The 56,940-nt window shown below is 66.1% G+C and carries 50 protein-coding genes (2 of these 50 only partly in view); 24 read left to right on the forward strand and 26 right to left on the reverse strand.

The genetic code is table 11. From position 1 onward, the window contains the following. From ACE191_RS19260 to ACE191_RS19315, 12 genes are all read left to right on the forward strand, one after another. Nucleotides 1-999: the 3' portion of a cbb3-type cytochrome c oxidase subunit I gene (locus ACE191_RS19260; protein WP_400193872.1), read on the forward strand. 864 nt of this gene lie to the left of the window's left edge; only the last 999 of its 1,863 coding nucleotides appear in the window; its start codon lies off the left edge, out of view; the stop codon is at nt 997-999. A gap of 116 nt (nt 1,000-1,115) precedes the next feature. Next, complete coding sequence (locus tag ACE191_RS19265) at nt 1,116-2,222, forward strand: heme A synthase (protein WP_400193873.1); 1,107 nt, start codon at nt 1,116-1,118, stop codon at nt 2,220-2,222. Nucleotides 2,223-2,274: 52 nt separating this feature from the next. Next, complete coding sequence (gene cyoE, locus ACE191_RS19270) at nt 2,275-3,138, forward strand: heme o synthase (protein WP_400193874.1); 864 nt, start codon at nt 2,275-2,277, stop codon at nt 3,136-3,138. Between the two features lie 97 nt (nt 3,139-3,235). Beyond that, nucleotides 3,236-3,823, forward strand: a complete 588-nt coding sequence (locus tag ACE191_RS19275) for a heme-copper oxidase subunit III (RefSeq protein ID WP_400193875.1) — start codon at nt 3,236-3,238, stop codon at nt 3,821-3,823. 44 nt (nt 3,824-3,867) lie between these two features. After that, complete coding sequence (locus ACE191_RS19280) at nt 3,868-4,614, forward strand: cytochrome c oxidase subunit 3 (protein ID WP_400194118.1); 747 nt, start codon at nt 3,868-3,870, stop codon at nt 4,612-4,614. Between the two features lie 79 nt (nt 4,615-4,693). Further along, a complete protein-coding gene (locus ACE191_RS19285; RefSeq protein WP_400193876.1) occupies nt 4,694-5,044 on the forward strand; it encodes a cytochrome C oxidase subunit IV family protein in 351 nt (116 codons plus the stop codon). A 51-nt stretch (nt 5,045-5,095) separates the two neighbouring features. Further along, nucleotides 5,096-5,722, forward strand: coding sequence for an SCO family protein (locus ACE191_RS19290; protein ID WP_400193877.1), 627 nt, complete (start codon nt 5,096-5,098; stop codon nt 5,720-5,722). Continuing rightward, on the forward strand, nt 5,709-6,263 hold the full coding sequence (locus ACE191_RS19295; RefSeq protein WP_400193878.1) for a DUF420 domain-containing protein: 555 nt from the start codon (nt 5,709-5,711) through the stop codon (nt 6,261-6,263). Before ACE191_RS19290 ends, ACE191_RS19295 begins: the two co-directional genes overlap by 14 nt. 62 nt (nt 6,264-6,325) lie before the next feature. Then, nucleotides 6,326-6,583, forward strand: a complete 258-nt coding sequence (locus tag ACE191_RS19300) for a hypothetical protein (RefSeq protein WP_400193879.1) — start codon at nt 6,326-6,328, stop codon at nt 6,581-6,583. Nucleotides 6,584-6,766: 183 nt separating this feature from the next. Further along, the gene (locus tag ACE191_RS19305) at nt 6,767-10,468 is read left to right on the forward strand and encodes an ATP-binding protein (protein ID WP_400193880.1); all 3,702 of its coding nucleotides are present in this window, start codon (nt 6,767-6,769) and stop codon (nt 10,466-10,468) included. Between the two features lie 202 nt (nt 10,469-10,670). Beyond that, nucleotides 10,671-14,402, forward strand: coding sequence for a hypothetical protein (locus ACE191_RS19310; protein WP_400193881.1), 3,732 nt, complete (start codon nt 10,671-10,673; stop codon nt 14,400-14,402). A gap of 167 nt (nt 14,403-14,569) precedes the next feature. Next, entirely contained in the window at nt 14,570-15,409 is an 840-nt protein-coding gene (locus tag ACE191_RS19315) for a hypothetical protein (protein ID WP_400193882.1), read from the forward strand. Nucleotides 15,410-15,449: 40 nt separating this feature from the next. Here the strand turns inward: ACE191_RS19315 and ACE191_RS19320 are convergent, their stop codons facing one another. Beyond that, nucleotides 15,450-16,202 carry a DUF4386 domain-containing protein gene (locus ACE191_RS19320; RefSeq protein ID WP_400193883.1) on the reverse strand — a complete coding sequence of 251 codons (753 nt, stop codon included), beginning with the start codon at nt 16,200-16,202 and terminating at the stop codon, nt 15,450-15,452. 310 nt (nt 16,203-16,512) lie between these two features. Then, nucleotides 16,513-17,133 (reverse strand): exonuclease domain-containing protein, encoded by a 621-nt coding sequence (locus tag ACE191_RS19325; RefSeq protein WP_400193884.1) that lies wholly within the window; start codon nt 17,131-17,133, stop codon nt 16,513-16,515. A 102-nt stretch (nt 17,134-17,235) separates the two neighbouring features. Here ACE191_RS19325 and ACE191_RS19330 point away from each other — a divergent pair, with 102 nt between their 5' ends. Then, the gene (locus ACE191_RS19330) at nt 17,236-17,811 is read left to right on the forward strand and encodes a sigma-70 family RNA polymerase sigma factor (RefSeq protein ID WP_400193885.1); all 576 of its coding nucleotides are present in this window, start codon (nt 17,236-17,238) and stop codon (nt 17,809-17,811) included. Nucleotides 17,812-17,890: 79 nt separating this feature from the next. Further along, complete coding sequence (locus ACE191_RS19335) at nt 17,891-18,700, forward strand: ArsI/CadI family heavy metal resistance metalloenzyme (protein ID WP_400193886.1); 810 nt, start codon at nt 17,891-17,893, stop codon at nt 18,698-18,700. Nucleotides 18,701-18,747: 47 nt separating this feature from the next. Here the strand turns inward: ACE191_RS19335 and ACE191_RS19340 are convergent, their stop codons facing one another. The 10 genes from ACE191_RS19340 to ACE191_RS19385 form a co-directional block, all read right to left on the reverse strand. Next, nucleotides 18,748-19,611, reverse strand: a complete 864-nt coding sequence (locus ACE191_RS19340) for a hypothetical protein (RefSeq protein WP_400193887.1) — start codon at nt 19,609-19,611, stop codon at nt 18,748-18,750. Nucleotides 19,612-19,701: 90 nt separating this feature from the next. Continuing rightward, nucleotides 19,702-20,559 (reverse strand): hypothetical protein, encoded by an 858-nt coding sequence (locus tag ACE191_RS19345; RefSeq protein WP_400193888.1) that lies wholly within the window; start codon nt 20,557-20,559, stop codon nt 19,702-19,704. Between the two features lie 38 nt (nt 20,560-20,597). Next, nucleotides 20,598-22,658 carry a family 20 glycosylhydrolase gene (locus ACE191_RS19350; protein ID WP_400193889.1) on the reverse strand — a complete coding sequence of 687 codons (2,061 nt, stop codon included), beginning with the start codon at nt 22,656-22,658 and terminating at the stop codon, nt 20,598-20,600. Between the two features lie 276 nt (nt 22,659-22,934). Further along, nucleotides 22,935-24,308: a DUF58 domain-containing protein gene (locus tag ACE191_RS19355; protein ID WP_400193890.1), complete on the reverse strand. Its 1,374-nt coding sequence runs from the start codon at nt 24,306-24,308 to the stop codon at nt 22,935-22,937. Between the two features lie 230 nt (nt 24,309-24,538). After that, a complete protein-coding gene (locus ACE191_RS19360; protein ID WP_400193891.1) occupies nt 24,539-25,582 on the reverse strand; it encodes an AAA family ATPase in 1,044 nt (347 codons plus the stop codon). Between the two features lie 47 nt (nt 25,583-25,629). Continuing rightward, on the reverse strand, nt 25,630-26,883 hold the full coding sequence (locus tag ACE191_RS19365; RefSeq protein WP_400193892.1) for a DUF4350 domain-containing protein: 1,254 nt from the start codon (nt 26,881-26,883) through the stop codon (nt 25,630-25,632). Further along, on the reverse strand, nt 26,883-27,623 hold the full coding sequence (locus tag ACE191_RS19370) for a DUF4129 domain-containing protein (protein ID WP_400193893.1): 741 nt from the start codon (nt 27,621-27,623) through the stop codon (nt 26,883-26,885). Before ACE191_RS19370 ends, ACE191_RS19365 begins: the two co-directional genes overlap by 1 nt. A gap of 38 nt (nt 27,624-27,661) precedes the next feature. Then, nucleotides 27,662-28,594: a hypothetical protein gene (locus ACE191_RS19375; RefSeq protein WP_400193894.1), complete on the reverse strand. Its 933-nt coding sequence runs from the start codon at nt 28,592-28,594 to the stop codon at nt 27,662-27,664. Nucleotides 28,595-28,625: 31 nt separating this feature from the next. Continuing rightward, the gene (locus ACE191_RS19380; RefSeq protein WP_400193895.1) at nt 28,626-29,558 is read right to left on the reverse strand and encodes a hypothetical protein; all 933 of its coding nucleotides are present in this window, start codon (nt 29,556-29,558) and stop codon (nt 28,626-28,628) included. A 251-nt stretch (nt 29,559-29,809) separates the two neighbouring features. Then, nucleotides 29,810-30,805 (reverse strand): stage II sporulation protein M, encoded by a 996-nt coding sequence (locus ACE191_RS19385; RefSeq protein ID WP_400193896.1) that lies wholly within the window; start codon nt 30,803-30,805, stop codon nt 29,810-29,812. An 89-nt stretch (nt 30,806-30,894) separates the two neighbouring features. On the opposite strand from ACE191_RS19385, the gene ACE191_RS19390 reads away from it, so the two are divergent. Then, complete coding sequence (locus tag ACE191_RS19390) at nt 30,895-31,644, forward strand: RDD family protein (protein ID WP_400193897.1); 750 nt, start codon at nt 30,895-30,897, stop codon at nt 31,642-31,644. A gap of 72 nt (nt 31,645-31,716) precedes the next feature. Beyond that, the gene (locus tag ACE191_RS19395) at nt 31,717-32,088 is read left to right on the forward strand and encodes a hypothetical protein (protein WP_400193898.1); all 372 of its coding nucleotides are present in this window, start codon (nt 31,717-31,719) and stop codon (nt 32,086-32,088) included. Nucleotides 32,089-32,164: 76 nt separating this feature from the next. Here the strand turns inward: ACE191_RS19395 and ACE191_RS19400 are convergent, their stop codons facing one another. From ACE191_RS19400 to ACE191_RS19450, 11 genes are all read right to left on the reverse strand, one after another. Then, on the reverse strand, nt 32,165-33,811 hold the full coding sequence (locus ACE191_RS19400; RefSeq protein WP_400194119.1) for a GNAT family N-acetyltransferase: 1,647 nt from the start codon (nt 33,809-33,811) through the stop codon (nt 32,165-32,167). Between the two features lie 197 nt (nt 33,812-34,008). Continuing rightward, nucleotides 34,009-35,136, reverse strand: coding sequence for a hypothetical protein (locus ACE191_RS19405; RefSeq protein ID WP_400193899.1), 1,128 nt, complete (start codon nt 35,134-35,136; stop codon nt 34,009-34,011). Nucleotides 35,137-35,502: 366 nt separating this feature from the next. Beyond that, a complete protein-coding gene (locus ACE191_RS19410; RefSeq protein WP_400193900.1) occupies nt 35,503-36,159 on the reverse strand; it encodes a CoA transferase subunit B in 657 nt (218 codons plus the stop codon). Between the two features lie 121 nt (nt 36,160-36,280). Next, nucleotides 36,281-36,976, reverse strand: coding sequence for a CoA transferase subunit A (locus tag ACE191_RS19415; protein WP_400193901.1), 696 nt, complete (start codon nt 36,974-36,976; stop codon nt 36,281-36,283). A gap of 25 nt (nt 36,977-37,001) precedes the next feature. Then, a complete protein-coding gene (locus ACE191_RS19420; protein ID WP_400193902.1) occupies nt 37,002-37,331 on the reverse strand; it encodes a hypothetical protein in 330 nt (109 codons plus the stop codon). A 68-nt stretch (nt 37,332-37,399) separates the two neighbouring features. Beyond that, entirely contained in the window at nt 37,400-38,353 is a 954-nt protein-coding gene (locus ACE191_RS19425; RefSeq protein ID WP_400193903.1) for a bifunctional riboflavin kinase/FAD synthetase, read from the reverse strand. 53 nt (nt 38,354-38,406) lie between these two features. After that, a complete protein-coding gene (gene truB, locus ACE191_RS19430) occupies nt 38,407-39,255 on the reverse strand; it encodes a tRNA pseudouridine(55) synthase TruB (RefSeq protein ID WP_400193904.1) in 849 nt (282 codons plus the stop codon). Continuing rightward, a complete protein-coding gene (locus ACE191_RS19435) occupies nt 39,252-40,058 on the reverse strand; it encodes an undecaprenyl-diphosphate phosphatase (protein WP_400193905.1) in 807 nt (268 codons plus the stop codon). Before ACE191_RS19435 ends, truB begins: the two co-directional genes overlap by 4 nt. Nucleotides 40,059-40,068: 10 nt before the next feature. Further along, nucleotides 40,069-40,380, reverse strand: coding sequence for a DUF3098 domain-containing protein (locus ACE191_RS19440; RefSeq protein WP_400193906.1), 312 nt, complete (start codon nt 40,378-40,380; stop codon nt 40,069-40,071). Nucleotides 40,381-40,507: 127 nt separating this feature from the next. Beyond that, on the reverse strand, nt 40,508-41,404 hold the full coding sequence (locus ACE191_RS19445) for a cell division protein FtsX (protein ID WP_400193907.1): 897 nt from the start codon (nt 41,402-41,404) through the stop codon (nt 40,508-40,510). A gap of 210 nt (nt 41,405-41,614) precedes the next feature. Then, the gene (locus tag ACE191_RS19450; protein ID WP_400193908.1) at nt 41,615-46,198 is read right to left on the reverse strand and encodes a translocation/assembly module TamB domain-containing protein; all 4,584 of its coding nucleotides are present in this window, start codon (nt 46,196-46,198) and stop codon (nt 41,615-41,617) included. 279 nt (nt 46,199-46,477) lie between these two features. On the opposite strand from ACE191_RS19450, the gene tsaD reads away from it, so the two are divergent. The 7 genes from tsaD (at nt 46,478) to ACE191_RS19485 (ending at nt 52,730) form a co-directional block, all read left to right on the forward strand. Beyond that, nucleotides 46,478-47,491, forward strand: coding sequence for a tRNA (adenosine(37)-N6)-threonylcarbamoyltransferase complex transferase subunit TsaD (gene tsaD, locus ACE191_RS19455; RefSeq protein ID WP_400193909.1), 1,014 nt, complete (start codon nt 46,478-46,480; stop codon nt 47,489-47,491). Nucleotides 47,492-47,627: 136 nt separating this feature from the next. Beyond that, complete coding sequence (locus ACE191_RS19460) at nt 47,628-48,041, forward strand: thioesterase family protein (protein ID WP_400193910.1); 414 nt, start codon at nt 47,628-47,630, stop codon at nt 48,039-48,041. A 71-nt stretch (nt 48,042-48,112) separates the two neighbouring features. Further along, on the forward strand, nt 48,113-48,580 hold the full coding sequence (gene smpB / locus ACE191_RS19465) for an SsrA-binding protein SmpB (protein ID WP_400193911.1): 468 nt from the start codon (nt 48,113-48,115) through the stop codon (nt 48,578-48,580). Between the two features lie 212 nt (nt 48,581-48,792). Further along, a complete protein-coding gene (locus ACE191_RS19470) occupies nt 48,793-49,596 on the forward strand; it encodes an NlpC/P60 family protein (RefSeq protein ID WP_400193912.1) in 804 nt (267 codons plus the stop codon). Nucleotides 49,597-49,699: 103 nt separating this feature from the next. After that, nucleotides 49,700-50,194, forward strand: a complete 495-nt coding sequence (locus ACE191_RS19475; RefSeq protein WP_400193913.1) for an HNH endonuclease — start codon at nt 49,700-49,702, stop codon at nt 50,192-50,194. Nucleotides 50,195-50,344: 150 nt separating this feature from the next. Continuing rightward, nucleotides 50,345-51,421 carry a fatty acid desaturase family protein gene (locus ACE191_RS19480; RefSeq protein WP_400193914.1) on the forward strand — a complete coding sequence of 359 codons (1,077 nt, stop codon included), beginning with the start codon at nt 50,345-50,347 and terminating at the stop codon, nt 51,419-51,421. 247 nt (nt 51,422-51,668) lie between these two features. Then, nucleotides 51,669-52,730: a fatty acid desaturase family protein gene (locus ACE191_RS19485; RefSeq protein WP_400193915.1), complete on the forward strand. Its 1,062-nt coding sequence runs from the start codon at nt 51,669-51,671 to the stop codon at nt 52,728-52,730. A 51-nt stretch (nt 52,731-52,781) separates the two neighbouring features. Here the strand turns inward: ACE191_RS19485 and ACE191_RS19490 are convergent, their stop codons facing one another. From ACE191_RS19490 to ACE191_RS19500, 3 genes are all read right to left on the reverse strand, one after another. Continuing rightward, the gene (locus ACE191_RS19490) at nt 52,782-53,597 is read right to left on the reverse strand and encodes an FkbM family methyltransferase (protein ID WP_400193916.1); all 816 of its coding nucleotides are present in this window, start codon (nt 53,595-53,597) and stop codon (nt 52,782-52,784) included. Between the two features lie 109 nt (nt 53,598-53,706). After that, nucleotides 53,707-54,813 (reverse strand): outer membrane beta-barrel protein, encoded by a 1,107-nt coding sequence (locus ACE191_RS19495; RefSeq protein ID WP_400193917.1) that lies wholly within the window; start codon nt 54,811-54,813, stop codon nt 53,707-53,709. Between the two features lie 150 nt (nt 54,814-54,963). Further along, entirely contained in the window at nt 54,964-55,818 is an 855-nt protein-coding gene (locus tag ACE191_RS19500; RefSeq protein ID WP_400193918.1) for an alpha/beta fold hydrolase, read from the reverse strand. A 230-nt stretch (nt 55,819-56,048) separates the two neighbouring features. Between ACE191_RS19500 and ACE191_RS19505 the strand changes: the two genes are divergently transcribed. Further along, nucleotides 56,049-56,940, forward strand: the 5' portion of a protein-coding gene (locus ACE191_RS19505; RefSeq protein ID WP_400193919.1) for a DUF3298 domain-containing protein. Its footprint extends 365 nt past the window's final position; only the first 892 of its 1,257 coding nucleotides appear in the window; the start codon lies at nt 56,049-56,051; its stop codon lies beyond the right edge, outside the window.

Below are 56,940 nucleotides of genomic sequence, written 5' to 3' on the forward strand. Positions count from 1 at the left end.
CACGTGGGCGGCTCGCCCATCCTGTTCCAGCACTTGTTCTGGTTCCTGGGCCACCCCGAGGTGTACATCGTGATCATGCCCGCCATGGGTATCGTGTCGGAAGTAATGGCCACCAACGCCCGCAAGCCCATCTTCGGCTACCGTGCCATGATTGGCTCGCTGCTGGGCATCTCGCTGCTGTCGTTCGTCGTGTGGGCTCACCACATGTTCATCACCGGCATGAACCCCTTCCTCGGCTCGGTGTTCATGTTCCTGACGCTGATCATTGCCGTGCCCTCGGCCGTGAAGACCTTTAACTGGCTGGCAACGCTGTGGCGCGGCAACATCCGCTTCACCACGGCCATGCTGTTTGCCATCGGCTTCGTGTCGCTGTTCATCTCGGGCGGTCTGACGGGCATCATCCTGGGCAACGCCGCGCTGGACATCCAGATGCACAACACCTACTTCGTGGTCGCTCACTTCCACTTGGTAATGGGTTCGTCGGCCTTCTTCGGCATGTTCTGCGGTGTGTACCACTGGTTCCCCAAGATGTTCGGCCGCATGCTCGACGAGAAGCTGGGCTACGTGCACTTCTGGTTGACCCTGCTCTCGGCTTACCTGATCTTCCTGCCGATGCACTACGTTGGTATTGCCGGCTTCCCGCGCCGCTACTACGCCTGGACGGGTTTCGACATGTTCAACCAGTTCGCCGACCTGAACGCGTTCATCTCGCTGGCCGCCATTCTGGCCTTCTTCGCGCAGTTCGTGTTCCTGTTCAACTTTATCTACAGCGCCTTCCGCGGCCGTCGCGCCACCGAAAACCCCTGGCGTTCGACCACGCTGGAGTGGACCACCCCGGTAGACCCCGGCCACGGCAACTGGCCTGGTGCCATCCCGGCCGTGTACCGCTGGCCCTACGACTACAGCAAGCCCGGCGCCGAGCAGGATTTCATCCCGCAGAACGTGCCCTACTCGAAGACGGTGTCCTCGAACCTGCCGTACGAGAAGGAAATGGAATAACCCGGGCCTCCTGGCTCTTCGAAAGGGAAACCCGCTCCGGGTTTCCCTTTCTTTTTGACCCTGCAGCGCGGCTGGCCCCGCTGAACTTCCGCCCTCTGATCTGTTTACCTATTCCGATGACTCAACCTGCTTTTGTGCGCCGCTTCCGCCTCACGGCCACGCTCACGATTGGGGCGGTGTACCTGCTCATTCTGGTGGGCGGCATCGTGCGCAGCACCGGCTCGGGCATGGGCTGCCCCGACTGGCCCAAATGCTTCGGCCAGTGGGTACCCCCCACCGACGTGAGCCAGCTGCCGGCCAACTACAAGGAGATTTACCTGGCCCAGCGCGTAGCCAAAAATCAGCGCGTGGCCGGTACCCTGCAAAAGCTGGGCTTCAGCGAAGTGGCGCGCGAAGTGTTTGCCCACCCCACCCAGTACATCGAAACCGACTTCAACGCCACCAAAACCTGGATTGAATACGTCAACCGGCTGCTGGGTGCGCTCATCGGGCTGTTCATCTTCGCCACGGTGCTGGCTGCCGGGCCCTTTTTGCGCCGCGACCCGCTGGTGTTCTGGGCGGCGCTGGTGAGCTTCATCACCGTGGGCATTCAGGGCTGGCTGGGGTCGTTAGTAGTTTCTACCAACCTGCTGCCCGAGTTGGTAACCATTCACATGGGCCTGGCTCTGGTGCTGGTAGGGCTGTTGATCTGGGCTCTGGTGCGGGCCGACCGTTACGCGGCAGTAGGGGAGGAGCCAGGCGCCCCGGCCCAAACCCCGGCCCCGGCGGTGCGCGGCGGGCTGGGCGGGCTGCTGGTCGGGCTGGTACTGCTCACGTTCGGGCAAATTATCCTGGGTACGCAGGTGCGCGAAGAAATCGACCTGGTGGCCTTTGGGTTGAACTACCTGCAGCGTGAGCAGTGGGTAGAGCAGCTGGGCGGCGCGTTCCTGGTACACCGCAGCTTCTCGGCTTTGCTGCTGCTGGGCAATGCCTACGCCTGCTGGCAGCTGTACCAAACCGGCCACCACGACCTGCGCCGGCTGGCAGTAGCCACCATGCTCGTTATCGGGCTGGAGATTCTGGCGGGCATAGTGCTGGCTTACTGGGCCATGCCGGCGGCCGTGCAGCCCCTGCACCTCACCCTGGGTACCCTGCTGTTCGGGGTGCAGTTTCTGGCGCTGATCCGCTACCGGCAGGCCGTGAAAACGACGCGGTTGGACCGGTATCCGGGCGTTGTTGCGTAACTTCGCGGCCCCTTTCAGAGCCTGGGCTCTGCTTCGCTTGTTTACTGCATTGATGACCAAAGTCAGGGCCTACTTTCAGCTGCTCAAGTTCCGTTTGTCGCTCACGGTGGCTTTTTCGGCGGCCATCGGCTTCATGCTTGGGCAGCGGGAATTCAGCTGGACGCGACACTGGGCCGAGGCCCTGCTGGTGATGCTGGGCGGGCTGCTGGTAACCGGCGCGGCCAACACCATCAACCAGATCTACGAGAAGGACCTCGACAAGCTGATGAAGCGCACGGCCAAGCGTCCCCTGCCCAAGGCCGTGCTGTCGGTGCGCGAAGGCTGGGGGGTCGTGGCGCTGACGGGCGTGGCGGGGCTGCTGCTGCTGGGCTGGTACTTCAACCCGCTCACGGCCGCCCTGGCACTGCTCTCGCTGATTCTCTACGGCTTCATTTACACCCCGCTCAAAACCATTTCGCCCATCTGCGTGGCCGTGGGCGCCATTCCCGGGGCCCTGCCGCCCATGATTGGCTGGGTGGCCGCCACGGGCGTGCTGAGCATCGAAGCCTGGATTCTGTTCGGCATCCAATTCATGTGGCAGTTTCCGCACTTCTGGGCCATTGCCTGGGTTCTGGATGAGGACTACCGCAAAGCCGGTTTTAAGATGCTGCCCGCCCCCGGCGGCCGCGACCTGCGCACCGCTTTCCAGATCATGACCTACACGCTGCTGCTCATTCCGCTGAGCCTGCTGCCCCTGCAGTTCGGCATGACCGGCAAAACTTCGGCGCTGATTGCCGTGGTGTGCGGGGTGCTGTTTCTGATGCAGACGCTGTACCTGATGCGCACCTGCACCAAGAAAGCGGCCATGCGCATCATGTTCGGCTCGTTCCTGTACCTGCCCATCGTGCAGATAGCTTTGGTACTGGACAAACTGTAAGACAGGGGAGGAAATCAAGATGTAACCTACGCTGGGCGTGGCCGGGCAAGCCAATCGGGCTGCCGGTGCACCAGTCCCGGCCTTAACTCAATTAGTCATGCAAACTTCCGACACGCTTAGCCCCAAGCAGCCCGGTTCGGGTATTCACCCGCTGCGCTTTCTGCTGTGGCTGATGATCGTCAGCATCACCATGATGTTTGCCGCCTTCACCAGCGCCTACATTGTGCGCCGCGGCGAGGGCAACTGGCTGGAATTTGATATTCCGGCCGGCATGCTCATCAACACCCTGCTCATCGTGGCCAGCAGCGCCACCCTGCAGTGGGCTTGGTTTGAAGCCCGCCGCGACGAGGTGCGCCGGGTGCAGATCGGCGTATTCGCGACGCTGGCGCTGGGCGTGGCCTTCCTGGTCGGGCAGTGGAACGTGTGGGGCGAGCTGGTACGCAACAAGATTTTCTTTGGCGGCGTTGATGCTAATCCGTCCGGCTCGTTTCTGTACGTGCTCACCGGCGTCCACGGCTTTCACTTAGTTACCGGCCTGATATTCCTGCTGATAGTGTTTGTGAAAAGCCTGCGCTTCAACGTGCACTCCCGGCAAATGATGGCCATGACCAACGGTACCATCTACTGGCACTTCCTCGGCGCGCTTTGGTTGTACCTGTATTTGTTCCTACTTTTGAACCACTAGTTTCGTCTTTTTTCACGCTCATTATGGCCATTCCACACGCGGCAATGCAAACTGCGGCCACGGCTGAGGCACCGCGCACCGGTACCTGGGACGGCGGCAACGAACCCTTCAAAGCCAGCTATGGCAAGCTGATGATGTGGTTCTTCCTGCTGTCGGATGCTTTCACGTTCGCGGCATTCCTGACCACCTACGGCATGGTGCGTCACCGCCACCTCGCCTACGTTGGCAAAGCTGAAGACTTCTTCTTCTCCACGGCCCACTGGCCCATTCCGGAAAAGGTGTTCAACGCCTTCCCCGGCCTGCACGGTGTGGATATCCCGCTCGCGTTTGTGGCCCTGATGACGATGATTCTCATCGTGTCGTCGGTAACTATGGTACTGGCCGTGGAGGCCGGCCACCGCATGGACAAGGACGACGTGCAGAAATGGCTGCTGTGGACCATCCTGTTCGGCGGCATGTTCTTGGGCTGCCAGGCCTGGGAATGGACTCACTTTATCAGCGGTAGCGACCATGGCCTGAAGATGGCCGACGGCAGCACCGTATTCGGGGCCAACCTGGCCGTGAACGAGTACGGGCCGGTCCTGTTTGCCGACCTGTTCTTCTTTATCACCGGCTTCCACGGCACCCACGTATTCTCGGGTATCTGCCTGCTGATCTGGTGCTTCATTGCCACCTCCAACGGCACCTTCCACAAGCGCGGCCACTACGAGATGGTCGAGAAGATTGGCCTCTACTGGCACTTTGTGGATCTGGTGTGGGTATTCGTCTTCACTTTCTTCTACCTCATCTGATTAGTGAAATAGTGAGCTGATGAGCCGGTTCCGGCCGTTTCAGCAGCTCACCACTCACCATTTCTCCATTTCACTTCTCATGGCTCATCACGCTCCCGAATCCGACTACAACTCCGACGGCGTTGTCGACCACGGCAAGGCCAACGTTAAGCCCATCCTGAAGGCCCTGGCCTGGATCGTGGGCATCACGGCCTTCGAATTTCTGCTGGCCTTCGTTATGGATGCCAGCACGCTGCGCAACAGCATCTTCATCATCCTGACCATCTTCAAGGCCTTCTTCATTGTGGCCGAGTTCATGCACCTGCGTCACGAGACCAAGGGCCTGATCTGGACCATTCTCATTCCGATGGCTTTGCTGATCTGGCTGCTAGTGGCCCTGATTTCCGAAGGTAGCTTCGTCGGCGAGTCCATCTTCAACGCCTACAAGTAGCGGATGCGGCCCCGGCAGGTTCTCGTTCTGGGCCTTATTCTGCTTGTGCCGGTGCTGGCCTTCGTTTTCCTGGCCACGTTCGGTACCAATCGTTTCGCGCTGCGCACTTACTATCCCCTGCGAGTGGACTCCACCCAGGCGGGCGGTAAGTGGCAGCGCGACACTGTTTTTCACCGGGTAGCCCCGGTGCGCCTGCACACCCAGTCGGGCCGCCGCCTCGCGCCGGCCGACCTGCAGGGCAGCTTGTACGTGGCCAGCTTCTTTTTCGCCACCTGCCCCCAGGTGTGCCCGCGGCTGAACTCCCAGCTGCAGCGGGTGCAGGAAAAGTACCGGGCCGAGCCCCGCGTGAAGCTGCTTTCCTACACCGTCGATCCGCAGCACGACTCGGTGGCGGTGCTGGCGCGCTACGCCGAGCAGTACGGGGCCATTGCCGGCAAATGGCACTTCCTCACCGGCCCGGCCGACAGCCTGCGCCAGATTGCCCTGCAGCAGTACCGCGTGGCCGAGCCCGGCCCGGCCGCCATTGGCTCGGGTCCCGGCATGGTGCACAGCCAGCGCCTGGTGCTGGTCGACCGCGACGGGCACATCCGCGGACTCTACGACGGGCTCGACCCCAAGGAAGTAGATCGGCTCATCACCGAAATCCGCATTTTGCTTTACACCTATGACCACGAATAACGCGGGCACGCCGGCCACGCCGCGGGCCTACCAGATTGGGATGCTGGCCCTGGGCCTCATCATTCCGGTGGCGGTGGCGGTGCTCTACTACTTTCCGCAGGTGTTCCGCGTGGCCGGCCTCGACGTGAGTTTCCTGCCGGCGGTAAACGCGGGGCTCAACTCACTCACGGCCCTGCTGCTGGTGGTAGGCTTTGTATTCATTCGCCGGGGCAACGTGGCCGCGCACCGCGCGGCCATGGGCTCGGCCTTTCTGCTGGGGGCGCTGTTCCTGGTGTCGTACGTGGTGTATCATTCCCAGGCCGAAACCACGCGCTTCGGCGGCGAAGGGCTGATTCGCACGGTGTACTACCTCGTGCTGCTCACCCACATTGTGCTGGCCGCTGTAACGGTGGGCCTGGTGCTGTTCACGATTTACTTCGCCCTCACCAACCAGTTTGCCCGCCACCGCCGCATTGCCCGCTGGACCTTTCCCATCTGGCTGTACGTATCGGTAACGGGGGTGCTGGTGTACCTGATGATTTCGCCCTACTACCCGCAGTAACCGGCGGGCTTAGGGACCCTGGGCTTCGGAAACTTAACCACCGTGACGGTGTTTGCTTGAGTATGAAAAAGACGTTTGCCGCCCTCGTGCTGACCGTAGCGCTCAGCGGGCAGTCGGAAGTAGCGCTGGCCCAGTGCGCCATGTGCAAAACCAACGTGGAAAGCGGCCGCGAGTCGGCGCAGGACGAGGGCTACGACTTTTCGGGCCTGAACTCGGGTATTCTGTACCTGATGGCGGTGCCCTACGTGCTCATCGGCTCGGTGGGCTACTTCTGGTACCGCAACAGCCAGCGTAAAAAGCAGCAGGCCGCTTCCGCCTAGAAAGCGGGTTCGCGGCGCCCGGCCTGCCCTGCGGCCAAAAGGCGTCGTGGCTTACGCCCGGCACCAGTTGGCGCAGGCGCATTATTCGCGGCCACCGCCCCCCGTATATTGCTCGATGCCGCCCGCTGGCGGCATTTTTGCTGTTCAGCCCGGTTTACCTGCCGAATCGTTTGATTGTCTGACGTGAAACCTCCCCGCTCCCCGATTGCCCTGCTGCTTATTGCGCTGTTGTGCTTCGCGGGCGCCTACGTCAGCAACCGCTACGCGGCCGCCACCGACGCCCGCCGCCACAACGAGGTGCCGCGCCTGCAGCAACTGCTGCTGCAGGCCGAGCAAACCGGCCGCCGCGACGCCGACACGCTGGCCCTGCGCCTGCGTCGGGGCGCGGGCGGCTTCCAGGCGCTGCAGGACTGCAGCTACCCCACCTTCGTGTACCGCGGCGAGCAGCTGCTGTACTGGTCAGACCACACCATGCGGCCCGAGCCCGAGAACGTGGCCCAGGCGTTTCAAACCCGGCTGGTGGAAATGCGCTTCGGCTACTACCTGGCGTTGCGCCAACCGGTGGGCCCCTACGTCATTCTCACCTACATTCCCCTGGAGCGCCGCTACGGCATCAGCAACCGCTACCTGCGCGAAGGCTCCGAGCACGCCCTGTTTCGGGGCCTGAGCGTGCGGCCGCTGGCGGCCGGGCGCCGGGCCGGCCTGCCCCAGCTGCACAGCGCCGATGGCCAGCCGCTGTTCTACCTCGACAACCTGCAGCCCGACCCGGTGGGGGGCAAGTACGTGCCGCTGGCTTTGGTGCTGCTGGGCTTGCTGCTGTCGGTAGTGGGCTGGCTGCGGCTGGCGCGGCGGCAGTTTGCCCACGGCCAACCCCTGCTGGGCGTGCTGGCCGTGGTGCTGCCCCTTACCCTGTTCCGGGCGGTGCTGCTGTACTTCGGGCTGCCCTTCGCCTTCATCGAGCTGCCGCTGTTCGACCCCCGGGTGTTTGCCGCCTCGTGGGTGTCGCCCTCCCTCGGCGACCTGCTCATCAACGGCATTCTGCTGCTCACCGTGGCCTGGTACGGGCTGCTGCTGTTCCGGCGCTACGGCGTGGTGCGCTACATCCGGCGGCTGCGGCAGCCCCGGCACTGGCTGGCGGTGGGCAGCGCGGCCGTGGTGCTGTTCTACGGCCTGCTGGTGCTGCTCTACGAGTTCTACCTGAGCTGCGTGAGCAACTCCCAGCTGGTGCTCGACGTGACCCAAAACACCCAGTTTTCGGGCTTCAAGCTGCTGCTGTGTCTGGCCATTGTGCTGCACACGGCCAGCTATCTGCTGGGTTTCTGGGTGCTAATGCAGGTGTTTGAGGCCTCGGTGCGGCCGCGCACCCGCGTGCTGGGCGTGCTCCTGCTGGGCGTGCTGGGCATCGTCTTCCTGTCGGTGGGAGTGGCCATGGAGCAGATCGTGCTGGGGCTGCTGGGCCTGACCATGCTGTTTTTCCTGGTGGTGCGCCTGATTGGGCTGCGGCCGGTGACGGTGGTGCTACCCTACCAGCTCTACCTGTTTTTCTTTCTGCTGCTGGGCATGTGCGCCGGCCTGGGCGCCGCGGCCCTCTACGACCACTTCGACCAGCAGCTCATTCTCAACAAGCAGCGGGTGGCCAACAACCTGCTGCTCGACAACGACCTGCAGGGCGAGTTTCTGCTGGCCGAGCGCGCCCGCGACATGGCCGCCGACCCCTTGCTGCGCACCAAGCTGGCCAGTCCCTTCGACAACCAGGACGTGGTGCGCCAGAAAATCGTGAAGTACTACCTGCGCGACTACTTTGATAAGTACGCCGCCAGCGCCACCATTTACGACGCGGCCGGGCGGCTGATGGGCGGCGATGCCGAGGCCCCGCGCCTGGCCCAGGTGCGGGCCCGGCTGCTGCGCCAGGCCGTGCGCACCGACCTGCCCGACATCTACCTGCTGCGCTCGGGCGGCTCGTTCGACACCCGGCGCTACGCCGCCTTTATCCCGGTGCCCACCGTGAGCGGGGGCACGGCCACGGTGCTGCTCGAGCTGAGTTTGAAAAAGCTGACCGCCAACAGTGTGGTGCCCGAGCTGCTGGTTGACCAGAAGTACTTTCAGCCCGGCCTGGGTTCCGACCTGAGCTACGCCGGCTACGAGCAGCAGCGCCTGGTGTACAGCGAGGGCGACTTCGACTACGTGAACCGCTTCCCCGCCGTGCTGCTCACCGACTCCACGCTCTACGAATCGGGACTGGTAGGGCAGGGGGTGCACCACCTGGCGGTGCGCGGGCCGCAGCAGCGCACCGTGGTGGTGACCACGGCCACCTACGCCGCGGCCGAGTGGCTGGCCAACTTCTCGTTCTGGTTTCTGCTGCATACGGCCGGCGCGGTGGTAGCGGCGGCCATATTTCTGCTCTACGCCCGGGGCCCGCGCCTGACGGTGCTGCGCACCAACTTCAGCACCAAGATTCAGCTCTTCCTCAACATCGGCATTGTGGTGCCGCTGCTGGTGGTGAGTTTGGCCACAGCCAGCCTGTTTACCGAAACCTACAAGCGCGATTTGCGCCGCAGCTACGAGCGGCGCGGGCAGCTGGCCCAGCAGAGCCTGCTGAAAAACCACGCCTTCCTGGCCGACTCGACCAAGCACGACCGCCTCACGGAGCTGGCCGAAAACGTATCGACGCTCACGGAAACCGACCTGAACCTGTACGATGAGCGCGGGCAGCTGCTGGTGAGCAGCCAGCCGCTCATCTTCGAAGCCGGCCTGCTCAGCAACCTGATGAACCCCCAGGCCGTGGTGGCGCTGGCCGAGCGCGGGCAGCCCCGCATTCTGCTCACCGAGCGCGCCGGCACGTTGTCGTTCAACGCCCTCTACCTGCCGTTGCGGGCCGAGTCGGCCTCGCCGGGCGGCGGCGCGGTCATCGGCTACGTGGGCATTCCGTTTTTCGACTCGCAGAAGGAGCTCAACACCAAGCTCACCGAGCTGACGACCACCATCCTGAACATCTTCACGGTGATGTTCATCCTGTTCGTGGGCCTCTCGTTTCTGGCCGCGCGCATGCTCACGCGCCCGCTCAAGCTCATCACCGAAAAGCTGCGCCACACCACCCTCACCGGCCAGAACGAGCCGCTGCACTACGAGTCGGGCGACGAAATCGGGCTGCTGGTGCGCGAGTACAACACCATGCTGCACAAGCTCGAAGACAGCAAGCGCGAGCTGGCCATGCAGGAAAAGGAGGCTGCCTGGCGCGAAATGGCCCGGCAGGTGGCCCACGAAATCAAGAACCCGCTCACGCCCATGAAGCTGAGTCTGCAGTTTCTGCAGCGGGCCATCAACGAGAAGCGCGACAACCTGGAAGATCTGATCGGCCGCATTTCGCAGACGCTCATCACCCAGATCGACGTGCTCACCGACATTGCCACCTCGTTCAGCAACTTCACCAACCTGCCGGCCATGAGCCCCAGCAAGCTGGCCGTGGCCGACGTGCTGCGTCGCTGCGTGGCCCTGCACCAGCACGTAAAGCTGGAGCTGCCCCCGGGAGCCGAGCACCTGATCGTGTACGCCGACGAAAACCTGCTGGTGCGCACCTTCAACAACCTGCTCATCAACGCCCTGCAGGCCGTGCCCGCCGACCGCAAGCCGCAGGTGCGGGCCCGCATCGAGCTGCCGCAGGCGGGCAAGGTGCGCATCTGCATTCAGGACAACGGCGCCGGCATGAGCGAGGAGGTGCGCGAAAAGGTGTTCCGGCCCAACTTCACCACCAAGGAAAAGGGCTCGGGCATCGGGCTGGCCGTGGCCCGGCGCGGCATCGAAAGCGCGGGCGGCACCATCTGGTTTGAGACCGAGCCCAGCGTGGGTACCACCTTCTGCATCGACCTGCCGCTGGCCCCGCAGTAGGCCCGCCCTGGGCGCCTTGTGCCCGGCTGACTTCCCCGAACCCCCGGCAGCTGGCCGCCGGGCACTGAGCCGGCCGCGGCCCGGCGGGGTGGGGGCGAAGAGTTTGCCCCGGGGCCCGGCCGCAAGGATTTTTCCGGGCGCATGCGACGTTAGCCCGCCGTACGTTACTTCGTCTTGCCGACGCCGCCCACTGGCTCGCCCTATGCCGCACGCTTTACCCCCGCTGATTCGCCTTTGCCTGCTGCTGGCGCTGCTGGCGGCGGGCGCGCGGGCCACGGCGCAGGTGCGCCCCGGCGCGGTGCCCTCGTCGCGGCGCTGCCAGTGGGTGCCGGTGCCCGCCGGCCGCGACACCACCGTATTCGCGCTGCCCGACTCGCTGACCGTGGTGCCCTCGTCGGTGGTGGTGGACGGCCGCTCGGTGGCCTACGACGCCCTCCGCCAGCAGTACCTGCTGCTGTGGCCCGGCAGCCGGGTGCCTTCGCCGGAGCCCGGGCAGCCCGCGCTGCGCCTGCCCACCAACCGCCCCGACTCGGTGCTGGTGTGCTACCGCGTGCTGCCGCTGCGCCTCTCGGCCCCATTGGCCCGGCGGCCGCGCAGCCTCATGGACTCGCTGGGCTTTCGGGAGCGGCCGCAGTTCGGCTACGGTGACTTCGTGCAGAAAGAGCAGATTCTTTCCACGCCCGGCATCAACAAAACCGGCAACCTGACCCGCGGCATTTCCTTCGGCAACGCCCAGAACGTGTTCGTGAACTCGGCCCTGAACCTGCAGCTCGAGGGCAAGCTCACCGAGCAAATCAGCCTCACGGCCAACATCTCCGACCAGAACGTGCCGTTTCAGCCCGAGGGCAACACCCAGCAGCTGCAGGAGTTCGACCGCATCTTCATCACCCTGGCCCACCCCAACTGGACGCTCACGGCCGGCGACGTGGTGCTGCGCAACAAGCCCGATTACTTCCTGCGCTTCTACAAAAACGTGCAGGGCGCGGCCGTGGAAGTGAATACCGGCGTGAAGCTGGGGTTGCTGCCGGGCTCGGGTGCGGCGGCCCCGGGCAGCTTTCAGAGCGCCCCGCCCCTCTCGCCCGAGCAGGGCGGCAGCCCGGCGGTGTACACCACGCAAGCAGCCGGCAGCCCGGTGGGCGGGGCGGTGCGCGGGCTCACGCCGCTGCGCAGCAGTACCACGGTGGCGGCGGGCGTGGCCAAGGGCAAGTTTGCCAGCCTGGCCGTGGAGCCCCTGGAAAACGTGCAGGGACCCTACCGCCTGCGCGGACCCAACGGTGAGCAGTTCATCATTGTGCTGGCCAACTCCGAGCGGGTGTACCTCGACGGCCGCCTGCTGGTGCGCGGCTTCGACAACGACTACGTCATCGACTACAACACGGCCGAGGTCACGTTTTCGCCCCGCCACCTGATTACCCGCAACTCGCGCATCCGCATCGACTTCGAGTATTCCGACTTCAACTACTCCCGCTCGCTTTACCACCTGAGCCACTACCAGGAAGCCGGCCGCCTGCAGGTGCACGCCAACTTCTACCGCGAAGCCGACAACCCCGATAACTCGCCCAACCTGACCCTGAGCGAGGACGACAAGCAGCGCCTGCGCGACACGCCCGCCAACGTGAGCCTGGTGGCGGTGCCCGGCGCCGACTCGGTGGCCTACGACCGGCGGCAGGTGCAGTACCACCGCGAGCTGCGCGTGGACCCCGGCACGCAGGCGCGCAGCTACGTGTTCGTGTTTGCCCGCGACTCGCTGCGCGGGGTGTACAACGCCCGCTTCACCGACGTAGGCCCCGGCAACGGCGACTACGTGGTGAGCACCGCCAACGCCTCGGCCAACGGGCGCGTGTTTGAGTACGTGGCCCCGGTGGGTGGCGTGCGCCAGGGCCGCTACCGCGCCGAGCGCCAGCTGCCCACGCCCCTGCAGAAGCAGCTGGTGACGGCCGGCGCCAGCTTCCGCCTCGACTCCACAGCCGCGGTGTTTGTGGACGTGGCCGCCTCCCAGCTCGACCTGAACCGCTTTTCGCCGCAGTCGGACCAGGGCCAGAGCCTGCGCGTGGGCTACGTGGTGCAGGATAGGCCGCTGAGCCAGGTGCTGGGCGGGCTGCCGGTGCTGCGCAACTACCGCCTGCGCTCGGCCCTCGACTACGAGTACACCAGCCAGCGGTTTGCGCCCATCGACCGGTACCGCGACATCGAGTTCGACCGCAACTGGAGCACGGCCAGCACCGTGCAGGGCAACGCCTCGTACCGCCCGGCGCGGGCCGACAACATCCTGAACTTCGCGGTGGGCGCCGCCAAGGACGCCGACAACAACTTCGGCTACCGGCTCAGCCGCCGCTACCGGGCCGGCGAAGTCAGCGGCCTGCAGCACTGGCTCGACGCGGCCCAGCGCCTGGGCGACGTGGAGCTGCGCGGCGCCCTGTTTCTGCTCGACTCGGAAGTGGGGCGCAAGCGTAGCACCTGGGCCCGCGGCGAAACCGCCGTGCGCTACCTGCGCGGCCGCATCGTGCCCGGCTACGCTTACCGCTTCGACAAAAACCGGGTGCGCCTGCCCTCGGGCGACTCCATTACCTCGGCCAACTACTTCGACGAGCACGCCGTGTTCGTGCAAAGCCAGGACACGGCCCGCACCCAGTTTCGCCTCGACTACACCTACCGCCGCGACCAGGCGCCCACGCCCGAATTGAACGCCCTGCAGCTGCGCGGCCGCGCCCAGACCTGGAGCGGCTCGCTTACCTCACGCCTGGGCCGCTACCAGGACATCAGCCTGCTCACTACCTACCGCGACCTGGCCGCCCGCGACAGCGCCCGGCAGCGCACCGTGCTGGGGCAGCTGGGCTGGAACCTGGGGCTGCTGCAAAACCAGGTGCGCTCGGAGCTGACCTACAGCGTGGCCACCGGCCGCGAGCTGCGCCGCGACTACTCCTTTATTCCGGTGCCCAACGGCCAGGGCACGCACTACTTCCAGGATGCCAACGGCGACGGCCGCCAGGAAAAAGACGAGTTCTTCGAGGCCCAGACGCCCGACGCGGTGTTCCGCACCCACATCAAGGTATTTATTCCCACCGACGACTACATTATTGCCTTCACCAACCGCTTCGGTTACCGGCTCACGCTGGCGGCCCCGCGGGGCTGGCGCGAGGGTGGGGGCTGGAAGGCCGCGCTGGCCCGCTTCAGCACCCTGAGCAGCGTGACGCTGGACCGCCGCACCACCGAGAAAAGCCTGAGCGAGCGGCTGAACCCCTTCGCCTACCAAACCAACGAAGCCACGCTGCTCTCGCTCAACAAGCTGCTGCGCAACACGCTCTACTTCAATCGCTCCAATCCCATCTTCGGGGCCGAATTCACCGTGCAGCAAAGCCAGCTGAAAAGCCTGCTCACCACCGGCACCGACACCCGCAACCTGGCCAGCCAGAGTTTGCTGCTGCGCCGCAACCTGGCCCAGTCGTTTACCGGCCGCCTCACGGGTACGCGCAGCATCCGCGAAAACCTGAGCAGCTACCTGGTGCTGCGCAACTTCCGCCTCGAGCAGTACGAGTGGGCGCCCGAGCTGAGCTACCAGCCCGGCACGGTCTTCCGCTTCACCGGTACCTACCTGCACACGCGCAAGCGCAACACCTTGGCCGGCGGCCCCGAGGCCGACGCCCGCGGCGTGTTCGACGAGCTGGGCGTGGAAACCCGGGTGAGCCAGGTGAGCAAGCGCACCCTCTCGGCCGCCACGCGCTACACCCGCGTGGCCTTCCGCGGCGACCCGGGCACGGTGGTGGGCCTGGAAATCCTGAACGCCCTGCGCCCGGGCAACAACCTGAGCTGGAACCTGAACCTGGAGCAGCGCCTGAGCAACGGCCTGAACCTGAACCTGAGCTACGACGGCCGCAAGCCCGACGGCCTGGCCGTCATCCACACCGGCCGCATGCAGGTGTCGGTACTGTTTTAGACGCAGGCAGAAGCCGGTAGAAAAGGCGTACTTGCCCGCTGCTACCTTCTTATCCGGCCCCTACGTTGCCCAAGCTATTCCGCTGCCTGCTTTTCGCGGCCCTGACAACCGCTGCGCTGCCCACTCGGGCGCAAACCCCGGCCGCCCAAACGTCTCTCGACCGGTTCATGCTGCCCAAGTTGGCCGGCCGGCCCGCCTACGTGCTGCTGACGGGAGCCGGGGCCGACCGCATCAACCTGGTGACCACGCGCCGGGAAACCACTGCCGGCCTGCAGCGGGTAGACATCATCAACATTCACCCCGATTCGCAGCAGCTGCGGCCGCTTACCGCGCCGCTGCGCCGCCACGTCAACCGGCAGCTGCCCCCTGGCAACCGCTGCCTGATTACCCTGGCCCTGCTGCCGCTGCGCCCCGACGCGCCGGCCGGCTGGGTGCCAGTCAGCCTCGATACCATCAAGGCCCGGCTGCTGCCGCTGGAACAGGTGAAGCTCGACTGCTACGCCCGCCTGCTGAAGTACCGCCTCGAAGGCTCGCCCACGGTAAACGACCTGACCCGCCGCAACGACCTGCGGCCGCTGCTGCTGCGCGACGGGCGCTACTATACCACGAAGGCGGTGGTGCTGACGGAGTACTTTATCTGGCTCGACGTGCCGGGCCTGCTGCCCAACCAGGCCGACAACGTGACCATCAACCTGGGCGCGCCCCTCGTCACCCCGGCTGATTTCGAATCAGCCTACGCGGGTGCCCGGGCGGCTTTCGGAGGCTACCGCAACTTCATTGATGCCTGGTATTCCCGGTTGCTGCTGCGCGCCCGACGCGGCCCGGATTGCTCGTTCTGGACGTTCCCTTCTGCCATTTCGGATGCCCCCGCTGGCTTTTACGGGGCCGATTCCTTTGTCTTTCGGCGCAAGGTCGGCCTGGTCTCCGGTCAGTACCCCGACGCCTTCAGTTACTTGGCCGATAAAGACACCGCGTTTGAAACCTTGTCCATCGAGTGGCTTAAGTAGCCGCCTTGTGTGGTCTAGCAGCGGCAACAAGCGCCGAAACTCAGCGGGCCAGCACGGCTGCGGGTTCCGGCTGTTGACCCACCCGCGCCTGCCACTTGGTGCGGTCAACGCCCCGGATCAGCAGCCACAAACAGAAGGACGACTCGCCCACCAGCGGCAGCACCAGAATACCGGGCAGCAGCACCCCGGCCAGGGCGGGAAGAAACAGGGCCGCGCTGCAGGCCACCAGGTACGCGGCGCCCGCCACCTGCATCAGCCGGCCCACCCACCGGGGAATATAGCCCGACTGCACAATGAGGTAGCCGTTGACCAGGCAGGTGAGCCCGAAGAAAAGCAGGGCCACGTTGAAGGAGATGCCGTGCGCCTTCAGCGCGAAGTGAGCCAGCAGGGGCAGCTGGGCGGGGTCGAAGCTGGGCTGGTGCTGGGCGCTTTGCAGCGTGGGCAGCACCAGCAGCATAAACACCTTGCTTACGGCTTCGACCGCCAGCGACACCAGGTTGAGCATCGCGGCCAGCAGCACCAGGCTCCGGCTGACGGGGCGCAGCAGCAGGTACTCGATCCAGAGCAGCGGCACGGCGCACAGTACCAGCAGCACGTTGCCCGCCACGCCCAGCTGCCAGAGTTCGGGCGCGGCCAGAATGTTGCGGGCCGTGGCCGCTGCGTCGCCCCCCACTACCAGCTTGCCGGTAACGAAGCCCTCGGCGAAGGCCCCGCAGAGGATGATGGCCAGGTACAGCGCGCCGCCGATGCGGGCATACAGCAGCGGCGAGGTTTCAATCGAGCGGGCAGTCATCGGGGGAGCCTGAAACGAGTAGGAGGGGAGCAGGTACGCCAGGCTGTCGGGCGGACGTGAGCGAATAAAGACTGCGCTGTTTTTGGATACTTCTTCGGAAAACAGCGCAACAAAACCATCCGAACCTGCGCTGTTTTGGCAGTTTTTTCTTGAAAACAGCGCAATAATTAATTGCCAGCCGACGCCGCTCGGGCCTTCAGAGGCCATGAAAAGCCAGCTGAACCCGTCAACACCGCTGACCACCGTCGAGAGCCGGGCGACCGACGCAGCAGCTACGGCCGGGCTACGTTACGCAATTCAGGCCGAATTTCTACCAGCGCCAGGTAGTGCGCGCCGTGCGGGGGCGGGTGGCGCTGCCGATGCCCTTGGTCAGCTCCCGCTGCTTGAACGACCACGCAAACGGGTGGCCGCTGCGCAGGGCGCGCAGGGTGAGCTCGGCGCAGGCCGCCGCGTCGGAAAGGCTGTCGTGGTGGTTGAGGGTAAGGCCGAAGTGCGCGGCCAGCTCGTTGAGGCGGTAGGAGCCCAGGCTGGGGTGGCTGGCGCGCATCAGCTTCACCGAGCACAAACTGTGGAAGGCGGGCACCGGCAAGTCGTAGGCGCGCAGGCTGTGCTCGAGCACGCTCACGTCGAAGGGCGCATTGTGGGCCACCACCAGCTGGTTTTCCACGAAGGGCTGGAGCAGGGGCCACAGCTCGGGCAGAGGCGGGGCCGGGCGCAGCTGCTCCAGCGAAATACCGTGCACGCGGTAGTTCATAGCCGACACGCGCAGCTCCACCGGCCGAATCAGGTACTGGTGGGTTTCGGTGACTTCGCCGCCCTGCACCCGCACCAGCCCGATGGAGCAGGCGCTGTGCCGCTGCTCGGTGGCGGTTTCAAAGTCGATAGCCGTGAAGTTGAGCTCCTGGAGGTCTTGCTGAATCTTGCGCTGCATAGGGGAAGGGCTGGCGGGGGAGAAGCGGAAAAAGGGCGCTGCCCACGGGCAAGCCCGCCGAAAAAGTAGCAATTTAAGCTTCCTCACCCGTTACTTGCCGCCATGAACTGCGACGTACCCGCCCTGTGGCTGGCGCACAAGGATGCGCTGCGCAACTACATCCGCAAACGCGTGCCCGACGAGGCCCTGGCCGCCGACATTGCCCAGGACGTGCTGCTGAAGGTGTACGGCTTCTGCCAGGCGCGCTCGGGCGTGGCCAACGTGCGCTCCTGGCTGTTTCAGATTGCCCAGAACGCCATCGTTGATGCCCTGCGCCGCAACCGCCGCCTCGTGCCCGTGGGCGAGGAATTCGACGTGGCCGCCGAGCCCGAGCCCGAAGCTTACCGCGAGGCCGTGGAGTACATTCTGCCCATGATCGGGCTGCTGCCGCCGGCCTACGCCGAGCCCCTGCGCCTGGCCGATGTGGAAGGCCTGCGGCAGCAGGACATTGCCCGGCAGCTGGGCCTGGGCCTGTCGGCCACCAAGTCGCGCATTCAGCGCGGGCGCGAAATGCTGCGCGACGTGTTCGTGGAGTGCTGCCTGCTCGAAACCGACGCCGAAGGCCGCCTCGTGAGCTTCGACATCCGGCCCGACTGCGGCACGCTGCAGCGCTACCGGGCCGCGCTGAAAAAAAACTGAAAAAGTCTGCGTCTTTCCGGGAGGCTGGTCGTCATGACGGGGCATTTGATTTTCAAACCCCCTCAAACCCCCAGCGACCATGAAACGCTTTCACGTCAACGTCCGCGTCACCAACCTCACCGAGTCGGTGGCCTTCTACAGCGCCCTGTTTGCCGCCGCGCCCACCGTGCGCAAGGACGACTACGCCAAGTGGATGCTCGACGACCCGCGCATCAACTTCGCCCTCTCGCTGCACCCCGAAAACGCCGGCATCGAGCACCTCGGCCTGCAGGTCGACAGCCCCGAGGAGCTGGCGGAGGTATACGGCCGGCTGAAAAACGCCAAGGCCGCTATCCGCGAAGAAGGCCAGTGCACCTGCTGCTACGCCAAGTCGGAAAAAAGCTGGATTACCGATCCGCAGGGCGTCGACTGGGAAGCCTTCTACACCTTCGGTGCGGCCACCGTGTACGGCGAAGGCGCCAATGCCCGCCCCGCCCCGGCGGCGCCAGTGGCCAAAAACGCGTTGCGGGCCGTGCTGGTGCTGCTGGCCTTCGTGGGAAGCTTCCTGCTGGGGCGCCCGGCCCTGGCCACCCCGCCCGCGCCCCTGCCCGTGACGGTGGAAAAAACCGACGACCTGAGCCTGCGCGTGCGGGTGAGCAACCCCGCCCAGCAAGCCGGCACCGTGCGCGTGGTCGATCTGCGCACCGGCCTCACCCTGTTTCAGGACGCGTACAGCACCGCCGCCTACGGCCGCCGATTCAACTTCCGCGACCTGAAAGACGGCCCCTACGCCGTGCTGGTGAAAGTGGGCCGCGAGCAGTACCGCTACACCCTCAACCTGCATTCCGAAACCCGCCGCTCGGCCGACGTGTGCTGTCTGGACGTGCCGCGGGCCGCGGGTAGCAAGTAAGGCGGCAGGCACTTGCCGTCCTGCTCGGTGCGCCCGGGAGGCCGGGGCTAAGGCTGGCGCACCAGGGTGTAGCGCAGCCGGCCCTGGCGCAGCTCGGGCTCCACGATGCGGGCCGCGTACACGCGCAGGGTGTCGCCCCGGAAGCCGTAGGTGCAGAGCTGCGGCCGCCGGCTGCCGGGGTTGAGCACTAGGTTGTCGCGGTTGTTGGCCAGGGTCACCACAAAGTCAGTGGCGGCGCGGTAGGCGCGCACGCCGGGCAGGCCCTGCACCGTGCCGTCGGGGCGCAGGCGCACCCGGTGGTGGCGGCCCAGCGAGTCGGTGGCGAAGTAGCTGCCGGCCAGCACCTGGGCGTGGGCCACGCGCGGCACCGCTTCGCCCGCGCTGCCGGCCGTGGCTGCCAAACCCGGTACGCGCCGGAAAACGGTGGTTTCGAGCAGGCGGGCGTTGCGGCTGTAGTGCTGCCAGTGCAGGGTGGTGTCGGCCCCTTCTACGGTTACGGCCAGCTCGTAAAAACCCCGGGGCCGCTCGTAGTCGACGCGGCTGGTGGCCAGGGCATCGGCGCGCTGCCCGGGGCGGAAGTACAGGCGGAACTGCTCGGCCTCGTGGTTGTTGAGGTTGGCTTCCACCAGCAGGCTGTCGCCGCGCCGCCGCTCGGGGGCCAGGGCCAGGGCCACCACGTCGCGCAGCTGCCCGGCGGCCAGGAAGGGCGAGCGGCTGCGGCCCAGCTCAGCTACGTAGTCGGCCTTCACCCACACGCCCCGCAGCAAAGGGCTGAAGCGCCGGGCCAGGGCCGCCGGGTCGTTGGCGTCGTTGGCCACGGCCTGCGGCGCGCCGTTTTCGGGCTCCTGCTGGCCGCGCTGGCAGGCGGTAGTCAAACTCAGAGCGGCAAGGCAGGGCAGCAGGAAACGCATGGGGCAGCGGCTAGAGGCGAGAAAACCTCCGATACGGGTTTTCGGCTGCGAAAGCTGCGCGGGCGCGGTGACTGCGCCCCAGGAGCCGGCTTAGCTGCGGCGGCGCACGAGCGTGTACAATACCCGGTGCAGGTACGGGGCGGCAATGCTGTCGGTGCGGAGCGAGTACAGCCGCAAGGTGTCCTGAGCTATTCGGTAGCCCAAATCTTTCCGCTGCTTGTCGTTATCGATATTACAGAACAGCATGTCTTCGCCGGTTTCCGGCCCGCCGTTGAAATCGATGTTGACCTGGTACGTCTTGAGTCCTGGCAGCCCGGTAACCAGGCCATCAGGCCCAAGCCGCACCCGCACCGGGCGACCCAGCGAATCGACGCCGGTGTACGCGCCCGCTACCAGGGCTTGGTTGACGGCCGCGGCAATTCCACCCTTCACCCGGCGGTAAAGTACCGACTCCCGGAGCTTGCGGCGTCGATTGTAGGTGTTGATCTGGAGCAGGGTGTCGCCCGCCGGCATGGCGTAGGTTAGCTCCATCTGCTCGTCCTCGTCTTGGGAGTCTTGCAGCAGGGGAAAGGCAGTCGTACCGACGCGGGGCTGGAGCACGAGCTTGAGGGTGCTGCCCTCGTGGTTGTTCCAGTTGACATCAAGAAAAACCGAATCGGCCCGCTGCGTTTCCGGCGAAGGTGAGAAGGCCATATTCCCGTAGGCCAGCTTCGTTTCGCCGACCATTTGCGGTGAGTGGGTCTGCTGCAAGGCATCGAGGTAGGCAGCCTTCACCCACTCGCTCCGCAGCAGCGCCCGCAGCCGACGAGCCGGCAAGACACTCGGCTGAGCCTCTGGCGACGTTATCGTCTCCTGCACTACGGCGGGGTTGCGTTCCGTATCCGGCTGACCGGTCTGACAGGCGGAAGTCACAGCCAGGGCGGCAAGGCAGAGCAGCGGATAACGCATGGGGCAGCGGAAAGCAGGACTACAAATAAGCAGGCAAGTTAGGGCATCAGCAGCTGCTTGCTGAGCTTGGTGGCCAAGGCCAACTCGGCCTGTCCTGCTGGTTTCTGGGCCGTTTCCAGCTGTTTCTGGGCGGCGGCCAGCCACTCGGCGGTGGGCTTCTGGCCTTTCTCCAGCTGCTCGAGGCGCTGCAGGGCCAGGGTGGCCACGATGGTGAGCTGGGTCGAAAGCGGGGCGTACTCGCGCAGGTCGGGGTTGAGCTGCAGCAGCGGCTGCACGCGGGCGTCGTTTTGCTGCCAGCTTTGCAGCTGGGCCTGCACGCGGCGCAGCAGGCGCCGGGCCTCGGGCGCGGTCGACAAAGCGCCCTGGCTGGTGCGGGGCTGGCGCAGCAGGCTGTCGAGCGTCACGCCAAACCGCCGGGCCACCTCCGACTCGGCCGGGGCGGCGTCGACCAGGCGGTTGAGCGGGGTTTGGGGCGTGTAGGTACGGCCCTGGAAGTGGCGCTTGTACTCCTTCACCGGCTCGAGCACCGCGGCCAGCGTCTGCAAGGGCTCCAGGGGCTGACCGGCGGCCATCATGGCCAGCAGCTGCTGGGGCGCGCGACGGTTGTGCAAGCCCAGCGCCTCGAGCTGCCCGGCCACCAGCTCGAGGCGGCGGTACATATCGGGCACGTCGGTCACGGTGGCCGGCGACCAGAGCCGCTCGGCCACGGCGGCCGCGCGGGGCCAGATGCGCGAATCGATGATGACGGAATCGGCGAATTCGGCCCACATGGCGGCCTCGCCGCCCAGCACCCGGCGCTTTTCCTCGGCCGAAAGCGGGGCGTCGGCCGGCAGCGGATCGGCGACATAGTGCGAGGCGGCGGTCAGGTTCAGGTCGATGTAGTAGCCGTGCGACAGCAGGGCCGGGTGGCCGGCCTTTACGGCGGCGTACAGCGCTTTTTTGCCCTGCCAGCTCTGAATTACGGCTTCGGGCGGCAGGCCGGGGCCCAGAATTTCGTCCCAGCCCACCATCTTCTTCTGGTACTTGGTCAGCAGCGCGAGCACGCGGCGGTTGAACTGCGTCTGCAGGGCGTGCTTGTCGAGGCTGCCGTCGCGCTTCACCATGCCCTGCTCGCGCATGTAGCGGGCGATGCGCGGGTTGCGCCGCCACTGCCGCCCGTCGTTTTCGTCGCCGCCGATGTGGAAGTAGGGGTCGGGAAACAGCGGCGTGAGCTCGGCCAGCAGCGAATCGAGAAAGGAATAGGTGGTTTCGCGGGTGGGGTCGAGGGAAATGTGGCCGAGGCGCCAGCTCTGATAGGGCGGGTAGATGGTGTCAAGCGAGGCCAGGCGCGGGTAGGCCACCTGCCAGGCGGTGGTGTGGCCGGGCACGTCGAACTCGGGCAGCACCCGAATGCCGCGGGCAGCGGCGTAGCTGAGCACGTCCTTGATCTGGGCGGGCGTGTAGTGGCCGGGGGTGGTGTTGCCGGCCTGGTGCAGGCGCGGAAACACCTGGCTTTCCACCCGAAACGCCTGGTCGTCGGAGAGGTGCCAGTGCAGCACGTTGAGCTTCACCGCGGCCATGGCGTCGAGGTTACGCTTGATCACCGATACCGGCATAAAGTGCCGGGCCGCGTCGATGAGCAGCCCCCGCCAGGCAAAGCGCGGCTCGTCCTGGATTTCCACTTCGGGCAGCAGGCCGGGCTTGCCGGGCGCCGCGGGCTGGGCCAACTGCTCCAGGGTAGCCAGGGCGCGCAGCACGCCCAGCGAGGTGGGTGCGTCGATGGTTACCCCGTCGGGCAGCACGCGCAGGCTGTACTTTTCGCTATCGAAGGCCTCGGGCCGGCCCAGCTGACCATAGCTGATCTGCAGGGGAAGCACTGCCGCGGCGCGGCCCTGGGTGCCGTCGCGGTGCAGCCGTATAAGGGTGCGCTGCACGGCGGCCGTGAGGGCCGGGTCGGCGGGACCAGCCAGCCGGGGCTTGAGCAGGTACTTTGTCGCCAGCGACTTACTGCCCCAGCGCAGCTCAGCGGGCACGGGCATGAGCTGGCGGGTATTGGTGGTCGGGGCCTGGGCGAAAGAAGCCAGCGGCAGCGCCAGCAGCAGGAAAAGCAAACGAAGCATAGGGCGAGTTTACGGCGAATGCCCCGGCGCCGCACAATTACTTTGCCGGGAAGCCCGCCGTATGCGCTGCGCGCCCGAGCAAAGCGGCTTGGCGACCAGCACCTCAGCCGACCCCGGCTTCGCCGCCGAAGCCGGGGCCGCATAAGCCCGGCGGGGTTTCCCGGGCCGCTTCCGCGGTCGAGAAGCGTTGTACCAAAAAGGCTTGTACCAAAATATTTTGGTACAAGCCTTTTTGGTACAGGATCTATCACTGGTCCGGGTGCGTGTCAGCCCCGCTTAAATCAGCCCCCGCGACTTAAACTCCAGGTACTTGTTGATGGTGTTGACGGTGAGCTGCTGCGGGGGCGTGAGCAGGGCGTGAATGCCGTAGCGCTGCAGCTCGCGCACCATGCGGCGCTTTTCCAGGGTGAACTTCTCGGCCAGGGTCTGGGCGTAGAGGTCGTCGGTGGTAGCGGCGGGCGTAGTGAGCAGGGCCGCCACCTCGGTATTTTCGAAGAACACCACCAGCAGCAGGTGGTGGCGGGCCAGGCGGCGCAGGTAGGGCAGTTGGCGCTGCAGGCCCGCCAGGCTCTCGAAGTTGGTGAACAGCATCAGCAGGCTGCGCTGGCGCACCTGGCGCTGCACCTGGGCGGCCAGCCGCTCGTAGTCGGTTTCCAAAAAGCGGGTTTGCTGGCGGTACAGCACTTCGAGCAGGCGCGGCAGCTGCCCGCGGCGGCGGTCGGCGGGCACCACGTCGCCGGGCTGCTCGGCAAAGGTGATGAGGCCAGCGCGGTCGTGGCGCAGCAGGGCAATGTTGCTGAGCACCAGGGTGGCGTTGATGGCGTAGTCGAGCAGGGCCAGCCCCTCGAAGGGCATGCGCATTACCCGGCCCTTGTCGATGAGGCAGTACACCTGCTGGGCGCGCTCGTCCTCGAAGTGGTTTACCAGCAGGTTGTTTTCGCCGGGGCGGCGGGCGGTGGCTTTCCAGTTGAGCGTGCGCGGGTCGTCGCCGGGCACGTAGGGGCGGATGTGGTCGAACTCCAGGCTGTGGCCCACGCGGCGCACCCGTTTGACGCCCACCTCGGCCAGGCGGTTGCTCACGGCCAGCAGCTCGTATCGGCGCATCTGCAGAAACGAGGGGTACACCGCCACGGCCACGTCGGAGCCGAAGCGGTAGCGGCGCTGCACCAAACCCAGGGGCGAGCGGACCAGCACGTTGACCTGCCCGAATACGTACTCGCCGCGGCGGGTGGGGCGCAGCCAGTAGCGCACGGTGCCGCTGCGCCCGGCCGCCAGCCGCAGCGGAAACAGCAGGTCGCGGCGCTGAAACTGGACGGGCACGTCGTCGACCACCTCCAGCCGGGCCGCGAAGGGGTAGTGGTTTTCCACGATGACCTGCACCTCGTTGTCGTCGCCGTTGGCCAGGCGGCGGCCCAGCACGCGGCAGGCAAACACGCCCGCCCGCCGCCGGCCAAACAGCAGCAGGCCGTCGAGGGCCGTGAGCAGCACCAGTACCAGCAGCAGCACCTGGGCGGGGCTCAGCAGCGCGGGCCAGAAGTGGGCCACCACCAGCAGCGTGACCACCCCGGCCAGGGCCGCAAACAGACGCGGCGGCAGCAGCAGGGCCGAGCTGGCGGAGCGCAGGTGGGCAAGCGGGGGGGAAGAATTCATCTAATGGGGTGACAGGTGATGGGTAACACGTGACACGTAACAGGTGACAGGTTTGGGGTAAGGAGGTAGCAGGACTTAGGTAATAGGACGGGACGTGCGGTGGGGCCGGCCTGGATAAACAGGCGACATAGTCCGGTCGGCCCGGCTCTATTACCTGTCACCTGTCACCTGTCACCTGTTACGTGTCACGTGTCACGTGTTACCTGTCACGTGTCCCCTGTTACCCGATTTTACCGGGGCACCTCTACCTGCTGCACCAGCTGGCGCACCACGTCGTCGGGGCCCTGGCCCTCCAGCTCGCGCTCGGGAGTGAGCTGAATGCGGTGGCGCAGCACGGGCGCGGCCAGGTGCTGAATGTCTTCGGGCGTTACGAAGTCGCGTCCGCGCAGGGCGGCCAGGGCCTTGGCGCCGCCCAGCAGGGCCAGCGAGGCGCGCGGCGAGGCGCCCAGGTACAGCGCCTTGTGGGCGCGGGTGAGGCCCACCAGCCGGGCCACGTACTCGAACAGCCGCGGCTCCACGTGTTGCTGGCGCACCTGAGCGCGCAGCTCGGCCAGCCGCCCGGCCGGCACCACGGGCCGCACCTCGTCGAGCGAGAGGCCGCCGGGGCCGCTGTGGTGGCCCTGCAGGATGCGCACTTCCTCGGCCTCGGTGGGGTAAGGCACCAGGGCCTTGAACAGGAACCGGTCGAGCTGGGCTTCGGGCAGGCGGTAGGTGCCTTCCTGCTCGATGGGGTTCTGGGTGGCCAGCACCAGGAAGGGCGCGGGCATGGGATAGGTGGTGCCGTCGTAGGTAACCTGACGTTCCTCCATCACCTCGAACAGGGCTGACTGCGTTTTGGCCGGGGCGCGGTTGATTTCGTCGATGAGCACCACGCTGGCGAAGATGGGGCCCTGCCGGAACTCGAAGGCGCCGCGTGCGGGCACGTACACCGAGGTGCCCAGCACGTCGGAGGGCATCAGATCGGGCGTAAACTGCACCCGGCCGAAGGGCACGTCGAGGGTGCGGGCGAGCAGCTTGGCGGTGAGCGTTTTGGCCACGCCGGGCACGCCTTCGAGCAGCACGTGGCCGTCGGCCAGCAAAGCCACCAGCAGCAGCTCCACCAGCTCGTGCTGGCCCACCAGCAGGCGGCCCACTTCCTGGCGCACGGCCTCGGTGGTGCCCGCCAGGTGGCTCAGGTCGGTGCGGCTGGCGAAGGCCAGGTCGGCGCCGTTGGTACTAGGTTGGGCCGGGGTAGCGGGCTGGGCAGGGGTAAGTTCGGGGGAGGTGGGTTCCATCAGGCGGAAATCAGCAGGAAAAATAGCGGAGAAGAAAGGCCGGCGGCTCAGCTTTCGGCGCGGCGGCGGAAGTCGATCAGCAGCTGGTTGAGGCGCTGCAGCTCGGCTTCGGATACCCGCTCGCCGGTGAGCAGGTGGTTGAGGCGGCCAGTGAGGCTTTGGATTTCGGGCAGGGGTACGCCGGTACGCACGCTCAGGCGCAGCTGGAAGTCTGGGTCGGCGGGGTCGGTGAAGGGCTCCTGGAAGCGGGTGCGCAGGTAGTCGAAAAACAGGCGGATGCGCAGCTCGGCCAGGGCCTGGTGGTTGCGGCCCTGGCGGTAGAGGTTGGCCACGGTGCGCACAAACTGCAGGGTGGTGTTGGGCAGGGCCCGCAGCGTGGGCACCGGCCGCTGCCGGCGCCGTGCCCCGAACAGGGCAAACAATAGCCCGCCGCCGAGCAGGCCGTACCAGGCCCAGGCCAGGGCCGGACTGGCCGCCACTACCCGCAGCAGCGAGTCGTCGCCCTCGCGCCCCTGTTTGTAGTACTCGTCCCACACCACCTTGCGGCTGGGGGGCAGGTAGGCCAGGGCGCCGGCGGCCAGGTCGGCGTTGCGGCGGTAGAGCAGCCCGAAGTTGCTCAGCAGCGCCGGCACGGTGCACACAAACAACCGACCCCGGCCCACGGGCAGATGCACCAGCACCGGCCGCCGGCGCTGGTCGACGGCCAGCACCGTGGCGGCCGCGGCGCGGGCCAGTGAGTCGGGGCCCGCGAACTGCAGGCGGCCCAGCGAGTCCTGCGCGAAGCAGCTCACACCCAGCGGGGCGGGCAGCACCGCCGTGCGGCCCCGCAGCTCGGGGGCCGTCAAGCTGATGCGCAGCGAATCGGGGCGGCTGGCAGGAGAAGTCAGGCGTTCCGATAAATCGGTGCGCCGCGGCAGCTGCCAGAGCGAGTCGGCGGCGCGGCCCAGGCGGATGTCGTTGGCCGCCAGCCACACCGTGCCACCCCGCTGCAGGTAGCGGTGCAGGGCCCGGGCGTCGGCAGCGTCGGGGCGAAATTCATCCTGCACCAGCAGGTAGGCCCCGGGGTCGGCGGCCAGCGAATCGGCCAGCACGTTGTAGGGCGGCTCGCGCACGACCAGCGGCGGGCGGCTGCCGAGGGAGGGCAGCAGCTGCAGCAGGGCGTAGGTGCCCAGGGGCTTTTTGTAGTCGCTGCGGTAGCTGGGCGTCCAGTCGAGGGGGGCGGGGGCGTAGTAGGCGGCCAGGGCCCACACCAGCAGCAGCACGCCGAGCACGGCCAGGGGCCAACGGATTGAGCGGAGCATCAGGCGGCGCGGCGGTGGTCGAGGGCGGAAAGAAAGGCCAGGCGCTCGGCCCGGATGCGGGCGTACTGGGGCGCGTCCAGCGGAAACTCGCCGTACCACACGTAGGCGAACTGGCGGGTGAGGCGGGCGAAGGCGGGCCGGGCATCGGGGGCGCTGGCGCGCAGCTCGGCCTCGTAGCGGTCATTGGTTTTATCGGGCTGCCAGGCAATCAGCTCGCGGTCGGCCAGGCTCTTGAGCACGAGCAGGTAGCCCAGGCGGGTGGCCAGGCGCAGCTGCCCCTCATCCTCGGCCGCCTGCAGGCGCTCGGGCAGGGTTTCCTCGTGAATGTCTTCCTCGCCCACGGCGAAGGGCACGGCCAAGCGCTGGCTACGGCGGCGCAGCAGCTCCCAGGGCTTTAGGTCGAGCAGGTGCAGCACAATAGTCGTAATGGAGGCCAGCGCCAGCGCGTAGAAAAGCACCTTCCAGAAAATCCCGGCGCCGGGTGAGAACACGCGGCTGAAGAAGCGTTCCAGCAGCTGCTTCAGCCAGCGGGCCAGCGGGTTGTCGGGCGGCGGCGACTCGCGGTAGCGCAGGCTGGGGTCGGCGCGCAGGCGGCCAAGCCGGGCCTCGTCGAAGCGGCGTACCGGGCCGGGCCGCGGGGCAGCGGCCGGGGCCGCCTGCGCAGTCGGGGCGGTTAGGGCGGGTTGCTCCGGCCGAGCCCGGGCAGAGGCGGGCCCGGCCAGCAGCAGCAGGGCCAGCAATCCGCATCGGCCCGCCCCAATCCACGAGGAAAGCCGCCTCACAGGGTTTGGTCGCCGTAGCTGGGGCGGAACAGGCTGCCGTCGGCGTCGGTGGCGGGTGCGGCCGCCGAGGCCGGACGGCCCAGCTGCTCTACCTTCCACTGCAGGCTCACGCCGTCGCGGCGCTCCACCAGGTTGAAGTACTGAAACAGCAGCAGCAGGTAGGTGAAGGGCGCCAGGGCAAACGACACCAGGTTCTGCACCAGCTGCACCGTGAGCAGGCCCGTACCGGAAGCCATGTCCAGGCCGCCGAGGCTCAGCAGCAGGGCCACCAGCCCGCTGACTACCACGGCCACCAGGGCGGCCGCCATCGAGCCCACCACCACCAGCCCGCAGGTCGACCACCACTTGCCCCGGATGAGCGACAGCGCCCGGCTCAACCCGAAGCTGCTGGCTTCCGGGCCGCGCTCGAACAGCACGATGGCGGGCAGCAGCAGCAGGGCCAGCCCCAGGTACAGGCCCGGAATGACCAGGAGCACCATGCCAATCATCACGCAGATGTAGGCCAGTACGGTCTGGGCAAACAGCGGCAGCAGGCGCCCGCGCACGTCGGCCCACACCTCGGCGCTGCTGATGACGGCCAGCGGGTCGGGGTTTTCCATGCGGCGCTTCACGAAGCCGTAGAGCAGGGCGATGAGCAGCAGGTAGGCGGCCACGAACATCAGCACCGCTATCCACAGCAGGGGCGAGGTCAGCGTCTGGCGGGCTTCCTCGTCGTTGGGGTTGACCTTGCCGAAGTTGCCCACTACGCCCGACCCGGCCAGCAGCACCAGGGCGGCCAGCACGGGGATGAGCACTGGCAGCAGCACGCGGGCGAGGTTGCCGCCGTACTGGCGCAGAAAAGCAATGGTGGCCTCGAACTTCTGGCCGAAGTCGCGCAGCTTGTAGAAGTCCTGCGGGCGGGTGAAGGGCGGGCGGGCAGCGGTTTCCATGAGGGAATTTCAGTGAGAGAAAGAAAGCGGGTTAGTAGGCGGCCTGCGGGGCAAAGCCGGGGGCATAGGGCTCGTCGGCCGCCCCGGGGCGGGACTCGGGCAGCGGCTCCTGGCCCAGCAGCTCGGCCTGCAGCTGCAGACCGGGGTGCTCGCGCATCTCCACGAGGTGGAAGTAATGAAACAAAATAAGCAGTTCCAGCGCCGGGGTCACTACCAGCAGCAGCAACATGGACAGAATGTTTACCGTGAGGTTGAAGGCCAGCGAGTCGGCGGCCCCGGGGCTGCCGATGAGGTCCACAACGGTACCCAGCAGCATAAGCGGTACGCCACCCACCAGCAGGTGCAGCAGCCAGCAAAGGCCCGCCAGCGCGAAGCTGTTCCACCAGTGGCCTTCCACCAAACTGAAGCAGCGGCCAATCGGGCTTTCGGGGCGCTCAATCATCATTACCGCGCCCAGCAGGGACAGCGGCACGCCCACGTAGATGCCGGGCAGCACCAGCAGCAGCGTGGCCCCCATCAGCAGCAGGCCCGCCACGAAGTAGCGCCCGATGAGCACGCCCAGCTGCGAGCGGGTTTCGGCCCAGGTTTCCGCCGGGGTAGGGCGGGCCGCCCGGTTGGGGTAGTACATGCGCAAGCGCACAAAGCAGCCGGTTATGGCCACGAGCATCAGGTAGCCCAGCCGTTCGATCAAGGTGCCTACTATCGCGCTTGGGTGCTGACCGTTGCCAACCTGCAGGTGGTTGCCCAGGCCCTGCAGCACGCCACTGAACAGCAGCACCGGCAGGGCGTACAGCAGCAGGGGCGGGCCTAGGTCGCGGGCGTAGGTGCGCAGAAAGGCCGCGGCCGCCTCGGTTTTCTGGCCGAAGTCGCGCAGCCGGTAGAAGTCGAGGGGGTGCGAGAAGGGCAGCGGCGCCGGGGCGGCGGCAGCCGGCTGAGCCGGATAGGTGGGTAAAGCTGATTCCATAGCGTGCGGTGCAGAAGTCGGTTCAATGACCCGCTGGCGGATGGTTGCCGGCTAGGGGCCGCGTCAGGCAGGGCGCAGCGCGGTGGACGGGGCGCCTGCTGGCTTGGCTCGGGCGGTGAGACGGCATGGCCCGGACTGCCGGCGGCCAAACCGGGAATGGGCGCGGGCCATTGGTTGTACCGGCCCAAACGAGCGAAGCCGCTAGCAGTCGGCGGGTCGGGAAAAGGCAGGGCAGCATGCGGGCAGGGCGCTCAGGGCGCTTCGGCGTCGGGGTCGGCCAGGCCGAGGCCGAGGCCGAGGCGGGTGGCGCGGCGGTGCACATACCAGGGATACAGCACGAAGTAGCCCACGATGAACAGGGCCGAAAGGGCAATGACCGGCGCGCCCACCGTCCAGGGATGGGCCGGGGCGTGGCGCGTGACGAAGCCTTCGAGGAAGGCGGCCAGCACCACCAGCGGAATCAGCCCGGCCATCAGGCGCATGCCGTCGCGGGCCCCGCGCCGGAACGACTCGCCCCGCGGGTAGGCGCCCGGAAACAGCAGGCTGTTGCCCAGCACCAGGCCGGCGCCCGAGGCCAGCACCAGGCAGCTGATTTCGATGGTGCCGTGCAGCCAGATGCTCAGCACCGAGGGCAGCAGCTGGCCCTGCTCGTGAAAGAAATACTGGAAGCTGCCCACCATCACGGCGTTGCGAAACAGCAGATATACCGTGCCGCCGCCCGCCAGCAGGCCGGCGGCGAAGATGATGAGCGTCACCCGCACGTTGTTGAAGGCAATGCCCAGGAACATCAGGGTTTCGGGCGAGCTGCCGTAGATGTCCATGGGCCGGCGCTGGCGGATGTTTTCCAGCGTCTGGTTTACGTACCCGTCGCCCAGCACCAGGCGCACGAAGGTGGCGTCTTCGGCGGCGGAAAGGGCCCCCAGGCCGGTGAAAAGCAGAAACAAGCCCAGCGCCACCAGCAGCGTACGGCGGTAGTGGGCCACCAGCAGCGGCAGCTCGGTAAGCCAGAAGTAGCCCAGGGGCCGGCGGGCGGCGGCGGGCCGCTTGTAGAGCTGCTGGTGAAAGCCGGCGGCCAGCGCGTTGAGGCGCTGGGTTATGGGCGCGGTGGGGTAGAAGGTGCGCGCGTAGGCCAGGTCGTCGGTCAGGGCCACAAAGCGTTCGGCCAGCTCCTCGGGACTGGCGGCCGGCTCCTGCTCGTAGCAGCGCCACCGCTCCTGGTTCCGACGAATAAATACGGCTTCACGCATAAGTAAAGGCCCGGCAAATAAAATGGGCGCAATTCGAGCAGTAAGATGGTATTTTTGACGCTATTCTCCAATCCAGGTTCGGTTGCCCCATGGCTTTGTTGCGCATTCCCACCACCCAAAACGTCACGCTCGAATACGAAGTCGCCTCGGTGGGCGAGCGAATCGCGGCCACGCTCATCGATGTCCTGGTGCAGGTGGGCTGGCTGTTTTTCTGGATCTTGCTGTTCGGGGGTATTTCCGCCTTCAGCCAGGGGCTCGACAGCGGGGTGGGGGCGGTGCTGCTCTTTGTGCTGATGTTGCTGCCAATTTTCGTTTACCACCTGCTGTGCGAGTGGCTGCTGCAGGGCCAGAGCGTGGGCAAGCGCCTGATGAAGGTGCGCGTGGTGAGCCTCAACGGCCTGCCGCCGCGCTTCACCCAACTGCTGCTGCGCTGGGTGCTGCGCCTCATCGACGTGAGCACCTTCTACGGGCTGGTAGCCATCGTGAGCATTCTGGCCGGCGGGCGCGGGCAGCGCGTGGGCGACCTGGCCGCGGGCACGGCGGTGGTGCGCACCGCCCGGCGCACCGAAGAGGCCGATACCCGCCTGTTCGGCACCGACCACGACCCGCACTACCAGGTCACGTTTCCCGAAGCCGCCAACCTCACCGACCACGACGCGCGCCTGGTGCAGGAATTGGTCACCCAGGCCGAGCAGCGCGACGCCTACCACATTCTGGCCGACGTGGCCGAGCGCGTGCGCACGCTCACCGGCATCCGCAGCAGCATGCCCGACCACGGCTTCCTCATCACGGTGCTGCGCGACTACGCCTACCTGGCCCAGCAAGGCGCGACGGAGTAAATAACCGCAGGGCTCGTCACCTTCCCCGGGGCGGCTGCGTACGCATAGTCAGCAACCTCTGACTCTACGACCATGGCCCGACACCACCAGAACCCCGACGAATTCTCCGAGCTCAACAAGTTCGATACGCCCGACAACCTGCGCCGCGGCGCCGAAGCCGCCAACCGCCCTGCGGAGCGGCCCGGTCAGGCGGCCGAGCCGGGCGCCCACGCGCCGCACCAGGGCAGCCCCAACTACGCCGAGTTCGGCCAGGCCCCCGCGGCCGGCGCTACCCCGGTCGTCGGCGAAACCGCCCAGAACTTCCAGCCCCGCTACGGCCAGGAAACGCCACCCGAAGACCCCACGCAGACCAAGCGCGGCGACGAGCGTTTCCGCCGCAGCGGCACCCAGAACGTGGAAACCAACGAGCCCGCCAACCCCCACCACGGCCCCGAGGGCGAGTAACTTCAGGCTGATAAGCCAGTAAAAAAGCCCCGCGCTCGACCTGAGCGCGGGGCTTTTTGTGTGGCCTGCAGTTGGCTTACCCGGCCGTGTGCATGAGCTTGCGCTTGGTGGTGCGCGGGGCGCGCTCCTCGCCCTGGGCCAGCAGGTCGTCGTCGCGGTCGGTTTTCTTCACCGACCAGCTCACCGCGTACAGATCCTTGCGCCGGTCGCGCAGGTTGCGCACGGCCCCCGAGCTGTTGAGGTCCTTGAGCAGGTCCAGGTCGAGGTCGGCAATCAGGGTCATTTCCGTGTTCGGCGTGGCCTCGGCCACGATGGCGTCGTGGGGGAAGGCAAAGTCGGAGGGGCTGAACACGGCCGATTGCGAGTACTGAATGTCCATGTTCTCGACGCGGGGCAGGTTGCCCACCGAGCCGGTAATGGCCACGTAGCACTCGTTTTCGATGGCCCGGGCCTGGGCGCAGAGGCGCACCCGCTGGTAGGCGTTCTTGGTGTCGGTCCAGAACGGCACGAACAGGATCTTCACGCCTTCCTCGCTCAGCAGGCGGGCCAGCTCGGGAAACTCCACGTCGTAGCAGATCAGGATGCCAATTTTGCCGAAGTCAGTGTCGAAGCAGCGCAGCTTGTCGCCGCCGCGCATGCCCCAGTAGCTGGCCTCGTCGGGCGTCACGTGCAGCTTGTACTGCTCGTCCACGGTGCCGTCGCGGCGGCAGAGGTAGGCCACGTTGTGCAGCTTGCCGTCTTCGTACACCGGCATCGAGCCGGCAATGACGTTGATGTTGTAGCTCACGGCCAGCTCCATGAGCTTGGTTTTGATGGGCTCGGTGAAGGCCGCCATAGCCCGAATGGCCACCGCCGGCGACGATTCTTCGGTCAAAGCCATCAGGGGGGCGTTGAAGAACTCGGGGAACATCACGCAGTCGGCCTTGTAGCCCGACACGGTGTCCACGAAAAACTCCATCTGCTGGTAGAAGTCCTCCAGGCTGCGCACGGCGCGCATCTGCCACTGCACAATGCCGATGCGCACGTTGCTTTTGACGTTGCCGATGAGCTTCTCCGAGTCCTCGTCGTAGTACACGTTGATCCACTCCAGCAGCGTGGCAAAGGCCTTCGACTCGGAGTCGTAGGGCAGGTAGCCGCGGATGATCTTGCGCACGTGAAACTCGTTGGAGAGCTGGAAAGTCAGGATGGGGTCGGTCAGCTCCTTGTTGCGCACCATTTCCACGTACTTGGCGGGCGTCATCTCGCCCGCGTACTGGGCGTAGCCGGGAATGCGGCCGCCGGCCACCATGGCGCGCAGGTTCAGGCTTTCGCACAGCTCCTTGCGGGCGTCGTAGAGGCGGCGACCCAGGCGCAGGGAGCGGTACTCGGGGTCCACAAACACGTCGACGCCGTAGAGCGTGTCGCCGTCGGAGTTGTGGGTGTCGAACTTGCCGTTGCCGGTAATCTTGGAGTAGGTGTGCCGGTCGCCGAAGTCGGAGTACTGCACGATGATGGCCAGGGCCGCGGCCACCACCTGCCCGTTGTCTTCGATGCAGATCTGGCCCTCGGGGAATTTGCGCAGCAGGTTGTTGTACTCGTCCTGGGCCCAGGAGCCTTCCATGTTGGAGTACACCTTGTCCATGATGCCTTTCACGGCCTTGAAGTCGGATTTGCGCAGGGTACGCAGCACCAGCTTGTGGGCCGGCACGGCCGTGGGCGTGAGCAGCTCGGGCGTGGCGGGCATGCCCGGCAGGGTGTTCTTTTTAGGGGTGCCGCCGGATTTGGCGGAAGGAGAAGTAGGCATAGCACAAAAGGAGTTGGGCGCGACGGCGCAAAAGTACGGGCTTGAGGCCCGCCGCCGCGTGGGCAATTCCTAGCAACGTAAGCGGGGCCGGGGGTGTTCCGCTCGTCCGGCCGGGGCTTGGTCGGCGCCCACCGGCTTTACTGCCGCACCACGCGCTGCACCAGGGTGCCCTGCGGGGTGTGCACTGTGAGCAGCAGCACGCCGCGGAAGCTGCCCAGGGCCGCGGCCGGCAGCTCGGCCGTGCCGTGGCGCACCGGCAGGCGGCCGGCAAACAGCGCGCGACCGGCCAAGTCGGTGGCGCGCAGGGCTACCTCGGCGGTGTTGGGCAGACCCGTCAGCTGCAGCGGCGCCGATAACGTTGCGGGGTTCGGAAACACCGTCAGCGCACTCCGCTGGGCGGCCGGCCTGGCCGCCAGCACCAGGCGGCGGTAGATGTCGCGGTACTGCACGGCCGTAATTACCTCGGTGCCGCCCAGTTCCTGGGTGGTGATTTGCAGCAGCGGGATGCCCTGGCTTTTGCCCAGCCACTTGTAGAGCCGCGTTGGCGGCGGGTCGAAGCCCACGCCGGGGTTGCCCGGCAGGGCCACGGTGTCGTGGGCGCTGAGGCGGGTAACCACGCGCAGGGCCGCGAAGGTGCCGTAGGGCGTGGTGAGCGTGCCCCAGCCGTCGGCGTAGTTTACGCGCTTTTGCTGCTGGCCTAGGTAGGCCACGCCGGGCAGGTTGATGACGAAAGCCGAGTTGCTGGAGTCGCGCCGCTGGTAGGTGAGCGGAAAGCGGTATACCACGTCCTGCAGGGCCTGGCTCTGGTAGGTCACGGGCACGGGCGTGCCGCTCACCGTGGCGCCGAAGCCCACCGAGCGGTAGTCGGCCACCGACTTGTTGAAAAACTCGTTGGCGTTGCTCACGGCCGGAGCCCCGGGCACGGCCGGCAGCACCGTGGCTACCGGCGCCACCAGATTGGCCCGGTTCACGCCCCCGGTTAGCCCGAAGACGAACTGAAACACCAGCGGCACCGTGCTCAGGGCCGCGAACTGCTCGACCGCCTGCGCCGTGGGCTGCAAGGCGGCGAAATTCCAGGTTTGGTTGGGGCCGCTCTGGCTAAGCAGGGGGGCGCCGGCGGGCAGCGTGGGCGCTGCCCGGCTTATCCGCAGCGTGTCGCCGGGCCCAGGCAGGTCGGCCGCTAGTATGGTGATGGGCGTCTGCGCGCGGACCGTCAGGGCCGGCAAGCTTAGCAAAACAACCAGGGCGTAGCAGTAAGGGCGCATAGGCAACAAGATGGCGGGAGTGAGGCAGGGTAGGAAGGGGGCGGCCCGCTGCCGCAGCGGCGCCGGGTAAGGCCGATGAGTGGCGGCTCAGCAGGACTGGCCGGAACGGTAGCCAGGTTCCGGGGCGGGCAAGCAGGTAAACTATTTTCGATTTTCCGGGAAGTGTTTACAAGCCCTGTAAACAATTATCCCCGTTTTGAAAAAAAGTTTACAAGCCCCGGCGCGAACCAGGCCGATTCCTGCGAAGCGACAGCCGTACCGGTTTTTACCACCTGAAGAGAATCGGCGAACCGGCCGGAAGATACAAAGCCGCGCGGCCCCGGAAACTCCGGTGCCGCGCGGCTGTTCAGGGCAACCCCAGTGAGGCTACAGCTGCATTTCGGGTACTTCGCCCGCGGGCACCACCAGCTTGCCGGCGGTAGCGGCCTGAATCTGCTCGACCGTGACGCCCGGCGCCCGCTCGCGCAGCACGAAGCCGTCGGGCGTCACGTCGATGACGGCCAGCTCGGTCACGATTTTCTTTACGCAGCGCAGGCCGGTGATGGGCAGGGTGCAGTCGGCCAGCAGCTTGCTCGAGCCGTCGCGGGCCACGTGCTGCATGGCCACGATGATGTTCTTGGCCGAGGCCACCAAATCCATGGCGCCGCCCATGCCCTTCACCATCTTGCCGGGAATCTTCCAGTTGGCAATGTCGCCGCGCTCCGACACTTCCATGGCGCCGAGGATGGTCAGATCCACGTGCTCGCCGCGAATCATGGCAAAGGAGTCGGCCGAGGAGAAGATGCTGGAGCCGGGCAGGGTGGTGACGGTCTGCTTGCCGGCGTTGATCAGGTCGGGGTCCACCTCGTCTTCGGTGGGGAAGGAGCCCATGCCCAGCAGGCCGTTTTCGCTCTGCAGCACCACGTTGATGCCGGCGGGAATGTAGTTGGCCACCAGCGTGGGAATGCCGATGCCCAGGTTGACGTAGTAGCCGTCCTGTACTTCTTGCGCAATGCGCCGGGCAATGCCGTGTTTGTCTAGCATGTCTTTTTCAGAATGTGGTAAATGTGGATAATGTGGAAGAAGGTGCTGATGTGGAGAATGTGCTGATGGTCGTTCTTATCAGCACGTCAGCACATTCAACACATTCCGCACATTCGTCACATTAAACCCTAACCGTCCGCTGCTCGATGCGCTTCTCGTAATCCTTGCCCTGGAAGATGCGCTGCACGAAGATGCCGGGCGTGTGAATCTGGTTGGGGTCCAGCTCGCCGGCGGGCACCAGCTCCTCCACCTCGGCCACCGTGATTTTGCCGGCCGTGGCCATCATGGGGTTGAAGTTGCGGGCCGTGCCTTTGAAAATGAGGTTGCCAGCCGTGTCGCCCTTCCAGGCTTTCACCAGGGCGTAGTCGGCGTGCAGGGCGGTTTCGAGCAGGTACATCTTGCCGTTGAACTCGCGCGACTCCTTGCCTTCGCCCACCTCGGTACCGTAGCCGGCAGGGGTGTAGAAGGCCGGGATGCCCGCTCCGCCGGCCCGGCAGCGTTCGGCCAGGGTGCCCTGCGGAATCAGCTCCACCTCCAGCTCGCCGGCCAGCAGCTGCCGCTCAAATTCGGCGTTTTCGCCCACGTAGGAGGAAATCATCTTGCGCACCTGCCGCCGCTGCAAGAGCAGCCCGATGCCGAAGTCGTCGACGCCGGCGTTGTTGGAAATGCAGGTGAGGTCTTTCACGCCCAGGCGCAGCAGCTCCTGGATGGCGTTTTCGGGAATGCCGCACAGGCCGAAGCCGCCGAGCATGAGCGTCATGCCGTCGGCGATGCCCTGCAGGGCGGCCTGGGCATCGGCTACCACTTTGTTGATCATGAAACGAAGAGGGGAAAGATGAGGGTCAGGCGCCGTAGCGCAGCGCAAGATAGCGGGAGATGACGCGCCGCGCCTCGCCCACGCGGCGGTTGAACAGGCGCATCACCAGCAGGCCCAGCAGCCCGAAGCGCCCGGCCAGGGCCGCCGTCCAGTTGTCGGGCAGGGCTTCTTCCACCAGCAGACCGCCGGTTTTCACCCAGATCTGGGCCCCCGGCCGGGTGCTGCGCCAGGCCAGAATGCAGGTGCCGTGCACGTAGCGGCAGAGGCGGTACGAGTACTGGGGCAGTTGGTCTTCGAGCTCGATGAGCAGGGCCTCGAGCGAGGGCAGCGGGCGGGCAGGACGAATTACAGCCATGCACAAACCTACTAGTTCTGCCAGGATTGCCCGTCGTGGCGGCCGCGTTAGCGGGCCGTAAACTGAAATCAGCCGCCGACCAGGTGCTGGCGGGCGGCGTCGGCGTCGCGGGCCAGCTGGGCTTTCAGCGCGTCGAGGCCACTGAACTTCTGCTCGTCGCGCAGGCGGGCCACAAACTCCACCCGCAGCGGCTGGTCGTACAGGTCGCCGTCGAAGTCGAGCAGGTGGGCCTCTACGGTCAGGTCGGGGTTGCCGCCCACGGTGGGGCGCACGCCGATGTTGAGCATGGCCTGGTGGTGGGTGCCGGCGGCCGTGGTGGCCAGCACAGCGTACACGCCGCGGCCCGGTACCAGCTTCAACGGCTCGTCGCTCACCAGGTTGGCCGTGGGGTAGCCGATGGTGCGGCCCAGCTGCTGGCCGCGCACCACTGTGCCGGTGAAGGGGTAGCTGTAGCCCAGGTAGCGGTTGGCGGTGGCCACGTCGCCGGCCTCAAGGGCGCGGCGGATGCGGGTGCTGCTCACGCCCACCGCATCTACGTCTTCGCGCGGAATTTCCTCGACTTCCAACCCGTATTCGCCGGCGTGCTCGCGCAGGTACTCGAAGCTGCCCTCGCGGTTGCGCCCGAAGCGGTGGTCGTAGCCGATGACCAGCTTGCCCGTGCCCACCGTGCGCAGCAGCAGCTCGCGGATGTACTGCTCCGAGGTCCAGGCGGCAAACTCGCGGGTGAAGGGCACGATGAGCAGGTAGTCGACGCCGTACGATTCGAGCATGGCAATGCGCTCGTCGAGGGTGTTGAGCAGGTGCAGCTGCCGGGGCTCGGGGTGGGCGGCCGGCGGGGCCAGCACCAGCCGCGGGTGGGGCCAGTAGGTGATGACCACGCTCGGGCCGCCCGAGTGGCGGGCCACTTCCTGCAGGCGGTGCAGAATGCGCTGGTGCCCCACGTGCACGCCGTCGAAGGTGCCGCTGGTCACCACGGCATTGGTCAGGCGGGGAAACGCGGCGGGGTCACGAACAACTTGCATGGGGCAGAAGGAAAAGAAGCGCGGGCGGCTGCCCGCGGGGCAGAATAGGGTTGCTACGCAGGGGTGGGCGCGTCGGGTGCGCCGGTGGCGGGGGCATCCGGGGCAGCGGGCTGCTGGGCCTGAAAGTACTCCAGGCCGGCGCGGCGCTCGGGCCGGCGCTCCGGGCGCCGCGGCCGGGCGGGGCCGGGTTCCCCCTCGGGGCGGGGCAGGCGGCGGGCTTCCAGATCGGCAATGCTCAGGGCATCTTCCAGCCGATACTCGCCGATGCGGGTGCGCACGAGCTTGCTCAGGTGGGCGCCGCAGCCCAGGGCCGCGCCGAAGTCGCGGGCCAGGCTGCGGATGTAGGTTCCCTTGGAGCACACCACGCGGAAGTGCACCTCGGGCAGTTCGATGCGGGTAATGTCGAAGGCCTTGATGGTAACCTGCTTGCTTTTGATTTCGGCCTCGGCACCGCGGCGGGCCACCTCGTAGGCCCGCTCGCCGTTCACCTTCACGGCCGAAAACAGCGGCGGCGTCTGCTCAATCAGGCCCGTAAACGGGGCCGTGGCCGCCCGAATCTGCTCCTCGCTGAGGTGCTCATAAGGCCGCTCGGCATCCACAGGGGTTTCCAGGTCGAAGGAAGGCGTGGTCTGGCCCAAGCTGAAAATGCCGGTGTACTCTTTTTCCTGGGCCTGAATCTGGTCGATGCTCTTGGTTTGCTTGCCGGTGCACAGGATCAGCAGGCCGGTGGCCAGCGGGTCGAGCGTGCCGGCGTGGCCGATTTTGCGGGCCCGCAGGGCGTACTTGGCCTTCTTCACCACGTCGAACGAGGTCCAGGTCAGCGGTTTGTCGATGAGCAGAATCTCGGCGGGTTCTGGCTCGGGCTGCGGCTGGGGGGCCTTGCGAAGGGGCAGTTGGCTCATACCAGCTGCATGTCAATGCCCAGGGCTAGCATCACCAGAATCAGCCCGCCCACGATGATGCGGTAGATGCCGAAGGCGCGGAAGCCGTAGCGCGAAACGAAATCGACGAACAGCCGAATGGCCAGCAGCGCCACCACGAAGGCCACGGCGTTGCCGAACAGCAGCTGCTGAATCTGCTCCCCCGTCAGCGGCGGGTTGTCCTGGTAGAAGTCGTACATGTCCTTCACCGAAGCCGCCGCCATGGTGGGCATGGCCAGGAAGAACGCAAACTCGGCGGCGGCACGGCGCGTGAGCCGCTGGCTGAGCCCGCCGATGATGGTAGCGGCCGAGCGGCTGATGCCCGGCACCACGGCAATGCACTGAAACAGGCCGATAATGAAGGCCTGCCGGAAGCCGGGGTTGGTGACGGGGTGCCCGCCCTCGGCCGAGTCCTGCTGCGGAAACCAGCGGTCCACGAACAGCAGCACAATGCCGCCCAGCAGCAGCGTGAAGCCCACCACGGCTACCGAGCCGAGCAGGATGTCGATGTACTTCTTCAGCAGCAGCCCCACCACCACGATGGGCAGAAAGGCCACCAGCAGCTTCAGGTAGAAGTCGAAGCTCTGGAAAAACCGCCGCCAGTACACCACCAGCACCGACAGGATGGCCCCGAGCTGAATCACGACCAGGTAAAGCTTGGTGAAGGCCGTGGTCGGGACGCCGACCAGCGCCGAGGCAATGATCATATGCCCGGTGCTGGAAACGGGTAAAAACTCGGTCAGCCCCTCGACGATGGCCAGGAGCAGCGCGTGCCAATAACTCATGCGGGGAAGGTTAGCGCCGTTGGTAGGTGGGCTGCACCGGCGCGGCGGGCGGCGGGGTAGTGCCGGGCGCGGCCGGGCCAGCAGTCGAGCTCAGCGGGGCGGCCGGGGCGTCGGCGGCGTGGCCCGAGCGCACCATGATGGCGAAGAACTCGATGACAAAGCCGGCCAGCAGCAGCAGCGGGCCCAGCGTGAGGCCCAGGAAGCCCTGGCCGTAGTCCTCGCCGTCGAGCGACATGGTGATAAAGCCGGCGGCCAGCACGCCCAGGCCCAGGAACATCAGCCGGTAGTTGCGCGGCCCAAAAGCAAAGCGGGGAGAGGTCATATGCAGCAGTTCGTTAAGCTGGGGAGCGGGGCCAGACCCGGGTCCGCAGCAGTATGGGTAATAAGCAAAGCGCGAATATCGCGCTAGATGAGGGTTTGGGGCCGCCGGTTGCCCGCGGCCGGCCGGATCAATACAAATCGTCGAGCGACATGCGCAGGTACTTGCGCACGGCGCGGTAGGAGCTGAAAAAGCCGATGACGCCGCCCAGCACCACCAGGGTCAGCAGCACCGCGCCAATCAGCCGCTCGTCGCGCAGCAGGCGGATTTCGGTGACTTCCAGGTAGGACCACTGCAGCAAAGCCAGCAGCATCAGGCCAGCCAGCACCCCGCCCACGATGCCCTGCCAGGTGGCCCGGCGCAGAAACGGCCGCTGAATAAACCACGACGTGGCACCCACCAGCTGCATGGAGCGAATCAGGAAGCGCTGCGAGAACAAGGCCAGGCGAATAGTATTGTTGATGAGAATGACCACCACCACCGTCAGCAGCAGGGCGAAGCCCAGCAGCACCAGGCTCACCCGGCGCAGGTTGCGGTTCACGTCGCTGATAAAGCTTTCCTCCACGGAGGTTACCTCGAACACGCCCGGCTGCCGGCGCAAGTCGGCGCTGACCTGCCGCAGCTGGCTCACGTCGGCGTACTCGGCGTTGATTTTCAGGATGTAGGCGTCGCGCAGAGGGTTGTCGCCCAGAAACTGCTGGAAGTCCTCGCCCGTGAGCTGCACAAATTCCTGGGCGCCTTCTTCCTTCGACATGAAGCGCACCTGCGGCTCGCTGCCCCGGTAGGCCACGTAGGGCTTCTGGGCAAAGCTGCGCTGCAAGGCCAGCAGCTGGGTTTCGGGCAGGTTGCGCTCTAGGTACACCTGCACTTCCAGGTTTTCGCGCACGGCCTGGGAAAGCTTGTGCGCGTGCACCAGCAGCAGCCCAAACAGCCCAATGACCAGCAAGGCCAGCGTGATGCTGAACACCACCATGGTGTGCGGGTAGCTGCCAAGCTTTTTCTTACGGGCGGGGCGGAACTGGGGCATGAGGGGCAAAGGTAAGGTCATTTATCATTGATCATTTAACATTGATCAAGCAGATACCTTCTGGAAAGCCCGGCTAAAGATCAGCTATGAGGTGGGGCTACTGACGGCGGCGCCTGCCGAAGCCGGCACTACATCATGCTGTAAACCCAGGAGTCGTTGAACGACAGCCGAGAGTCGTTGAATAGCTGATAAATGTTAATTGATAAATGATTACAGTATTGTCCGCGGGTCGTCATCGATGGTGAGCTGCTCGCGGGCTTTGCGGGCGGCTTCCTCGCGGCGGCGCAGGCGCTTACGGGCAAACAGCTCAGTGAGGTTGTCGAACTGCTCGGTGTGCACGAAGCTCAGGCCGGCCCGCTGCTGGTTCACGAACTGCTGGCCCAGGTCGCGGGGCGTGGTTTCGTAGCGCAGGCGTACGCGGAACTTGCCGTCCTTGCGCACAAAGTACTCCAGGCTCAGGTCGCCCACCAGCGAGGTCTGGGCCACGCCGCTGGGGTTTTCGGGCGTTACCGAGCCGGCCACGGCGTTGTTGCTGATGCCGCCCTGGCGGGTGAAGCGCAGGCGGCCTTCGAGCAGGCTGTAGCTCAGGCGCACCTGCAGGCGCTGCAGTTCTTCGGCCGTCACGCCGTCGAGGTTGAAGTTGATTTCCAGGTTCTGATCGATCTGCGAGGTGAGCAAGCCCAGCTGGGTCGACAAAATCTGGCCCAGGCTGTTCTGCACCGTGCCCGAGCCGCTCAGGGCCGCGTTGCCGAAGCCGCCCACGGTGGAGAGCTGCCGAAACAGCAGCAGCGAGAATACCTGCCGGTTCAGCTCCTGCTCGTCGTTGCGGATGCTCGACAGAAACGAGGTCAGCGCGCCTTCCAGCGACGAGGGTGCGTCGTTGAACTCCAGGCCCAGCTGAATGCGGGGCAGCAGCATGTCGCCGGTCAGGTGCATCACGGCCGTCACCGAGGCGGTGGCGTTTTCGTTGCCCACGTCGCTGCCCTGCTGCAGAATGGGAGCCAGCGGGGTGCGCTGGGTATAGGTGGCCGTCACGTCCATCTGCCCGGCCAGCGGGTCGCCGTTCCAGGTGAGCGAGCCGCCGGGCCGCACCTGAAACTCCTTGTTTACCAGGCCCTGCAGGGTGAAGTTGTAGGCCCCGCGCACGATTTCCAGCTGGCCGTACATGTTGAAGTCGCCGCGGGTATCGATGTTGAGGCGCAGCTGCCCGGCGGCCGAGCCGCGAATCACGTCGCCGGTGCTTTCGTCCAGAATCACCTCCATGTAGGCGTCGGGCGTCACGTCGAACACGCCGTTGAAGATGATGCCCGACAAATCGACCTTGGGGCGCACCGGCCCGACGGGCGTGCGGGTGGTGTCCTGCAGGGCCGGGTTGCGGTTCACGAAGCGGATGTAGTTGGCCTGGGTGGCGGTGGCGGCGTTGTCGAGGGGCAAAGCCAGGCGGGTGCCCGCGTCGGTGCGGGCGCGCACGTCAATCACCAGGTTGTCAACCGGGCCAGTCACGGTGGCCGTGCCGGTGGCGAAGGCCGTGCCGAAGTACAGCTCGTTGTCGCGGCGGGTGGTGTTGAGCACCTGCATGCGGCGGAAGGAGGCCCGCAGCGCCAGGCGCATGTCGTCGAAGCCGCGGTGGTAGATGGTGCCGTCGAAGGTGCCGGTGTTGCCCAGCACGTCGCGCAGGCGAATGTTGCGGAACACCATGCGGTCCTCGAAAAAGCGCAGGCGGTCCTCGAAGGTGTAGGTGGTGTTCAGGTAGGCGAAAGTGAGCTGCCCGCCGCGCACGTCCACGTCGCCGCGCAGGCGGGGCGAGGCAAACTTGCCGGTCAGGCGCAGGGTGCCGCGGCTGGTGCCGCCCAGGTTGGTGAGCACGCCCGCCAGGAAGGGCTCGGCCAGCTTGATGGGCGCGTCGTTGAGCACGCCGGTGAGGTTGAGCTGGTCCTGCGCGGCTCCCGGGGCAATGCTGCCGGCCACGCTCAGCACGTTCTGCCGGTCGCGCTCCACGTTCAGGTTCACGCCCAGGCGGCTGGCCTGGTTGTCCCAGTTCGACACGCCCGTGACGTTGCCGATCAGCACCCGGTCGAAGTACAGCGAGTCGACGCTGAGGCGGGCGGCGGCCACCAACTGGCCGAATACGCCGCGCACGTCGCCCACGGCGTACACGCGCCCGGTCATGTTCTGGCCCGTGAGCGGGGCCAAGGTAGCCAGCTCCAGGTTGCGCACTTCCAGGTGCAGGCTGCGGGTGGGGTCTTCCGATACCTGCCCCACGGCGCTGATGAACTGCTCGCCGCTGGCAATGGTGAAGTTCTGCACGTCGATTTCGCGCCCGCCGCCGCGCACCGTAATCACGTTGTCCTGGGCAATGGTCCAGTCGCGGCCCAGCAGGTTTACGCCCGACTGCCGGAACACCAGCTGCACCGCGCCGGGCAGAAAGTCCAGCGCCCCGTTGATCTGGGCGCGGTTGGTGGTGCCGGTCTGCGCCAGCGACGAGGAGAAGTTGATCTTGTCCTGGTCCCACACGCCTTCCACGTAGAACTGCTCGGTGGCGCCCAGTCCCGGCAGGCGCTGGCGGGTGCTGGTGATGCTGGTCTGGGCCAGTACCTCGGGGGCGTAGGGCAGCTTGGAGGTCAGCAGGTCGAAGTCTACATTCTCGGCCCGGATGCTGTCGTACTGCACGCGGGCCACGGTGCCGCTCAAATTCAGAATGGACGTGTTGCCGTTGCGAAACGAGCCCTCCACCCGGGTCGAGTCGCTGAGCGTGAGCTGGGGCAGAAAGACGTGGATGAGCGGGTTGGGCCGCTTCAGGTACAGGTTCAGGGCAATGGCGTAGTCGGGGGCGGCCAGGCGGCGCTTGCGGCGGTAGTAGGCGGCGGTGGCGGCCGCGTCGCCCTCGAAGTTGAGCAGGTACTCCTGGGCCAGCTGCTCCACGTCGCGAATCACCCGCGAAAACTCGAAGTTGCCCTGGGCGCGCAAGTTGAAGGCGTCGGAGCGCATGGCCAGCAGCCGCTCGCCGTTGCGGCGGGTGGCTAGCAGATCGAGCGTGTCGAGGTGCACCGCGCGGCCCTGCAGGTTCAGGCGGGTGTCGCGCAGGTGAATACGGCCCAGCAGCGCGTCCAGGGTCAGGCCCTGGAACTTCACGTCGGCGCGGGTCGAAATCGTGAGCGGGCGGTCAATCAAACCCAGGGCCTGCAGGTTGGCGCGCTGCACCGTGGCCACCACGTCGAAGGCCTGCTGGCGGCCGAAGCTGATGGTGCCCTCGCCGCTGACCTGCAGGTTGGGGTCCTGCACGCGCACCTTGCCGTCGAAGGACTGCTGGCTCAGCTCGCCGTCGGTTACCTGGATGTTGCGGTAGCGGTAGCCCTTGACCCAGATGTGGGGAATGGTGGCCGTGACGCGGGCGCGGGCACCTTCAGGGGTGAAGCCCTGGCCCTGCACCCGGCCGTTGATGGCCACGTCGCGCACCACGCTTTCGTCGCCCAGCAGCTTGCCCAGCTGAAAGCCGCTGGTGCGCACCGTGCCGGCGTAGGACGAGAAGCGCGCGTCGTTCTTGAACTTCAGGTTGACGTCGGAGCTGAGGTTGCCCAGACGGGTGCGGAAGTCGCCGTTGGCCACGAAGTCGTTGTAGAAGCCCAGGAACTGGCCGTTGAGCTGCACGGTGCCCAGCCGCTGGAAGTAGGGGTACACGCTGGCGGGCAAAATGGGCTTCAGGTCGCGGGGGTTGAGCACCGAGCCGGGGCGCAGGCGCAGCTCGGCAAAGGTTTCCTTCCACTCGGGCAGGCCCTCAGCCGTCACGTTGCCGATGATGCGGGTGCCGCCGTTGCTGTAGCGCAGGTCGAGGTTGCGGGCCACGAAGTTGCGCACGTAGCCCTTGGCCTCGCCCGAAATCGTGATTCGCTCGCCCCAGCCCCAGAGCTGGGGGGCAAACTGGGCAATGTCGTCGGAGTACACCACGCTGGGCTGCAGGCGGGTGGTCATCTTCACCGAGTCGTTGAACTCGGTGAAGTTCAGGAAATGCTCGTACTCGAACTTGACGTAATCGCGCAGGCGGCTGCGGCCCACGCGCAGGTCCAGGTCCTCGAATTCCCAGAACTTGGAGGCGTAGGTCATGTCGGCCGCGAGGTGACGCAGCCGGGTTTTGGAGGGCAGGTCGGTGGCCCGCATGTTGGCAATACGGGCGTGAATGGTGTCACCCCGAAACCAGATCTGCGAGAGGTCGGCGTACACGCTGTCGATAAACATGTGCGCGTAGTCCATCGACTTGCCGTAGTACGGCTCGCGCTTCACGTTCTGGCGGTCGAGCACGAAGCGGGCGTTGCGCAAGTCCACGGCCTCAATCTTGAAGTCGAAGGGCGTCTTGGCCTTGGTGGTGTCGGGGGCGCCGATGAGCTTTTTTACCGCCCCGATGAACTGGTCGAGGTTGGTGGAGTCGGGCTGGCCGGCGTAGGTGACCATGGAAAACCGCGGCTCGGTGAGCGTGGCCTTGCTGATGTAGAGCTTGTTGGGCGAGAAGATGGAGAAGACGCTGATGTCGACCTCGGTGCGGCCGATGTGGAACAGCTCCTGGCCCCGGCGGTCGAGCACGTGCACCTGGTCGAGCACCACCCGCGTGAAGGGCCGCACGTCGACGCGCCCGATCGTGACTTCGTGGCCCAGCTTGTCGGAGAGCAGGTCGGCCACGCGGTGGGCCACCCGCGTCTGCACGGCCGGTACGCGCAGGGCCAGCATCGCCACGCCCAGCACCAGGCCGAGCACGACCAGCAGCCCCAGCAGCACCTTCAGAATGGCCTTTATAACTTGCACGCGGTTTTCGGGAGGAAAGGAATGCGGCGGCGCCAACAACAATCGGCCCAGCTGCAAGACGTAAACGCCGGTTTCGGGGATGCTTGTGCCTTCCCAAACCACGGAATTTCTGCGAAATTAGTGCTTGGCGCGTAGTGCCGGGTGCCGAGGACGGCGGCGACGAGCCAGGACGAATGGGTTTCGGCCCGCCCGCCGCTTTCTCGCTTGCAGCAAGTACCGGGATTTTCGGCTTTCCCCCGCTGCGCCCCCTGTATCCGTTTTTCAGCCCTGCAAACTCCCATGCCCGAACATCCGCTTATTCTCGCCATTGAATCGTCGTGCGACGACACCGGGGCTGCCGTAATAGCCGGCGGCCGGCTGCTGGCCAACGTGGTGGCCGGCCAGCAGGTGCACGAGCAGTACGGCGGCGTGGTGCCCGAGCTGGCCTCGCGCGCCCACCAGCAGCACCTGCTGCCGGTGGTGCAGGCCGCCCTCCGCCAGGCCGGCGTGCAGAAGGAAGACCTCGACGCGGTGGCCTTCACCCAGGGCCCGGGGCTGCTGGGCTCGTTGCTGGTGGGCGGCATGTTTGCCAAGAGCTTCGCCCTGGCCCTGGGCAAGCCGCTGATTGGCGTCAACCACATGCGGGCCCACATCCTGGCCCACTTCATTGAGGAGCCGCGGCCGCAGTTTCCGTTTCTGTGCCTGACGGTGAGCGGCGGCCACACCCAGCTGGTGGTAGTGCGCAGCCCGCTCGACATGGAAATTGTGGGCCAGACCCAGGACGACGCCGCCGGCGAGGCCTTCGACAAAACCGCCAAGCTGCTGGGCTTGCCCTACCCCGGCGGCCCGCGCCTCGACAAGCTCGCCAGCCAAGGCAACCCGCTGCGCTTCCCGTTCCCCGTGAACCAGATGCCGGGCTACGACTTCAGCTTCAGCGGGGTGAAAACGGCCGTGATGTACTTCCTGCGCCAGCAAAGCCAGCAGAATCCCAAGTTCATCGAGGAAAACCTGGCCGACCTCTGCGCCAGCATCCAGCACACCATCATCCAGACGCTGGTGCGCCAACTGCGCCGCGCGGCCAAAGATTATGGTCTGACTGACATTGCCATTGCCGGGGGCGTGGCCGCCAACTCGGGCCTGCGCGCCGAGCTGCAGCGCCTGGCCCTGGAGCTGGGCTGGCAGGTGTTTATTCCCGCCTTCCAGTACTGCACCGACAACGCCGGCATGATTGCCATGGCCGCCCAGTTCCAGTACGAGGCCGGCGACTTCACCACCCAGCTCGCCAGCCCCGACCCGCGGCTAAAGCTGGGGTAGGGTTGGCTTTTCGTTGTTGGGAGTTGGTGCCTTAAGGTTGAGAGTTAGTGCCTTTGATGGGTGCGTAGGCATACGAACAACCAACAACGAAAAACGAATCAGGCCAAAAACCAAAAACAAACAACCAAAAACCAGAATGACCAACCCCTTCTGCCCCGGTGACCAGCAAACCCACCGCTACACCGTCGTACCGGCCGATTTTGCCCACTTCGCGGCCGGCGGCGGGCTGGTGCACCCGGTGTTGAGCACTTTCGCCCTGGCCCGCGAAATGGAGTGGGCGGGGCGCCTGTTCGTGCTGCACATGCGCGAGGACGGGGAGGAGGGAATCGGTACGATGCTGCAGGTGCAGCACCACGCCCCGGCCTTTGCGGGCGAAAACCTGGAGCTGACTGCTACCTTTGCCGCCCTCGACGGCCGCGAGCTGACCTGCACCGTAGAAGCCCGCGTGGGCCCGCGGCTGGTAGCCACGGGCCGCACCGGCCAGCGCATTGTGGACAAGCAAAAGCTTGCTGCCCGCTTTGCCACGCTGCGCGCCGAAGCTGCCCGCTAGGCGGCTGCCACACCTTTTTCCGGGCCACTGACCCTTCCCCAGCGGCCCGCTGCGACTCCCTCCCGACTCCCATGGCCAAAGCCAAAGAAAACGCCCCGCGCCACGTCAACATCCAGAACCGCCGCGCCGGCTACGAATATTCCTTTCTCGTCAAGTACACCGCCGGCATGGTGCTGGTGGGCACCGAAATCAAGAGCCTGCGGGTGGGCAACGCCAACATCACCGAGGGCTACTGCACCTTTCAGCACAACGGCACGCTGTGGCTGCACGGCGTGACCATTGCCCAGTACACCGAGGGCACCTACAACAACCACGAGCCCACCCGCCCGCGCCAACTGCTGCTCACCAAAAAGGAAATGCGCCAGCTGCACGCCAAAAGCCAGGAGCAGGGCCTCACCATCATTCCCACCCGCATGTTCATCAGCGAGCGGGGCTTCGCCAAGGTGGAAATTGCCCTGGCCCGCGGCAAAAAGCTCTACGACAAGCGCGAAGACCTCAAAGCCAAGGACCAGAAGCGGGAAATGGACAGGTTGAGGTAACAGGTAACACGTGACACGTAACAGGTGATGAGGTGGTGGGTAAAAGGTGAAAAACGCGGCTTTACTGTTCCTGTGCGGCGGGTTACGTTACTTTGAAGTCGGGAACACCGGAAGCTGAGCCGAAGAGACCTGTCACCTGTCACCTGTCACTTGTTACGTGCCACCTCCTCGCCTGTCACGTGTCACCCCATCACCTGTCACTCAAATAAAAATTGGACCACGGAATTTGCGCCCTGAGCGTTGTGCCGGTGCGCGCCGAGCCATCGGACAAAGCCGAAATCGTTACCCAGCTCGTGTTCGGCGACTGTTACTCGGTGCTGCTCGTGCAGGGCAACTGGCAGCAGATTCGCACCGCGGCCGATAACTACGTGGGCTGGATGGACCCCAAGCAGCACCAGCCCGTGTCGGCCGAGTACCTGGCGGCCTGGCTGGCCCAGGACCACCCCCGCAGCCTCGACGTGGTACAGGTGGTCAGCAGCGCCGCGGCCCGCATTCCCGTCACGCTGGGCGCCCGCCTGCCGTTTTTCGACGGCATGAGTTTGCGCCTCGGCGACGACACCTACTTCTACAACGGCGCCGCCAGCAACCCGCTCAACGGCCACGGCCTGCTGGGGCCCACCGACAAGCGCACCGCCTTGCTGCTCAAGGCCGGCCAGCTGTTTCTCAAGGCGCCCTACCTCTGGGGCGGCCGCACCCTGTTCGGCATCGACTGCTCGGGGCTGATGCAGCAGCTCTACGGCCTGATTGGGGTGCAGCTCCCGCGCGACGCCCGCCAGCAGATCGACCACGGCCGGCCGGTGCACTTCGTGGCCCAGACCCAGCCCGGCGACCTGGCCTTCTTCGACAACGCCGAGGGCAACATCATTCACGTGGGCATGCTGCTCGACGACCAGCAGATTCTGCACGCCAGCGGCGAGGTGCGCATCGACCCGCTCGACCACAACGGCATCTTCAACCGCCAGCGCCAGAAATACACCCACAAGCTGCGCCTCATCAAGCGCCTGCTGCCCGAATAGCGGCGGCCCGCGGCTGAACCAACCACGGGGGCGCACGGTTGCGTAAACGTCCGGAAACCTCTAGCTTACCGCTAGTTCCGCATGCTTACGACCTGCACCCCGTATGGACCAGAAAGTGCTCGTATTGAATGGCGACTACTCCGCCATTACCCTGTGCAGCGTGCAGAAGGCCTTCGTGCTGCTGTACCTCGACAAAGCCGAGCTGGTAGCTCACCAGGAGGGCGCGTTTCTGCGCACCGTGTCGCGGGCCTACCCCAAGCCCAGCATCATCAAGCTGCAGCGCTACGTGCGCGTGCCCTACAAGGGCATTGCCCTGAGCCGCCACAACATCATGAAGCGCGACCATTTTGAGTGCCAGTACTGCGGCTCGACCAAAAACCTCACGCTCGACCACGTGATGCCCCGCTCGCGCGGCGGCGACTCGAGCTGGGGCAACCTGCTCACGGCCTGCGCCCGCTGCAACCACGCCAAGGGCCACCGAACGCCCGAGGAGGCGGGCCTTATCGTCAGGCAGAAGCCCAAGAAACCCACGCTGGCCAGCTTCCTCAAGCTCTCGGCCGGCGCCATCGACCACACCTGGCACGCCTACCTCAACTAAACCGGCGCAGCGCGGCTGCCCGGTTTTTTTGGGCCCGCGCCCAACCCGGCGGCCCGCCCGGCGCGTAGCTGAGGCTCTGGACCACTGGGTTTCAGCCGACCAGAGCCGAAGTGTTCGTACTTTTGCCTCCCGTTTACTTTTCCTTTTTGCATGTCCGTACCCAAGTTTGCCGCCGTGCGGCAGAAAGAGTCGTTTCACCAGGAGCTGAAGCGCCGCGTCAACGACTATTTTGAGCAGGCCGGCAAGCCCACCACCGGCAACGCCACCCTGTTTACCAAGGCCGCCCTACTCACCGGCGCGCTGCTGTTTCTCTACATCCACCTGGTGTTCTTCACGCCCCCAGCCGGCTGGGCCATTCTGGAGTGCATCCTGATGGGTGGGGTAGGGGCAGCCATCGGCTTCAACGTGATGCACGACGGGGCCCACGGCTCGTTCTCCCAGCACAAGTGGCTGAACCAGACCGCCGCTTTCACCCTGAATGTGTTCGGTGGCAACTCCTTTATGTGGAACGCCAAGCACAACCTCATCCACCACATGTACACCAACATCGACGGAGTGGATGACGACATCGACGCCCAGCCCTGGCTGCGGCTGAGCGAGACCCAGCCGCGCCGCGCCCTGCACCGCTACCAGCACTACTACTTCTGGTTTCTGTACGCGCTGTTTTACCTGGCCTGGGTGGTGATGATGGACTACCAGAAGTACTTTAAGGGTGCCATCGGCTCGGTGCCGCTCAAGAAGATGGAAACCAGCGACCAGCTGGTGTTCTGGGGCTTCAAGGCGCTGTACCTGGTGCTGTTCGTGGGGCTGCCCATCTACATCGTCGGCTTTCTGCCCTGGCTGGTGGGTTTCCTGATTTTTGCCGCCGTGGCGGGCTTTTCGCTGAGTCTGGTGTTTCAGCTGGCCCACACCGTGGAGCCGGCCACCTTTCCGGTGCCCGACGCGCAGACCTACAAGATGGAAGACGAGTGGGCCGTGCACCAGCTGAAAACCACCGCCAACTTCGCCACCGACAACAAGGTGGTGACCTGGCTGCTGGGCGGCTTGAACTTCCAGGTGGAGCACCATTTGTTTCCCAAGATTTCGCACGTGCACTACCCGGCCATCAGCAAGATCATCAAGCAGGCCTGCCGGGAGTTCAACGTCACCTACAACGAATTCCCGCGCATGCGCTACGCCATTGCCTCCCACGTGGCCTTCCTGCGCCAGATGGGGCAGGCGGCGTAACAAGCAGCCGACCCGGGAAAATTAAAAAAGGGCCCATTCAGGCACTCACTGCCTGGGTTGGCCCTTTTTCCGTACCCGGCGCTACTAGTTAGCAGCGCGGTATGAACCACCCCCGATGTATTGCCGTTGGGATATGTACCTTGCCGCGTGGCTTACTGCGCCTGCGCCAAGTCAGTTGCCGAGGTGGGTACTTTGGCTTCGTTCCGCTAGCAGCTGCTAGCCGGAACCCACATAGAAAAAAGCCAAGATGTCACTTCCCAAATTTGCTGCCAGCCGCTCCTTTCACGTGGAGCTGAAAAACCGCATCAACCACTACTTCGAAGAAACCGGCAAGTCCACGGCCGGCAGCACCGGCCTGCTCAGCAAGGCCGTGATTCTGCTGGCCGCCTTCGTGGCCCTCTACGTGCACCTGGTGTTCTTTACCCCGGCGCCGGTCTGGGCCCTGCTCGAAGCGGTGGTGCTGGGCGGCACCATTGCCGCCATCGGCTTCAACGTGATGCACGACGGGGCCCACGGCTCGTTCTCCGACCACAAGTGGCTCAACAACATCGCGGCTTTCACCCTGAACGTGCTGGGCGGCAGCAGCTACATGTGGAACGCCAAGCACAACCTGGTGCACCACATGTACACCAACATCGACGGCGCCGACGACGACATCGACATCCAGCCCTGGATGCGCATGAGCCTGGAGCAGAAGCGCTACAAGCTGCACCGCTTCCAGCACCTGTACTTCTGGTTTCTGTACTGCCTGCTCTACATCTCGTGGATTTTCGTGATGGACTACCAGAAGTACTTCAAGCGCAAAATCGGCACCATTGCTCTCAAGAAGATGGAGCTGACCGACCACCTGGTGTTCTGGGGCTTCAAGGTGCTCAACCTGGGCCTCTACATCGGCCTGCCCATCTACATGCTGGGCTTTACTTCCTGGCTGATCGGCTTCGTGGTGGTGACCTGCTTCGCGGGCCTGGTGCTGAGCTTGGTGTTTCAGCTGGCCCACACCGTGGAAACGGCCGCCTTCCCGGTGCCCGACGCCAAAAACAAGCTGGAAGACGAGTGGGCCATTCACCAGATCAAGACCACGGCCAACTTCGCCACCGACAACCGCGTCATCAGCTGGCTGGTGGGCGGGCTGAACTTCCAGGTGGAGCACCATTTGTTTCCCAAGATTTCGCACGTGCACTACCCGGCCATCAGCAAGATCATCAAGCAAGCCTGCCGGGAGTTCAACGTCACCTACAACGAGTTCCCCCGCATGCGCTACGCCATTGCCTCCCACGTGGGCTTCCTGCGCCAGATGGGCCGCGCCTAGCCGCCAAATATGCTTTCCGGAAAAAGCCGACGCCCCGCGCGCCGGCTTTTTTTATGCGCGCCGGCCCCAGAAAATGCCCTCGGTGGCGCTGCGGCCCGAGAGCTGCTCGACCACGAAGCCGTGCTGGCCCAGAGCCTGCATGGTAACGGCGTGGCTGGTGGGCGAGTGAATTTCGATGATGAGGTGCTGCACCTGCGCCAGCCACCCGGTATGTTGGGCAAACACTACCTGCTCGTAGTCTTCCACATCGATTTTCAGCAGGTCGATGTGCGCCAGCCCGTGCCGCTGCATGACCGACGCCATGGAGTAGGCGGGGACCATGTCGGCGCCGGCCTGCTCGCGCACGGTGGCGTTGTAGGCGTAGCCGGGGCTCTGAATGCTCACCTGGGTATCGGCGTTGGCCAGGGCAGCCCGCTCCACCACGGCCCGGCCGCTGGCCACGTAGGGCGCCAGGTTGTGGCGCAGCAGCTCGGCGTTGGCCCCCTCGGGCTCCAGGCAGATGACGCGGGCGGCGGGAAAGCGCAGCAGCAGGTCCAGGGCCGCCAGTCCCACGTTGGCCCCGGCATCGACGATGGTGTGCACGCTTGCGCCGCGCAAAGCGGGCACGTCGTAGCTGCCACGCCAGAACACCTCGTAGAAAATCGACAGGTCGCCGGCGTAGGTGCGCAGCCGCAGCTGCTGGGGCTGCCGGCCCAGGCGCAGCGCGTAGGACTCGGCGGCATCGGCCGTGGGCTGCGGGCGGCGGTGGGCATCAAGGGCCGAGAACTTCTTGGAGTTGCTCAGCAGCCGCAGGCCCGAGCGCAGGTCGGCGGCGGCCGTCAGGCAAAAACGCAGCTTGTCGAGGGCAGTAAGGGCGCGGCGAAGCATGGGCGCGAAAAGTCGGCGGAAAGAAAAATGGCCCCGAAGCTACGGTTTTGGCGCGGCGTAGCTCCGGCGCCCCAGGCCGCTGGTGGGGTAGGGGCACCGCCGCCCCGGGCTAAAACGAGCAGGCAAGGCTGGTCGTCACGTTGACGTAGCTGCGGGTAGGGCGAGCGGTGGAGCGGTCAAAAAGCGCGGTAGGGGCACTGAGGAGCCGGCCTTCTACGCGCACCAGCAGGTTGGCTGAGGGAGCGTGGTCGAGGTTGAGCGAAGCCCCGCGTACCAGCAGGTTGGCCGCCGCGCCGCGCGGAGCCGCCGCGCGGATGATAACCCCTCGGCCGGCGCGGTAATATTCGCCGCGCAGCGCCGCGTGCCAGCCCGCGGCCAGCTGGAAGCGGGCCAGCAGGGCGGCGGTGTGCCATGTGTCGGCCCGGGGGCGCGTTGGCTCGCTTTCCTGCCAGCCCACGTCGGCCACCACCGCCAGCGAGAGGCGGCGGGTGGCGGCGTAGCTGGCGTAGGCATGGTGGAAGTAGCGCCGGCGCCGCACCGAGTCGCGTGGCTGCTCGTTGCCGTAGAAGCTGCTGCTGTTGAGCACCAGCCGCGCCGTCGGTTTCCACTGCACCTGCGTGCCCAGGGCCTTGGCGCCGTTGGTTTCACCGATATTCTGCCAGCCGTTCAGCACCAGCGCAGTCAGCGTCAGCCGCGGCGAAGCCTCGTAGGTGAGGCGGGCGCCCGCTTCGTAGTAAGGCGAGTTTTCCGCCATCAGCGAGCGGGACAGCGTCCAGTTGTCTTTGCCAATGGCCGACTCGAACCCAAGGTGCGAGCTGAAGATGCCCACGTCCAGCCACGTGCGGCGAAAGGGCCGGAAGCCGGCGTAGGCTTCGTAGATAGGTCTGAGGGCAGCTTCCTCGGCGGCGTAGTTGGCCGCCACGTAGGTGCCGGCGTGCAGGCCCGCCGCCGCGCGCACGTGTCCCTGCTCGTAGCGCAGCCCTACCAGGGCATTGTTGATGGAGAATTCGTTCTGCCGGGCGTGCGCGTACAAAAAGGCGGGCCGGCGCGGCTGGCGGGCGTGCCGGAAGTCGTAGCCGTAGTAGCCCTCCACGTAGCCAAAGAAAGTCAGCGGCGGGGCAGCAGCGGCCGGCGGGGCTTGAACCGAATCGGCCTGCTGCCCGGCCGCCCCCAGCGGAACGACGAGGGCCCATGCCGTAAGCCACTGGTATTTCATGTCAGCGGGAGAGCGGGCAATCAGGGCCCGGCGGCGCGAAAGTACAACCTGCGCGGGCTGCTCGGCCGATGGGACTGGGCACCCGCAAAACGCACCGGCCCCGGCTACGCCGCAGCGCAACCGGGGCCGGTGGGTGAGGCGTGGGCTGCTTTACTGCGGGCGGGCCGAAGTTCCACCCATGAAATCGAGCAAATCCTGGGTCAAGCGGTCCTTGTCGGTGATGAACAGGCCGTGCGGGGCGCCGTCGTAGCGGATGTAACGGGCCTGGGGCAGCAGCCGGGCGGTTTGGTCGCCGCTGGCCTCGATGGGCACGGTTTCGTCCTTGGTGCCGTGGATGATGAGCGTGGGCACCGTCATGGCTTGCACGTCGGACCGGAAGTCGGTGCTGCTGAAGGCCTTGGCGCACTCCCCGGTGGCGTGGGGCGAAGCCGGCAAACACAGCAGCTGCATCCAGTCGAGGGTGGCCTGGCTCACGGGGTGGCTGATGAGGCCCTGGCCGTAGAACTTCTTGCCAAACGCCTGCAGGAAGTCGGGGCGGTCCTGGCGCAGGCCGTCGATGATCTTGTCGAACTCGGCCTGCGGCACCCCGGTCGGGTTATCGTCGGTTTTGAGCAGGTAGGGCGTCACGGCCGATACCAGCACGGCCCGGCTCACGCGGGCGCTGCCGTAGCGGCTCAGGTAGCGCACCACCTCGCCGCCACCCATCGAAAAGCCCACCAGCGTCACGTTCTGCAGGTTCAGGCCTTCGAGCAGGGCGTGCAGGTCGGCGGCCAGTACGTCGTAGTCGTAGCGGCCCCAGGGCTTGTCCGACTTGCCGAAGCCGCGCCGGTCGTAGGCCACTACGCGCTTGCCGTGGTGGGCCAGTGCGTGCGACTGATGCTCCCACATCTGGTGGTCGGCGGGCCAGCCGTGAATCAGCACCACCGGGTCGCCCTGGCCCCAGTCCTGGTAGAAGATGTTGACGTCGTTGCCCTGGGCGTCCTGGCCAGCTTTAAGGTAGCTCATGGTGTTGGGTGTGGTTGTGGTGAAAACAGTAAGCTCGGTGTACTGCGCCGGCCGGCCGGGGGTTGGGGTGGTAGATGCAGCTGCAGAAACGCAATGGCGCCCGGCAAGCCACGAACGACACAAGACGGCAGACGAACCGGGCCCCGGCGCCGATGAAAAAAATGGGATGCGCCCCGGTCGGCGCCGGCGGCGGTTGTGAGTTCGGCCGGCAGCCCCCACCTTTAGCCCCGATGAGCCGCCCCTTCCTGCCCCCGTACTGCGCCGCTGCCCTGGCCCTGCTGCTGAGCGCCTGCAACTCCCGCTCCGACCAAAGCACGTCGTCGACCGAAACGGCCCCGCCCGCAGCCGCGGCAGCCCAGGCACCCGCCGCGGCCACCGACTCGCCCGGCGCCTGGTACCGGCAGTACCGCGGCCTGCTGCCCGGCACCGCCGACAGCATCACCCTGCACCTGCAAGCCTGGCCGCGCCTGAGCAACGACACCGAGTCGGCCGGGGTGGCCGCCAGCTACGCCGGCCCCGACGGCCAGCCCTTCGAGCTGATGGGCGACTACGAAAGCCCCGCCCGCGCCGACAGCCTGGTGCTGATTGACTACGAGCCCGAGCACCAGACCGGCCCCGATAACCGGGGCATTGTGTGGCGGCTGCGGCGGCAGGGTTCGAGTCTGCGGGGTACCGTTGGCGGGCGGCCCGTGCAGCTGCGCGAGCGGCAGCCGGCGGGCAGCCTGCGGCTGGCGTCGCGCTTCTTGCACGATTCGGTGGCCGCTTTTCCCGGGCAGGCCCGCTCGCCCCACGCCCAGCTGCGCCTGCTGGCGCTGCTGCCGACCGGCCCGGGCGCGGCTACCGCAACCCTGGCAGCCAATCTGCTCCGCCACCTGCGCGGCGACACCGTGGAAACCCGGCCGGCCCCGTCGATCGACAGCCTGTGGCGGCAGCAGGTGCGCCGCTATGCCGTGGAGTACCGCCAGGACGCGGCCGGCAGCCGCCCTGCCCCAGGCGACACCGCCAGCTACCCGGCCGGCGGCCTGGGCCTGCGCTACGACGACCAGCAGCTGATGCGGGTGCTGTGGAACCAGGCGCCGCTGCTCAGCGTGGGCTTTTTCTCCTACGGGTACACCGGCGGCG

Origin of the sequence: Hymenobacter sp. B81 (assembly GCF_044628455.1) — a bacterium.
Lineage (GTDB): Bacteria > Bacteroidota > Bacteroidia > Cytophagales > Hymenobacteraceae > Solirubrum.

Bases quoted from the DNA above. Each gene is read 5' to 3' on its own strand.
- ACE191_RS19480 (WP_400193914.1), top strand. From the start codon at position 50,345: ATGTCCGTACCCAAGTTTGCCGCCGTGCGGCAGAAAGAGTCGTTTCAC.
- ACE191_RS19390 (WP_400193897.1), top strand. From the start codon at position 30,895: ATGGCTTTGTTGCGCATTCCCACCACCCAAAACGTCACGCTCGAATAC.
- ACE191_RS19395 (WP_400193898.1), top strand. From the start codon at position 31,717: ATGGCCCGACACCACCAGAACCCCGACGAATTCTCCGAGCTCAACAAG.
- ACE191_RS19280 (WP_400194118.1), top strand. From the start codon at position 3,868: ATGCAAACTGCGGCCACGGCTGAGGCACCGCGCACCGGTACCTGGGAC.
- ACE191_RS19335 (WP_400193886.1), top strand. From the start codon at position 17,891: ATGAAACGCTTTCACGTCAACGTCCGCGTCACCAACCTCACCGAGTCG.
- ACE191_RS19500 (WP_400193918.1), bottom strand. From the start codon at position 55,818: ATGAGCTACCTTAAAGCTGGCCAGGACGCCCAGGGCAACGACGTCAAC.
- ACE191_RS19475 (WP_400193913.1), top strand. From the start codon at position 49,700: ATGGACCAGAAAGTGCTCGTATTGAATGGCGACTACTCCGCCATTACC.
- ACE191_RS19360 (WP_400193891.1), bottom strand. From the start codon at position 25,582: ATGGAACCCACCTCCCCCGAACTTACCCCTGCCCAGCCCGCTACCCCG.
- ACE191_RS19425 (WP_400193903.1), bottom strand. From the start codon at position 38,353: ATGCAAGTTGTTCGTGACCCCGCCGCGTTTCCCCGCCTGACCAATGCC.
- ACE191_RS19460 (WP_400193910.1), top strand. From the start codon at position 47,628: ATGACCAACCCCTTCTGCCCCGGTGACCAGCAAACCCACCGCTACACC.
- ACE191_RS19490 (WP_400193916.1), bottom strand. From the start codon at position 53,597: ATGCTTCGCCGCGCCCTTACTGCCCTCGACAAGCTGCGTTTTTGCCTG.
- ACE191_RS19340 (WP_400193887.1), bottom strand. From the start codon at position 19,611: ATGCGTTTCCTGCTGCCCTGCCTTGCCGCTCTGAGTTTGACTACCGCC.
- ACE191_RS19295 (WP_400193878.1), top strand. From the start codon at position 5,709: ATGACCACGAATAACGCGGGCACGCCGGCCACGCCGCGGGCCTACCAG.
- ACE191_RS19380 (WP_400193895.1), bottom strand. From the start codon at position 29,558: ATGGAATCAGCTTTACCCACCTATCCGGCTCAGCCGGCTGCCGCCGCC.
- ACE191_RS19410 (WP_400193900.1), bottom strand. From the start codon at position 36,159: ATGCTAGACAAACACGGCATTGCCCGGCGCATTGCGCAAGAAGTACAG.
- ACE191_RS19310 (WP_400193881.1), top strand. From the start codon at position 10,671: ATGCCGCACGCTTTACCCCCGCTGATTCGCCTTTGCCTGCTGCTGGCG.
- ACE191_RS19375 (WP_400193894.1), bottom strand. From the start codon at position 28,594: ATGGAAACCGCTGCCCGCCCGCCCTTCACCCGCCCGCAGGACTTCTAC.
- ACE191_RS19365 (WP_400193892.1), bottom strand. From the start codon at position 26,883: ATGCTCCGCTCAATCCGTTGGCCCCTGGCCGTGCTCGGCGTGCTGCTG.
- tsaD (WP_400193909.1), top strand. From the start codon at position 46,478: ATGCCCGAACATCCGCTTATTCTCGCCATTGAATCGTCGTGCGACGAC.
- truB (WP_400193904.1), bottom strand. From the start codon at position 39,255: ATGAGCCAACTGCCCCTTCGCAAGGCCCCCCAGCCGCAGCCCGAGCCA.
- ACE191_RS19325 (WP_400193884.1), bottom strand. From the start codon at position 17,133: ATGCAGCGCAAGATTCAGCAAGACCTCCAGGAGCTCAACTTCACGGCT.
- ACE191_RS19285 (WP_400193876.1), top strand. From the start codon at position 4,694: ATGGCTCATCACGCTCCCGAATCCGACTACAACTCCGACGGCGTTGTC.
- ACE191_RS19440 (WP_400193906.1), bottom strand. From the start codon at position 40,380: ATGACCTCTCCCCGCTTTGCTTTTGGGCCGCGCAACTACCGGCTGATG.
- ACE191_RS19350 (WP_400193889.1), bottom strand. From the start codon at position 22,658: ATGCTTCGTTTGCTTTTCCTGCTGCTGGCGCTGCCGCTGGCTTCTTTC.
- ACE191_RS19330 (WP_400193885.1), top strand. From the start codon at position 17,236: ATGAACTGCGACGTACCCGCCCTGTGGCTGGCGCACAAGGATGCGCTG.
- ACE191_RS19320 (WP_400193883.1), bottom strand. From the start codon at position 16,202: ATGACTGCCCGCTCGATTGAAACCTCGCCGCTGCTGTATGCCCGCATC.
- ACE191_RS19495 (WP_400193917.1), bottom strand. From the start codon at position 54,813: ATGAAATACCAGTGGCTTACGGCATGGGCCCTCGTCGTTCCGCTGGGG.
- ACE191_RS19345 (WP_400193888.1), bottom strand. From the start codon at position 20,559: ATGCGTTATCCGCTGCTCTGCCTTGCCGCCCTGGCTGTGACTTCCGCC.
- ACE191_RS19405 (WP_400193899.1), bottom strand. From the start codon at position 35,136: ATGCGCCCTTACTGCTACGCCCTGGTTGTTTTGCTAAGCTTGCCGGCC.
- ACE191_RS19315 (WP_400193882.1), top strand. From the start codon at position 14,570: ATGCTGCCCAAGTTGGCCGGCCGGCCCGCCTACGTGCTGCTGACGGGA.
- ACE191_RS19400 (WP_400194119.1), bottom strand. From the start codon at position 33,811: ATGCCCGCCACGCCCGAGCTGCTCACGCCCACGGCCGTGCCGGCCCAC.
- ACE191_RS19355 (WP_400193890.1), bottom strand. From the start codon at position 24,308: ATGAATTCTTCCCCCCCGCTTGCCCACCTGCGCTCCGCCAGCTCGGCC.
- ACE191_RS19300 (WP_400193879.1), top strand. From the start codon at position 6,326: ATGAAAAAGACGTTTGCCGCCCTCGTGCTGACCGTAGCGCTCAGCGGG.
- cyoE (WP_400193874.1), top strand. From the start codon at position 2,275: ATGACCAAAGTCAGGGCCTACTTTCAGCTGCTCAAGTTCCGTTTGTCG.
- ACE191_RS19415 (WP_400193901.1), bottom strand. From the start codon at position 36,976: ATGATCAACAAAGTGGTAGCCGATGCCCAGGCCGCCCTGCAGGGCATC.
- ACE191_RS19435 (WP_400193905.1), bottom strand. From the start codon at position 40,058: ATGAGTTATTGGCACGCGCTGCTCCTGGCCATCGTCGAGGGGCTGACC.
- ACE191_RS19385 (WP_400193896.1), bottom strand. From the start codon at position 30,805: ATGCGTGAAGCCGTATTTATTCGTCGGAACCAGGAGCGGTGGCGCTGC.
- smpB (WP_400193911.1), top strand. From the start codon at position 48,113: ATGGCCAAAGCCAAAGAAAACGCCCCGCGCCACGTCAACATCCAGAAC.
- ACE191_RS19485 (WP_400193915.1), top strand. From the start codon at position 51,669: ATGTCACTTCCCAAATTTGCTGCCAGCCGCTCCTTTCACGTGGAGCTG.
- ACE191_RS19420 (WP_400193902.1), bottom strand. From the start codon at position 37,331: ATGGCTGTAATTCGTCCTGCCCGCCCGCTGCCCTCGCTCGAGGCCCTG.
- ACE191_RS19275 (WP_400193875.1), top strand. From the start codon at position 3,236: ATGCAAACTTCCGACACGCTTAGCCCCAAGCAGCCCGGTTCGGGTATT.
- ACE191_RS19445 (WP_400193907.1), bottom strand. From the start codon at position 41,404: ATGCCCCAGTTCCGCCCCGCCCGTAAGAAAAAGCTTGGCAGCTACCCG.
- ACE191_RS19265 (WP_400193873.1), top strand. From the start codon at position 1,116: ATGACTCAACCTGCTTTTGTGCGCCGCTTCCGCCTCACGGCCACGCTC.